Source organism: Trichocoleus sp. FACHB-6, assembly GCF_014695815.1.
GTDB classification, from domain to species: Bacteria; Cyanobacteriota; Cyanobacteriia; order Cyanobacteriales; family FACHB-T130; genus Funiculus; species Funiculus sociatus.
In genome coordinates this window covers 1-57,671 of the sequence record NZ_JACJOY010000031.1, presented here as the reverse complement: position 1 = coordinate 57,671, position 57,671 = coordinate 1, and the positions used below count along the sequence as shown (strand labels likewise).

Here is a 57,671-nt window from a genome sequence, read left to right as displayed (position 1 = left end):
TTGCGAGGCAAGTCATAACCCCAGTGCTGGTTGATGTGAAACATACCTGTGTCTAAAAAGTCGCCCGAACGAATAAAGTCTTTGTTTTTGTCTCGATAAACAGAGACGGGTGACACCTGCTCCAAAGCTTCGTGTGGCTCAGCACCACTACCCCAATGAGTACCGACTTTCCAAGCTTTATACTGCCCAAAAGCAATCCGAGCCGCTCCGAATTCTTTGGCTCGTCCTTTCATTGGATTCAGGGTGTAAGCAGTACCAGGTTCTGTGGTGCCTTCCCAGTTCTGCCTGAGAATGGGTACTTGATTCGGAATTTCAATTACCATGCGGCGATCGTTGAAATGGTTAGGAGCATCGCTACTTAGGCTACCGTCCGCATCCATGCCCTCAACATAAACAATGTTGTACCTTTGCGGTCCCACGGAAACGCGGTAGTTCATTTTCAACATATAGCGGATGATGCGGGCTTCCAAATTATTTTTGGTTAGATCCACTTCAGGCTTGGGGACGACTGAGGGAGGAGTTTCAATCAATAGCCTGGCTGTTACTAACCCAAGAAACCCTCTTTCCTCCGCCACTGCTGGCTCAGACGTCTTCATTACATCCTGAAACTCAACCAGAGCGTCAGAGGAAATTGGACCAAACTTGCCATCAACAGGCGGATCGAGAAACTTAAGCCAAATCAGAACTTCTTGAATATGTGTGGCTAATTCTTCGTCAGAAGCGATCGCTTCAATGCCATAGTCCACACTCTGGTTATTTAGTCTGGCATTGTAGAAAGTTTGCAAACGCATGGCTCTAAACCTCCAAAAGAATAGGTGATATGAGTGCTAAAAAAAGACAGTCAGCAAAGGTTGAATTTCTAATCAAAGCTCTACGGTGAACGCCTTAGTCGATCGCAAAGCTTGTACTTAAGGCGGAAGGAATATCCAAAAACCACTGCGCTATTTCTGTTGAGTTTTATTCCTGAAAATGGCTAAGCGATTTTTGGACTAGGTTCTTAGGACTGTTCAAAGGATGGGTGCTGCAACAGGAGTTGTCGATGCTGGCTGTGAAGACCCGCTCAATGGAGTCCAACCTGGTAGCTTCTTGTGTGCATCCAGTGCCGCCCAAGTCAGCGGTCCCACATCACCATCGTCATTCAGCCCCACGCTTCTTTGAAACTTCATGATGATGCGCTCTGTTGTCGAGTCAAAATTGTTATTAACACTGAGGGGTCCAAATCCACAGCCATTAACTGTGTGTTGAGCAACACCCACCCAAAATCCTTTGTCACCGACACGGAGGATCGGTCTTTGCCCATTTGTCAGTGCAGGTACAGTAGGTTGTAATGTATCGAAGCTGATATGTCCGAGTTGTTCGATTCGCTTGAGGATGGCAGCGACTCCTACCTGTGCAGAACCTGCATTCGGGTCGAAGCGACCATCTGCGGTGAACTTGCCTTTAGTCCAGTGATTAGTCTTAGACCAGAGATAAGGCGAACGTCGCGGCGGTGTCGAGTTGCGCCCGGCACCTGTCTGATAACCCCAGCCGTTGTATCTCTCGCAGTACCAGAGGATTTCTTCTGGAGTATCTAAAAAATTCACCTGATCTGTGCGTTTCATTGCCAAAGCATCAGCAGCCGACTCTTCCCAGGTAAAGGGAGCAGTCCCTGAAATCGGTCTTCCGGCTGGAACGTTCTTGGTTCTAGCGCTGAGAGAATCGCCGTTGTGGAGATGCCCGTTAAAGGAAAGCGAAGCTTCAAGATTATGAATAGCAGCAATAACGGGCCACCACACGCCACTCTCGCGCTGCGCCTGTTCGTACCGACCTCGGTTGGACATAATCTTGGAAACAACTGCATCAGTAGCGTTTAAATCGGTTATCTTGACCGTGCGCCAAAGTTGCTGATAAATGTCTTTTATTTCTGCAAATAGCATTGTCTTTCTTTTTAGGTGGCTAAGGTTTTCGTTTGTGCATAAGCCCAAGTTAAGCTTTCTGTACTAAGCTTGACAGTCGGAAAATGTCATGAGATTTGTCAGCTTAATGTCAGATCAATGTCATAAAGAGGACAGGATAAATACTGACAATTCGCTGACAAAAAGCCACAATAGATTTTTTAGAGAAACTTTCAAGCTTTTGCACGTAATCATTGAGCGGGTGTTTGAAGCTAGAAATTTAGCTATCTCAATCGGGCAATGCAACTACTACCCGCTGTTCGTCGAATTTAAAATCGCTCACATTTACTTCTGAGGCAAGTTTTAATAAATGACTGTTGAAGAAGCGCTAGAGATTGTAGAGAGCGTTCTAGCTCAAGGACGCTTAAATAAAGTTCAAAAAATTGTGTTTGAGGAATCTTGGAAAGGAGAGTCTTACGAGGAGATTGCAAAAAACTTTGATTACGACGCAGGTTACGTCAGAGATACAGGTTCTAAATTGTGGAAGTTACTCTCAGAGCCATTTGGAGAGAGGGTGACAAAAAATAATTTTCAGTTAGTCTTGAAGCGGTATTCGCCCTGCGCTTCTCAAAAGTTGCAGCAGATACCAGAAGTGGTGCCTAATCAAATGGCTACTGAAAGAGTGATCGCTCACAAACGTCAAGATTGGGGAGAGGCGGTTGACGTATCGCTTTTCTATGGGCGCACAGAAGAACTTGCCACGCTACAACAGTGGATCGTGAGCGATCGCTGTCGTCTGGTAGCCTTACTGGGCATGGGTGGAATTGGAAAAACTGCTTTGTCTGTAAAGCTGGCAGAACAGATTCAGGATAATTTTGAGTATGTTATATGGCGATCGTTACGTAATGCGCCACCTATTCAAGATACTCTGGCAGACATTATCAAATTCCTATCCAACCAACAAGAAACTGATTTACCAGAAACCGTAGACGGTAGAATATCGCGACTGATTGAGTATTTACGCTCATCGCGCTGTCTGCTGGTACTGGATAATGTTGAGTCGATTTTACGTGAGGGCGATCGCACTGGGCATTATCGAGAGGAATATGAGGGGTATGGACAGCTGCTGAGGTGTGTAGCAGAAACACATCATCATAGCTGCTTGGTGCTAACCAGCCGGGAAAAACCTAGAGGCTTTGCATCTAAGGAAGGTAAGACATTACCAGTGCGTTCAATACAATTGGCTGGTTTACAAGAAATAGAGGCACAAAAAATCTTTCAGGCAAAAGGTTTATTTGGGCCAGAGTTACAAGGTCAATTACTAATTGATCACTATCGAGGCAATCCCTTAGCCTTAAAGATAGTTGCTACCAGTATTCTAGAATTATTTGAGGGTAATATTACTCAATTTTTAGAACAAGGTACGGGTGTTTTTGGAGATATTTGGGATTTACTAGAACAACAATTTGAACGCTTATCTAGTTTAGAAAAGCAGATTATGTACTGGCTAGCAATCAATCGAGAGTGGGTTTCGCTGCCAGAAGTGCGAGAAGACATTGTACCACCTGTATCGCAGCGACAACTATTAGCAGTGCTGGAGTCGTTAAATGAGCGATCGCTGATTGAAAAAAAATCAGCAAGTTTTACGCAACAGCCTGTGGTTATGGAATATATAACTAACCGTTTGCTAGAGCAGGTTTACGAAGAAATTACGACTAAAAAAATAAAATTATTCAATAGCTATGCTCTAATTAAAGCTCAGGCAAAAGACTACATTAGAGAAGCTCAGTTACACTTCATAGTTCAACCACTGCTAGATAGGTTAACGGCTATCTTTCGGTACAAAAACAAGATTGTAGATTGTTTATCTAAAACTTTATTCACATTGCGAGATATGCCTATAGAACCAGGATATGTAGGGGGCAATCTTCTCAATCTGCTTTGTCAACTACAGACAGATTTAAGTGGTTATGATTTTTCCTATCTAACTGTTTGGCAAGCTTATCTGAGAAATGTAAATTTACATCATGTTAATTTCCAGAATGCCGATCTAGCTAAGTCGGTTTTTACTGAAACCTTCGGCAGTATTTTGTCAGTTGCTTTTAGTCCAAATGGAAAAATTTTAGCTACAGCAGGCGAAGTTGGTGAAATTCAGTTGTGGCAAGTGGCGGATATGAAGCCACTTTTGACCTTGAAAAGCCACCTGCGTTGGATACTGTCTATCGCCTTCAGTCCAGATGGTAAAACCTTAGCAAGTTCCAGTGACGATCGCACGATAAAACTCTGGGATGTATCTGATGGTAAGTGCCTAAAAACTTTGCACGGACATACCAGTTGGGTATGGTCAGTTGCTTTTAGCCCCGATGGTAAAACTTTAGCTAGTGCCAGCGATGACTGCACGATAAAACTATGGGATGTCCGCACGGGTGAAGCCATAAAAATATTGCAGGGACACGCTAATTTAGTGCGTTCAATTAGCTTCAGTTGTGATGGTGACACGCTTGTTACTGGCAGTAACGACTGTACTGTAAAGTTATGGGATGTCAGTACGGGTCAAGTTTTGAGAACTTTGGAGGGACACAGTTATTGGGTACAGTCAGTTGCGTTTAGTCCTGATAGTTGCATTGTAGCTAGCGGTAGCGATGACTGCACTGTAAAGTTGTGGGATGTCACTACAGGTCAACTTTTGAGAACTTTGCAAGGACACGATCATTTGATACAGTCAATTGCTTTCAGCCCTCAAGGTACGATATTAGCCAGTAGCAGTAATGACCAGACGGTGAAGTTGTGGGATGTTACTACTGGGCAATGTCTGAAAACTTTGCAAGGACACGCTAGTCAAGTATGGTCAGTTGCTTTCAGTTCCAATGGTAATACATTAGTTAGTGGCAGTGACGACCGCAGAGTGAAGTTATGGGATGTCCACACAGGTAAAGCTTTGAGAACTTTGTGGGGGTACACTAACCGAGTCCGATCGGTTGCTTTCAGTCCCGATGGTCGCGCCTTAGCTAGTGGCAGCGGTGACTACACTGTGAGGTTGTGGGAGGGTTCTGAGGGTAGGTGTCTGAAAATGCAAGGACATACTAATTGGGTGTTGTCAGTCGCTTTCAGTCTCAATGGTAAGCTGTTGGCGAGTGGTAGTTGCGATCGCACTCTCAAATTGTGGGACACCTCAAATGGTAAGTGCCTGAAAACTTTGCAGGGGTTTAGTAATTGGGTACTGTCACTCGCCTTTAGTCCAGATAATCGCATCCTGGCTAGTAGTAGCGATCGCACTGTATGGTTATGGGATGTCTCGAACGGTAGATGCATCAAGACTTTGCAGGGGTTTGTCAACTGGGTTTGGTCAGTCGCGTTCGATCCTGAAGGTAAAATCTTGGCCACTGGCAGTGGTGACAAAATTGTTAGGTTGTGGGATGTTAGTAGCGGTGAGTGTCTTAAAACTTTGCCGGGACATAACAGCGGAGTTTGGTCAGTTGCCTTCAGTCCTGATGGTCAAATTTTAGCCAGTGGTAGCGATGATCATACTGTTAGATTGTGGGATGTTAGTAGCGGTGAGTGTCTTAAAACTTTGCCGGGACATAACAGCGGAGTTTGGTCAGTTGCCTTCAGTCCCGATGGTCAAATTCTAGCTAGTGGTAGCGATGACCATACTGTTAGATTGTGGGATGTTAATAGCGGTGAGTGTCTCAAAACTTTGCCGGGGCATAATAATGGAGTTTGGTCAGTTGTTTTCAATCCTCAAGGTAAGACCTTGGCTAGTGGTAGTCAAGACGAAACGATTAAGCTTTGGGATATAAAATTGGGCGAGTGTCTGGAGACGCTGGAAGCGCCCAAACCCTACGAAGGTATGAATATTACGGGCGCTACAGGTTTAACGGAAGCTCAAAAAGACACGTTGAAAGCTTTAGGGGCAGTCGAGTTGGAATAATAGTATTCGACTTCAAATCGAATAATAGACGCGATCGCCTCCTCCCGTAATTATGCGATCGCATCTTCCTTTCTTTATTCTTTAAGTTTTACGCCGTTACTGCCTCGTCTTCTGCTGCATCTCTGACTTTGAAATACCAGTAAAGGTTAGCAACAGCTAAATTTGAAGCTTTCTGTAAATTTGAGGTCACTAAAGTTTTGTAACCTGCGATCGCAGCTTGCTGACTAATATAAGATTCTGGCTCTCGACGTAATTCAGGCTTCATCATAAATTGAAGCTGATTGCAAAGGGATACGAAATGAGACTTTTGCTTTAAATTTTCATACATTAATTCTTCTGGAGGGACTGCCAAAGCGGTTGTATCTGTATTAACTATGTCTGAATTGCTAAAATCAGCGTTTTGGAGTAGTTTTAGCTCTGATGGAGGGAGACTTCGCATCCAATCAACATGATTTTGCCAGGATTCGAGTACAGCCAGATCGTGATCGTGAATGCGGGTGATTTCAGGAAAGAGAAAATCAAGCTCATCCTCAGTTTCACAGTTATCAATAACATTCAGGGAATCTTGACTGATTTTGTCTTGAAGGTGCAACAGGCGATCGCTTACAGCGGAAGGCTCATTTTGCACCTGATAGGTGCTAACAATTGCTTGCTCAATTGCCCAGGTACATTCCAACCTGCGGAGCTGTCCAGCGGAACAAGTTGCTTCCAACAGCTCACCGTTGTCATAATCAGCTAAAGCCTGAAATAACATTCCTCTAGCACCATCAATTTCAGCATTTCTGCGATTTGCATCTTGTATTTGCATTGCAGAGCGAAGACGCTGAAGTGCCTGAGTAAATAGCCCGTAAGCTCGAATTAAAATCGTGCGATGGTTCCTGAATTCAACATCCTGAGCAACCTGCTCAATCAATTCTTGAATTTCTGCACCTTGGTCTTTTAAAGCTTGTTTTAAGTCAATAAAACCTTCTTTGACTTCCAGCCTTAGTTGTCCTACTTCTTTTCTCAGTTTCATTGTCTGGTGCAGGTTCACTGCTGCCAATGCCCCCACAGCTACAGTTCCAACCCCAATAAAGGCTGTAGTTGCTTGCAGCACTCCTAAGCTTGTCTGGATACTTTGCAGTCCAGCTTGGACAGCTTGAAATCCCCTGTGCGTTTGATACATTTGCGCCCCACTTGTAATCAACTGCAAAGGGCTTACAAGCGGCAATAGAGGGCTATTTTGGGCTACAGTACCGATGGCATGGGCGACAAACTGCCCGGTAGTTGCATCTCTAACCATGCCTATTGGGACTCCTGCTGATGTAAAGACTTGCACATATTTACCAGCCTCAATAGCAGCCTGAATTGCAGGAGCAAATTGAAAATACATATTTCTACGTTGTTATTAGCTAATGTTTTTGAGCCTAGCCTGTCTTACTCAGCGAAGATAACCGTATTTCCACGGAGTTAGTTTCTGCTGAATCTGGGAATACTAGAGTACAAGTACGCTATAGGCTCACAGACTTTATGGATACTTCACTGGTTAGCTCTGAGGCGGTTGATCTGTTGTCACGCATTACTGGACAAAAGCTCAGCCAACGTGATTTGACGCCTCCTGTGATATTTCTAGCAAATTTGGTAACACTGCTACTGGGTGTGATTTATGCTGATGGCACAATCACGGATGATGAAAAGCAACGGCTACTGACAACCCTTAATCGATTTATTCCCACAGAGGGCGGTGTGCGCCGATTAGCACATCTGATGATCAAGGGAGTAAAGGAGAATTTGGATAATACAAAACCAAGTCAACTGTCTAGGTTGGCGGCTCCGTTATCAAAATCACAAAGACTTTTGTTGATTAGTTTTGGCTATGAAATATCAGCCGCTGATGGAGTAATGGATACTCGTGAGAAGCGGTATTTAGAAATAATTGGCGACCGCTTATCCATTAATCCGCAACATCTAGCAGTCTTAGAAGCTGTTTTCAGTCGTCAAGGAGCCGTAGATCAAGCAGCATTGGATGAAGTGCAGTCTTTACTCGACCCCTCTCGGTTCCATGAGTTAGACACAGTGTTTGTTAATGCAGCTAATGAAATATCGGCGGCTTTACCTGCTAAACCTGAACAACCAGCAACTCAACAGCAGCCAGTCCCCTCTAACGCAGCTAGCAATGCCTCACCGCCTCCACCTCCTAAAGTCGAACACCAAAGAAATAAACACCATGATACCGCTTACGAACAGTTGCAACAGTTTCAGAAGAATCGGCAGCAATTAGACAATTTTTGTTATCAGCTTTATCAGACAATTCAGGACTGTACTAAGCATGAACTGCTGCCTAATACTCTTGAAAAAGAATTAGGAAAAGTATCTCAAAAGTTACAATCTCAACGGTTTCGTATCTCTGTCGTAGGTGAGTTTAGCCAAGGCAAATCCACTTTCCTCAACGCTTTGCTGGGTGAAGAAATCCAACCTGCAAGGGCAATTCCCTGTAGCGGTGCGGTGACTATTCTGAAATATGGCAAAAAAATGCAGGTAGTCTGTCGCTACAAGGATGGACGTTCTGAAGAAATTCCACTTGACCAATATAAAGTAAAAGCAGCAATTCCTAAAGAAGCAGCACGAGATCATCGTAGCGAACAACTGGGACAATCCGATATTGAGGAAATCATTTTTGAGCATCCCGATCTGGATTTATGCAGGAGTGGCGTAGAAATCATTGATTCCCCTGGATTAAATGAACACCCAGATCGGACGGCTATTACCCAAAAACTTCTCAAAGATACGGATGCAGCTATTTTCCTGACCAATGCTATGCGTCTCCTTCCTGAAAAAGAAAAAGAATTGATACAAGATGTGAGAACTCAACTAAATGGCGGTAAAGAAAACGAGCCTGCTGACAATCTTTTTGTGTTAGTTAACTTTATGGATTTACTGGATGAGGAAGAAGATCGTCAAGATGTAAGCCAGCGCATTGAAAGTTTTGTAAAGCAACAAAATCTGCTCATTAAGACTGAAGACCGTATCCACTATATCTCTGCTAAGTCAGCGCTAAAAGCAATCCTGAAAGGAGCAGACGACGAATACCTGAAAACATTCCAAAGCTTCACCCAATCTATTGAGCAATTTCTAACGCACGAACGCGGCTTTCTAGAAATCAAGAAATCAGTGATAAGAATTCAGGAATTGAATCAAGCAGGTTTAGACGGGCTGCACCAAGCAGAGAAAGTGTTACTTGGCAACTTAACACTTTCTGAAGCTAAAAAACAGGAGATTTTGGAACAAATTGGGGAAGCAAGCGGTCGCGATCTTAGAATTAGACTTATAGCTGATGAAATAAAAGATGCATCCTTTGAAGAAGCTAATGAATCTTTGCAGGAATGGCTTGAAGAATTAGGTGAACGGTTGGCTAATAAAGTTGAACACTGGTCTTCCAAATATAATCCTATATTCGACCAAGAGAGAGTTATACAAGACTATGTCAATCAGTTTCTTCGTGACATACAACAAGAGATAGATACCTGGGGTAACAAAGAGCTTAAGGAAAAAATACTAAAGCCGCATTTTGAAATTTTAGAAAATTCTATCAAAGAAGAGTTGGATACCCTTCAAAAAAGCTTACTTCTTCTTGATAAAGATATAAATACTGATTTTAGTAAGCAGATAAACCTTGCTATTAATGGTATAGAGGGCAGCTTTGGTGATTTTTATACTTACATAAGTGGAGGTCTTTTTGGAGGTGGCTTAGGCGCTGGATTGCTAATCTTATTGGGGCTAGGTGGCCCAATTATGTGGGCAGTAGCTGGAGTAGGAGCTGCAATAGCAGGAGCGCTTGGGTTTGGCATGGGTGGAATTCACGATCAAATTAAGCTCAAAGTATTTGAAACAGGTTGTGAAAAATTTGTCGAAGCTACGGAAAAACTTACAGATAAGATTGGTGAAACTATTGATTTAGTTTTTAATACCAGAGTTGAAGAAGCAATTAAAGTCATTGAACAAGCTATCTTCCTTTGCGAAAACTTGCTAGAACAGCAGGAGAAAATTCACAATGAAACCCTAGAGCAACGTCAAATCAAAAAAGCTTTCATAGTCCAAAAACGCGGGGAATTTGAACAGTTACGAAAGAATATTGAAGCATTTTTCCCATATTGATTAAGTTAAAAAAGCGTAAAGAAAAATAACACCTCATTTATGTATATGTTTAAACAATTAAATATTTAATAAATGAGGTTTTGGAAATAACAATAAGATTAACTGGAGCGATCGCATTCTCCTCAATCTCAGAGTGCGATCGCACCCGTGAAAATATCTAGCAACATAGCTTAACGCACAACTTGCCGCATATAATTTGCCCAAACTTGGGCAGCTTGTCCGCTACTTCCCCGCGTTGGCGAGTTGTCGTCATTTCCCAGCCAGACACCCGTGACTAAATCGCGACTGGGAACATAGCCGATAAACAACAAATCAACGCCGCTGTTAGTTGTCCCCGTCTTCCCCGCTTCATCTCCCAGTCCGATAGAGGCAGCTCGTCCCGTACCGCTTCTTACCACGCTCCGCAGCATAACATTCATAGTATCTGCAATTCCTTGTGGTAGCACTCGCTTAGTTGCCCCGGTTTCCTCCTCGAAGGAGTAAATTACTCGGCAGGTTTGGGGATTTTTGAAATCGGTACAATCACTGCTGTCGAGAATGCGCTTAATCGCGTGGGCGCGGTTCCAGACACCGTTATTTTCTATAGCGGCGAAAGCCCCCGTCATTTCTAAGAGGGTGGTTTCGCTTTGTCCGAGAACCAAGCCAGGGACGGGATTCAGGGGTGTGGTGATGCCCAGACGTTGCGCCATCTCCACCACTCTATTTAAACCCACATCCTGGGCAACTCGCAGAGCGACCACATTCTCCGATTGGGCAATTCCCGTATACATATCCGTCCCACTACCCCCGACTCTTTCGCACGCCCGAAAGCGTTGATTCTGCCACACTAGCGGGGCACAGGAATAAAATTTTCCCGGCGAGTTACCTTGTTCCAGCGCTGAGGCGTAGGCAAAAACTTTGAAAGTCGAACCAGGTTGACGCTTTGCCTGAGTAGCGCGATTGAATTGACTTTTTTCGTAATCTGTGCCACCGACCAAAGCGCGAATTGCTCCGGTGCTGGAGTCGAGGGTGACAATTGCCCCCTGAGAGAAGCCGTAGCTGGAACCGCTGGTGTTAACTGAATTGCGGAGGGAGGTTTCTGCCTTCTGCTGAGTTTCCAGATCCAGATTAGTTTCGACAATAAAGTTGCCTTCCTTCGCCAACTGTTCGCCCAACAAAGTGCGGAGTTCAGTAAAAACGTAGCTGTAGAAATAAGGTGCTTTGATGTTTGCCAAAGCTTCTCTAGCTTTCGGGCTAACTTCAATACGCGATCGCCTTGCCCGTTGTCCTTCCTCTGCACTAATTCGACCTTGGGAAACCATGCGGGTAATAATGCGATCGCGCAGTCCCACCGCCGTCTTATAATCCCGAATCGGATTGTAACTATTTGGTGCTGGCAAAATCGCCACCAGCGTCGCCGCTTCCGAAATATCTAAGTCTCTAGCAGATTTTTCAAAATAGAACTGCGCCGCATCTTCAAAACCTGAAGCACCTACCCCTAGATAGATGCGGTTCATGTAATTCCGTAAAATTTCGTCCTTACTGTAGAAAGTTTCTAACTTTAAGGCGACTATCGCTTCCCGGATTTTCCGCCCCGCGCTGTCTTCAGTTCCCACATAGTCGCGATACAAACTCCGCGCCAACTGCTGCGTCAGCGTACTTCCCCCTTGCTTAATTCCGCCTCCCTTAACATTCGTCACCACAGCCCGCAACGTCCCAATCGGATCGACCCCAAAGTGCCAATGATAGCGGCTGTCTTCCGATGCCAGCACCGCTGCGGGCAAATATTTGGAAAAGTCAGATAATCGTCGCAGTTCCCTGTGAGCCTCAGTTCGAGGACGCTGTAACGGTGTCCCCTCATCAGAATTAACTATTACTGGCCCCTGAACGGCTACTGGTAACGGTCGAACTGGGATATTTCGCCACTCATAAAGTATCAAAAAGGCGATTAAACTGACCAGCGCCCCTGCACCGTAAAGGCTGTAGCGAAATGCCAGAACGTACAAAGGCGGGGGATTGTGATACTGAAGCCTAACTGCATCAGCCAATTCTGGGGGGCCAAGGGTGAGGATATCGCCGTGACGGAGTTCTAGAGATTGGAGTCGCCGCCTACCCCGATAGATGCCATTGGTGGAGTTTTCATCTTTGATGATGAAGGATTTCTGGTGCTTGGGATCTCTGGAGACAGACAAATGAACTTGACTGACGACTGGGTTGCGGATGACAATATCGCAAGATTTAGAACTGCGTCCTAGAAGATAGCGATCGCCCAACATTGGATAAATTTCTGCCTTCGCAGCACCTGCATCCTGTACCCAAAGTTCCGGCACTTTGGCATTCGGCTTCAGCGCCAGCGCATTAAAATTAACTTTGGCTTGAATTGTCTGTATAGCCTGGGTTACTTGTCCCAGAATGGTTTTAGGCGGCTGTTGGGGTGAGGTCATGTCAGTCAAGCAATTGTCAGCGAGAGGCTTTTATTGAACATTCTACTCGCAAGCTCAAGGTAGCGTTTTAAAAAGACCAAAGGCTCTCATGCAAAAGAAAGAAATACCTCGTCCTCCACAAACTAGAAGCTTTGATGCTCCACAAACTCAGCTTAAAAACTCTTGATTTTGGGTTAGCCAAGGTAGGCGGACTTTGTTTTTGTAGCCGCCACTTCTAGTTGTCGGGACAAGGTGCAAAATATGAGTTTAACGACTTCTGCCAGAATCTGATTCCGGGCGGAAACTGGCAATTAACAAACATGCAATGCCTATATTAATAAACACATCTGCCAGATTAAATACTGGGAAGTGAATCAACCGGAAATCCAGAAAATCTACCACACTACCAGATACAAATCGGTCAATCCCATTACCCAACGCTCCTCCCAAGATAAAACCATAGCCGAATTGCTCTAAAGTGTCGCGATTTGGGCCAAATAAAGCGAACGCCATCAACCCTAAACTCACCGCCAAAGACAGCCAGCGCAACCAAACTCCCCCCTGAAACAAGCTAAAAGCTGCCCCAGTGTTCGTAACATAGGTGAAGTGGAACACATTAGGCAACAAAGCCCAGGTTTCCCTATGCTCAAAATTTTGCACTACCCAATACTTAGTCAACCGATCCAGAATCAGACTGACGAGTCCAGCAAGCCAAAACAGGTAATTTTTAAAAGGCATGGCAATTCTAGTGTTAATGGCTAACGTCAGACTGGCTAATTGTTTAACCATTAGCAACTGACAACTGACAACAAATTAACAGCTTTTTTAATAAAGCATCAGCTGACGTAAGAAAAAAGCCAAGACTGTAACTGCACAGACAATCACCATTTGTGCTGGTACGGGATAGACAGAGTACATCAAAGCTTCTTTCCATAAGGGGAGCGATCCTGCACCCAAGCTCAACGAGTGCGTGAGAATAAGGTAGGTCAAACCTGTGATATGGATAACCAGTAAGCCGCAGATACAGCTAAATGCCAAAGATTCCAGTCGTTGCGGTGCTTTAAAAGCTAACAAGCCACAAACCCAAGCACCAGGAATAAAGCCTAGTAAGTAGCCAAAGGTAGGCTGTGTCAGGTAGTCGATACCGCCGCCTTGGGAAAAGATGGGAAACCAGGGGGTTAAGCCCAAGGCTAGGTAGGCAATTTGGGAAATAGCACCAGCATTCTTACCCCCCATACAGCCTACCAACAGAACTGCACCAATCTGATAGGTTATGCCCAGCGAGTGAGCTTGAACTCCTTGCTGAGTCCAATTCCAGGGAACGTTGGTGATATACGCTTCCAGAAAGGTGCCACCAATTGTTAGAAGTAAGCCAATTAAGGCCCAAAGTAGTTCAGTGGGTGCAAACACGCAACGATTTTGGATTTTGAAGCGATTTTTGGGGAGATTGATTCTTCCCAAAATATCGCGTGATTTTGAAGCAAGAAATTGAGGACTTAGTTAGAAGATACTTTCTCTTCTTCTGCACTCAGATATTCAGCACTGAGTGCTATATTCGCCGGGGATGGGTGCTTCGCCGCCAGCTAGTCCCAAAGATTCGAGCATAGCATGGTCTTGCTCTGGCGGTTGTCCGAGGGTGGTGAGGTAGTGTCCAATCAGCATGGCGTTCATTCCAGCTTGGAAGCCCAAGGCTTGGAGTTCTCCCATTACGGCTTCGCGCCCTCCAGCGTAGCGCAGAATTTGCTGGGGCAGGATGAGGCGGAAGATAGCGATCGCTTTCAATGCTTCATACACATCTAGTTTCGGGCGATCATCTAAGGGTGTTCCTGGTCTTGGAGTGAGCAAGTTCAATGGCACGGATTCAACTTCTAATTCCCTCAACGCCAAAGCCAAATCTACTCTGTCTTCCCAAGATTCGCCTAATCCCATTATCCCGCCTGTGCAGGCTTGAATCCCGGCGGCTTTGATATTTTTAATAGTTTCAACGCGATCGCGCCATGTGTGCGTCGTCACTATCTCTGGGAAAAATTTCTCCGATGCTTCTAAGTTATGGTTGTATCGGGTTACACCTGCCTCTTTTAACTCTTGGGCTTGTTCTGGTGTCACTTCGCCCAAAGCACAGCACGGTTTTATATTGGTTTCGGCGATAATTCGGCGTACCGTTTCCAGAATTTCTTCAAATTCCGCCGATTTCGGGCTGTTGTATTTTATACCTCGCCCTTGGGAAACTAAGCAAAATCGTTTTGCTCCTGCGGCTTCGGCTGACTTAGCTTGAGCCAGAATCTCCTCTGTAGATTTCAGACCATAAATAGGTGAATCTTTACCTGGGTGATGAGCAGACTGGGCGCAAAAGCCGCAATTTTCCGAGCAACTGCCAGATTTTATATTGACAATACTGCACAAATCTACTACGTTGCCGCAACAAGCTTGACGTACTTTATCTGCGGCTTCGCAGAGTAGCAAAATATTTTCTTGACCTTCAATTTGGGTGAGTGCGATCGCTTCCTCTTTCCCAATTCTCTTTCCCGCAATAATCGCAACACTCAGGTTGTGCAGCCATTGCCGCAGTGACTCCTGTTCCTTGCTCTGAATATCCGCGTTCGACACTGGTGCTTGAACCACGTTCTGCCCCTTTTGATCGCATCTACTGAAACTTTGGCATTTTATCACTCTAGTTGCAGAAAACAAGCAAGCTATCTTAACCTAATCTTTACATTTAAGCGATAGGCTACAAGGAAAATGCCCGTGCCAAAGCAGAAGTTGAGCTAAATGATTCAGCCATCTTGCTGAATAAAATCCAGCCGTTAAATATTACATTTACTACAGTTACCAGAGGAAAACAATATCGTGGCTTCTGTGACAGACAATCCGCAGGGAATCGCTAAACCGCGCTCTAACGCAGAGCGAAAACTGGATCTGGGGTTTATTTGGCTGACTCGAATTTTTGCGATCGCAGTTGCTGGCACCTTGATTTGGATAACAATCCAAGTTGCAATTCAGGCACTCCCTGCAATAAGACAATACGGGCTAGGCTTTATATTCTCTACCACTTGGGACCCCGTTCGCAATGAGTACGGAGCGCTTCCGCAACTTGTCGGGACAGTATTTAGCTCTCTAATTGCGCTGCTCATCGCTGTACCAGTGGGTCTTGGCGTGGCGATCTTTTTGAGCGAAGATTATTTACCGCCACGGATTCAGATGATATTAGTTTTCTTGGTAGAACTGCTAGCGGCGATTCCCAGTGTAGTGTATGGTTTATGGGGAATTTTCGTTTTGATTCCGCTGTTGAAACCACTGGGAGAGGCGCTCAATGCTAACTTGGGTTGGCTGCCAATTTTTAGTACGCCGCTGCGCGGGCCAGGACTGCTACCAGCATCAATCGTCTTGGCAATCATGGTTTTACCAACGATAGCAGCTCTTTCCCGCGATGCCTTGATATCTTTACACAGCGATTTGCGTCAGGCGGCCGTTGGACTAGGAGCGACGCGCTGGGAAACAATTCTCAAGGTGCTACTACCATCAGCCATTTCTGGAATTGTGGGTGCAGTCATGCTGGCGCTGGGTAGAGCTTTGGGAGAAACGATGGCTGTCACCATGTTGATTGGAAATTCTAATAATATCAGTCCTTCAGTTTTGGCTCCCTCTAATACGATTGCTTCCCTATTAGCTAACCAATTTGCTGAGGCAAGCGGTCTACAAGTTTCAGCTCTAATGTATGCAGCTTTACTGCTGTTTATACTGACCCTTTTAGTGAATGTTTTGGCTCAGTTACTGGTGAGTCGGGTGCAGCGAATTTAATGATTTCATGATTGTGTCAATACCCTGATAGGTCTGAAACCTCCGAATTTATTCCAGGAATCTTAAAAGTCCCCAATCCCCAATCCCCAGCCCCCATTATGTCTAAATTAGAGGATAAACCTGTTTCCGGATTTCCTAGCAGAACCTTAAAGCGATCGCCCACCTCACCCCGGACGCTGTTCGGAATCGTGATGACGGGGTTAACGTTCTTTTGTGCAGTGCTGGCCATTGTGCCTTTAGTGGCTGTGCTTGGCTACGTAATCGTTCAAGGTATTAGCCAACTTAATACCAATGCGTTTACACAACTACCGCCACCTCCATTAGTAGAGGGCGGCGGCTTTGGTAATGCCATCCTGGGAACCTTAATTATGGTGGGAATTGGTGCATTAATTAGCATTCCATTTGGCGTGATGGCGGCAATTTATTTGTCAGAATTTAGCGGTGGCAAAATAGCCTATTGGATTCGTTTTGCTACCAACGTCCTCAGCGGTGTTCCCTCGATTATTGTGGGCGTTTTTGCTTATGTTACTGTCGTCTTGACTACTGGGACATACTCTGCATGGGCGGGGGGATTTGCTTTATCAATTTTGATGTTGCCGATTGTGGTGCGGGCAACAGAAGAAGCGCTGAGACTGGTGCCGCAAGAAGTTAGACAAGCGGCGGTAGGATTAGGAGCAAGTAATTTTCAAGCGGTTTCGCGGGTGGTGTTGCCAGCTGCTTTACCTGCAATTGTCACCGGAACGACTCTAGCGATCGCGCGTGCTGCTGGGGAAACTGCTCCGCTGTTATTTACCGCTTTATTTACCCAGTTTTGGCCTAACTGGAATAATCGCTTACTTGAGCCTACAGCCTCTCTAGCAGTTTTAGTTTACAACTTCGCTACGACGCCCTTTAAAAATCAGCAAGAATTCGCATGGGCGGCTTCTTTCATCCTGGTGATGATGGTTCTGCTTACCAGTGTTATTTCCCGTTTGGCAACGGCTCGCCGCGTCTATTGATCGACGAGTCTTGGGAAATGTGTCGCTATGATACTGTTAAATTTAACAAAAAAGATAACAATGAATACAATGCGAGGTTTAACAGTATGCTGGGCGATATTGAGTGAAATTTTTTTATTGCCATAAACCATAAGTTTTCGCGCTTCTGTTAAACCCAAAACCTAAGAGTTTTTATGTTGTCTAATCCCCAAACAAAAAATCAAACAGATACCGTTTTAAAGACGGAAAAACTGAATGTCTACTACGGAAATTTTCTAGCGCTGAAGGAAATCAGTCTAGATATTCCCAAAAACCGAGTTACAGCATTTATTGGGCCTTCAGGTTGTGGCAAAAGTACGTTGCTCCGGTGCTACAATCGCCTCAACGATTTAATTAAAATTTTTCGAGCCGAAGGCAAAGTTTATTACAACAATCAAGACCTCTACGCTCCTGATATTGACCCAGTAGAGGTACGGCGGCGGATTGGCATGGTGTTCCAAAGACCAAACCCCTTCCCCAAGTCGATTTATGACAATATCGCTTTTGGGGCGCGGCTGAACGGCTATCGGGGTGATATGGATGAGTTGGTAGAAAGAAGTCTCAGACAAGCCGCACTCTGGGATGAAGTCAAAGACAAACTTAAGCAAAGTGGTCTTTCTATATCAGGCGGACAACAGCAAAGGTTGTGTATTGCTAGAGCGATCGCAGTTCAGCCAGATGTCATTCTTATGGATGAACCCGCCTCTGCACTTGACCCGATTTCAACGCTGCGAGTTGAAGAACTGATCCAGCAACTCAAAGAGGATTACACCATCGTCATCGTCACCCACAATATGCAGCAAGCCTCGCGCATAGCCGATATGACGGCATTTTTCAATGTGGAAGCGACGGAAAAGGGCGGCAGAATGGGTTACTTGGTGGAGTACGACCGCACCGAAGTTATCTTCCAAAGTCCGCAGGAGAAATCCACCCAAGAATACGTCAGCGGACGCTTCGGTTGATTTTCTCATTCACAAGCTACACTTGGGAACGGCGTTAAAGAGGCTTTCCCAGGTGTAGCCTGGAGAACAAAACTTAAGGATTGTAATAGTTCCAAGTCATCTTGCTAAGACGGTAGTGGTCTTGCGTCCATAGTCGCGGACGGTTGGGGTTGGGGTTCGGCTCCTGGTTTTGATAGATGCGAAGCTGATTACCGTTCAGGACAATTAATTCTTCACGCCAATCTCCAGACACGTCGGCTACATATAGCCGATCCGACTTCTCATCGAAGCGATGGAGAAATTGCCCGTTGAGCGGGTCAAAAATCGCGACATCCCCAGCCTCGTGACGCTCCTTGGCGGCAGCTAGCTGGCGAGAATCACCTGTCCAGTCAACGGTGAAAATAACCTCCACGCCTTTATCTGACCAACCTTTGGGAGCGACATCTTCGATTTGATAATCAGCAATCAGTTTACCTTGGGCGTCAAACACAAAAGGTTTCTGGTTAGTATTGTAACGGCTGCGACACCAAATTTCTAAACCTGGTCGCTGAAGGTCAAAGTCACCAACAGCAGCATTTTGAGGTTCCTGGTGTTTAAAATGGGTTTCCCAAATTAAGCGCTCTTTGTTATAGAGGAAAATGCGATTACCGCCGCCTGCGATGTTGTTGTACATCTCGGCAAAGCGCTTGCGAATACCTCTACCTCCCTCTTTCAGGCGATCGCTTCCTCCCTCTTCCAACGCTACCACCTCCAACCCTGGAATGTCTGGACGCACATCAGCGACAAAAATCGCATCAATGTGAGGATGTTGTTTGGTGGTATTTTCCATAGGAACTTGAAAGAGAATTTTTCCATCACTTCCTACGATCGTTCCGCCTAAAACTTCGTGCTTACCGTCTCCATCTAAATCTGCAACCCTTGCACCAGCGTGTACACCACCTAAAAACTTATCTTGCGTCCATAGAGGTTTAGGATTTTCTTGTTTGAGCAAGTTATCTATGGCATAAGCTGCTAGATAACGTCCCTTGCGATAACCTTTAGCATTGGTAGCTTGAAGAAGTAAATCGCGATTGCCTTTACCACGAAAATTCGCAACGACTACATGCTCCCAACTGCTTGCACCCTTTGGCGGTTCTAGTTTGATACTCCGCTTGGTCTTCCCGTCTGCACCTTGAACAATATGAAGATTTTTGTCCTTGGTTAAGAATAAAACTTCCGTCAAGCGATCGCCATCTACATCAGCTGCTTGTACCCCCGATCCATGCCAGCCTGGTAGTCCTTGCTTTTCTGCTTGTCCACTGACTTGGATATCGATTTGTTTAGTCCAGAGCTTGTCTCCAGAATTACTATAAACCGCGATGTGACCCGGCTTAGTAATAATGAAATCTTTCTTTGTGTCATTATTAACATCCGCCGCTATCAAACCACCAATGCGCTTATCTTCTGGGGGCAAATCTAATTGAATAGTCTGGGGTTTGATTTGAGAATTCGGTAAAATAACTTCCTTCCGGAAGAACTTCTTCGCATATTCCTGAACGGGAAAAGCTAAAAGAACAGATAACGATATTAAGCCTGATATGTAAAAAACCCGATTTCTACTGAGATTGTACAAGCGCTTTTGCATTTTACTCTCTCGATGTATTTTTGAGAGGGAATTTTCTCGTTCCTTACGCTAAGGCACAAGGAAAAGACGAATAATCTATATCTTCCTTAACATCGTATTGCAGTAGCTGGCGATACAACTCAATATGGCGTTGAATTTGTAACTCTGAGGAATACTCTTTTTCAGCGATCGCGCGACACTGTTGGCTCATCTCTTGGCGTAGAGAATCATCGTCAAGTAGCTGCACAATGCCGTTGCGGAAATCTTCTACATTTTCAGCTTCAGCTAGATAACCTGTAATCCCAGGACGAACTAAATCGGGTATACCACCAATTTTGAAAGAAACCATTGGTGTGCCACAAGCCATACTTTCTTGCAGAACTAATGGTAAATTATCTTCACGGCTAGGAAAAATAAACAAGTCAGCAGCAGAATAGCAAATTGTTTTCAGGCGTTTGTCTGTGACAAATCCAAAATTTAGGGTTGGAATGTCAACAGCCTCAGCGAGCGCTTCACCTCCGTTACCAATCAGCAGTAAGACAATTTGGGTTTTCACAGATTCTGGTAAGCTCTTAAGAGCTTGAGTCAGCAAATCTCCACCTTTGCGGCGCTCTTGCAAACTTGCTGCCACAAACATCAGAGCTTTCTTTCCTGAAGGCACTCCCAATACTGAACGACACATTTGTGAATCCAAGGGCTGATAAATTTCCGTGTCTATCCCGTTAGGAATATGATGAATTGGAAAGCGCTGAAGCAAACTTTCTTTAGCCAATTTAGTCATCCAGCTACTAGGAGTAATAATCGTCATATTTGAGCGACTATATACCCAGTCTTTCAGCTTCCATTCTAGGTGCGTATTGTCTCTTTCAACGGCTGGATGGGTTTTAGGATAAGGACATTTGCCGCAACCAATTTTCCAGCGATCGCAGTCGTAGCTGTAAGAGCAGTGGCCTGTAAAAGACCACATATCATGGAGAGTGAAAACGGTTGGTTTGTGTTCAGTTAGTGAAGGAAGTGCCAGATAGCTGTAACCTCTATGCATCCCATGAATGTGAAAAATATCAGCTTCTTGGTAAGCGTTTGTTTTCTTGATATTAAAGGTATTTACAGCATTGATATCGTTCAATCCCGATCTTGATGTAACTTGTTTAATTAAAAACTCAACAATTTTTATTCTTTTATTGCGCGGGATTTGCTGAATATGAGAAGACTCGATTTTTTTAAGCTTACACAAAATTTTTGAATCGATCTCTGCTTTTCTAAGACCGAGGTGAAGACTATACATCGCCACGGCACCGCCTGAACTATAAAAGGGATCGGAAGGGTTCAAATTAAGCACTTTCATCTATAACACCTCTTGGTAATTAGAAAAAAAATTATGTTTGAAATGCTAGGATAACACTACAAAACCTAGCGCAAGTATTTTTTAAAATTTCTTTATTCTCTTAGCTTTTTAGTAGTTAGTTGTAGGTTGGGTTGAGAGAATGCGAAACCCAACAAATGCAAAAGAATAGTTGGGTTTTGTTGCCTCAAACGCCACGCACCAAGGGCGCTCTTAACACAGTGGAGGGGGTAACTCCCATTTCCTACTTTCACTTTGGGGTTTTTAGCTCTAACTGGTGCTGATTGAAAATAACAAACTACCTCAGGGCTATTTCATTCTCCTGAATCCTGCCAGGGACTTAAGTCCACGGACTTTTAGCCCAAGTCGTCTAAAGACGACTCAAATACTAATTTATAGTCGTCTAAAGACGACTTTAGCTATGAGATAGGGGTTTCAACCCTTGGCGGATTATAGCTTTGAGAGGATGAAACAGCCCGGCAAACTACCCAACTGTAGCCGGAACTTTTGCTGGGGCAAAGTAAGCATTTTGCTCAGCCCGCAACTTGTCGCAAAGTCTCCCTTCCGGCAATTCCACATCATCGTAGGTGAGGACTTGATCCTTAGTAATATCTCGCTTCAGGCGACACCCTTCAGCTAAACCAATTGGTAACAAGTTTTCCGTCTGGGTGACATCAGAATTTTCGCACTGTCCGTAGGTCATAAAGTAGCCAATGCCATCAATAGTTTCCCCAGCTTTGAGGTCGATTTTTGCAGTAGCTACCACATCGACTAAAGGGCCAGCCAAGGGAACCAATACCGCATCATTGAACAGGACAACCCGCGCCACCGATAAAGGTACTTCAAAGTGACACAGATGATAGGGAGTGTAGAAGCTGTAAAGGGGGCCTTCACCTAATTTATACAAATTCAGGTAGTGGCGTTGCTTGGGGTCGTCGTGAGTTCCAAACACAAATACACCCGGCCCAGGTTTGGCACCGACGACGTAATCAACAATACCGCCTAATTCTTTAAGCTGGTCAATATCATACTTAGTGGTCAGTTCATCAATATGACCCCTGTAGTCGTATCCCAACATACCGCGCTTAATGACTTTCATGCCTGTACCATTGGCAACGATCGCTTGCTCGAAGGATATCTTGGTACCATCGGCAAAGCTTGTCACCATGTGGGGTTTTTGTCCCCACTGCTTGGCGAAAGATTCTTGGGTAATTGGGTTACGGTAAGGATCTTGTAAGCCTTTGATATTGCCGCACAGCAGCGGGGTCAAGCCAATACTTTTAACGAACCGATACAGGTTCATTTGCACGCCTGGTTGGTCGCCATCGCTAGCGGTGATAATTACACCAGCTTTGTCTGCATACACTTTTAAAATGGGGCCAATTGTGCCGTCGAGTTCGGCATCCATGAGGATAATATGCTTGCGGTTAGCGATCGCTTCCATTGCCACATGAGCGCCAAATTCGATCGCACCTGTAACTTCCACTAGCGCGTCAATGCCTTCGGCTTTGCACAGCAACATGGCATCATCGCTGATTGCATATTTGCCGCGAGCGATCGCATCCTCCAATTCAGATACACTCTTGACAACTTGCAAATCTCCAATTCCCGCCTCATTATATGCCCGTTTAGCGTTATCCAAGCTACGGTTAGAGATTGCTACTAACTCCATCCCCGGCACAGAATTAATAATTTGATTAGCAATTCCTCGACCCATAAAGCCGGCACCAATCATGCCCACTTTTATCGGGTTTCCAGCTTCGGCGCGTGCTTGCAATGCCTTATCGACAATAATCATTCCTAACTCCTATTTTTGTTGCTTCTCATTTGTTTCAAGCTGCATTTTTGTCTAAAATTTTGTTTACAATTAGCAGCTATTCAATATTCAGCCTTTGGTAATTTTAACTCATAAACTCCGATTAAATAATATTTGGCAAGTTAGTTATAAGTTAACTATCTTTATTACTTAGTTCTGAAAAAATATTTCATATAAGCCTAATTTCTACACAAATTTTATTGAGAAATAGTGTCAGCCTCTCCAAATGTCATCGTCTTTTTTCGGAACAAAGACATCATTGAAAAAGCTGATTACATCCACGCAATAGACGAGTTACAAAAAAGTTCTCGCTATCTGCATACAACCCCAATAATTAACGTGTATTGGGACAGGCTGACCAGGTTTTAAGTTGGGAAAGGGTTCAAGAAGGTAAGAAAGAAGTACGTTCCCCCCAGACGGTTTATCTGGTTTGAGGGAAACGACAGTTAACCTTTTGATACGATTTATTTCTGACTTTGGTTACAGCAAAAGAGGCATAAGGCCCTATGCAACCTATTAGAAACTTAGCCTGCGATCGCTCCTCGCCACTCATCGCTAAACTCCTAGAGGAAGGGATTGTAGTAAGGTCCAAGCTGCATCTTTGACAGAAATTTCGCTAACAGGTAAAGGCCATTCAATTCCCAAAACAGGATCGTCATAGTGCAGACCCCGCTCATAACCTGGAGTATAAAACTCACCCACTTGATACGTCACTTCAGCTGCATCCGTGAGCGTTTGGTAGCCGTGAGCAAACATTTCTGGTACGTACAATGCCCGACGATTTTCGGCAGTCAATTCTACACCAATATGTAAAAGATATGTAGGGGAATTAGGACGCATATCTACTATCACATCATAAATTGCTCCCTGAGTACAGCGAATCAATTTGGTTTCAGTCGCCGGAGCGATTTGATAGTGCATACCCCGCAGCGTTCCTTTCTTATGATTAAAAGACAGGTTGCATTGAGCAACAGTTGGCTTCAACCCGTGTTCTTGAAATTCTTCCATGCAGAAAGTACGAGCAAAAAAGCCTCGATGATCTGGGCGTTGCTCTAAATCAATAATGAATGCACCTTTGAGCTTGGTTTCTGTAAATTTCATCGTATACAATCCAACTAAATCAAGTGTCTATGAAAGGCAGAGCATTGCTAGAGCAACATTTATGATATGTTTTGAGCAAAAGAAAAAAGATAAATTTCCTTTGCTTAAAAAATTTAAGTTCTCATGCTGCTTCAGAAATCGAAGTATTTAGATCAATCACGTTAAAGTTGTCATAAACTCTCGCTTCAGGAATCGGTATCAAAAACTTTCCACCCCAAGCTGCAATAAATGCCATTTGCTCAACAATTTCTTGTTGAAGATTCCAAGGTAAAATCAGCACATAGTCGGGCTTAGTTTCGCGGATTTTAGCGGGATGGAAGATAGGAATGTGAGTTCCTGGTAGAAACATTCCTTGTTTGTGAGGATTCCGATCCACCGTGTAATCGATAAAATCTGTGCAAATCCCGCAGTAATTTAGCAAGGTATTCCCCTTGGCGGGCGCACCATAGCCCACAACAGATTTTCCTTGGGATTTTGCTTCAATCAAAAGAGTTAAAAGCTTGCGTTTTGTTTCTTTAACTTTTTCCCCAAAGGTGATGTATGTCTCCAACTTATCTAATCCTAGTTGGATTTCCTTTGCTTTTAACTGGGTAACTCTCTCGCTAATCGGGGGAGTGACAGCATTATCATGCTTCCCGTAAATTCTCAGCGAACCCCCGTGCGTCGGTATTTCCTCTACATCAAATAGTGTTAGTCCATGAGCAGCAAAAATCTTCTCAACTGTGAGGAACGAAAAATAGGAAAAATGCTCGTGGTATATTGTGTCAAACTGATTCCCCTGCATGAGTTGCAATAGATGGGGAAACTCCATTGTTAAAATTCCATTAGAGTTTAGGGCTATTTTCATCCCAGCCACAAAATCATTCAGGTCAGGGACATGAGCTAACACATTATTGCCTAACAACAGGTTTGCTTGTTGCCCTGCTGCAATCATTTCTTGTGCAGTTTGAACGCCAAAAAACTTGACAATACTAGGAATACCTTTTTCTTCAGCAATCTTTGCTACATTAGCAGCTGGCTCTACCCCTAGAACTGGAATTCCCCTTTCTTTAAAATACTGTAGTAGATACCCATCATTGCTAGCAACTTCAATGACTTGATGAGTTTGGTTCAACCCAAACTTTTCTACCATTAAATCTGTATATGCCTTTGCGTGCTGTAGCCAACTATCTGAGTAGGAAGAAAAGTAAGCGTAATCACCATCACCAAAAATGTGTTCTGGAGATTCAAACTGTTCTAATTGAACCAAAAAACAGTTTTCACAGACATAGGCATGAAGTGGATATAATTTCTCAGCATTATTAAGTTGTTCTGGTTTTAGGTAGTCATTAGCTATTGGTGACATACCTAAGTTAACAAAACTATGCTGAAGCAGAGAGTTGCAAAAGAGGCATTTAGAATTCCTCATTGTAGTATACCTGCTAGGTGGTAGATGCCAATATATGGCAGTGGTTTAGTTGAGAAGCTGAGTCAGTAACTGAGGGTTTTACTTGGCTGCTTACTTTTTCCAGAAGAAATCTCGATCTATTTGCTGAGTGCGAATCAGATATTCGAGCTGTTTTAACCGAGTGAAGCCTCTAAATAAGAAAATGTCTTCTGTCATATCAATTTGCTTGAACAAATCGTATAACTGCTTGGCTCCCAGTTCGGCATTCCATTCACATTTGAATCCGGGTAGGGTAGTATTAATTTTCTCGAAAGAAACACGATAACTGCGATTATCTGAACCGCTTTCTCCAAAACTTAATTTACATCCTTCAAAGACATCAGCGATAATTTCTGCAATTTGTTTCACGCGATAATTTTGAGCAGTGTCGCCTACGTTGAAGATTTGGTTGTGAACAATGTCTCGCGGAGATTCCAGGGTGCAAACAATTGCCTTGCAGATGTCAAGAGCATGAACCAAGGGCCGCCAAGGTGTCCCGTCGCTGGTCATCTTGATTTCTTTAGTTGTCCAAGCTAGTCCTGCAAGGTTATTTAAAACAATATCAAAACGCATTCTGGGAGAGGCACCAAAAGCGGTGGCATTCCGCATAAAGGTGGGGGAAAAATCGTCATCAGCTAGGGGTTGGACATCCCGTTCTACGAATGTTTTACATTCTGCATAGGCTGTTTGAGGATTGACGGGAGATTCTTCGGTGACATCGCCTTCAGTAGCAACGCCATAAACACTGCAAGATGACATATAAACGAAGCGACGCACGCCTGCTGATTTAGCTAAATTAGCAAGGCGAACTGAACCTTTGTGGTTAATGTCGTAGGTGATGTTAGGTGAGAGTTGTCCAGCGGGGTCGTTAGAGAGTTCAGCCATGTGAACAATTGCCTCTACACCCTGTAAATCTTCTTCGGTAATCTGCCGCAAATCTTTGTTCAGAGTTTTGGCAGTTAGGTCGGTGGCGTTATAGAGCCAGCCTACTTTGTAGAAGCCTGTATCTAAGCCGATAACTTCATGTCCGCGTTGCATCAAGAGGGGGGCTAATAATGAGCCAAGATAGCCTTCGGTTCCAGTGACAAATATTTTCATTGCTGCTAATCCTATACGCTGATTGCTGATTGTAGATGCTGCGGTTGGGGAAGTTGTTCGACAATTGCTTTGCCGATTTCAATTGAAGAAGTCGCAGCTGGGGAAGGAGCGTTGCAAACGTGGACGGAGTTGTTACCTTTGACTATCAAAAAGTCGTCTACTAGCTTGCCATCGTTCATTAAGGCTTGGGCGCGAACTCCGGCGTGGGTGGGAACAAGATCGGCCGCTTGGACTTCAGGAATTAGCTTTTGCAAACTGCGGACAAAGGCGGCTTTGCTGAAGGAGCGAATTATTTCTTGGATGCCTTCGTCGGCGTGTTTGGCTGCTAGTTTCCAGAAGCCAGGGTAGGTCATGACTTCAGCAAAGTCTCGTAGGTCAAAGTCGGTTTTTTTGTAGCCTTCGCGTTTGAGGCTCAAGACCGCATTTGGCCCTGCGTGGACGCTGCCATCAATCATTTTTGTGAAGTGGACGCCCAGGAACGGAAAGTCTGGGTTGGGAACTGGATAAATTAAGGTTTTGACGAGATAGCGTTTTTCTGGAACCAGTTCGTAGTATTCCCCTCTGAAGGGGACGATTTTGGCTTGGGGATCGACTTGAGAAAGTTTGGCAATGCGATCGCTATGCAGTCCAGCACAGTTTATCGTGCAGCGCGTCTCATAGATACCATTGTTGGTTTCAATTACCTGAGTATCGCCTTTTCCAATAATTTTTTCAACTTTGGTATTTAGACGAAGCTCTCCACCCTGCAACTCGATCAACTCAGCATATTTCCGAGCCACCTCCTTATAGTCGGCAATTCCAGTTGTATAAACTCGAATTCCCGCCACGCAGTTGACATGAGGTTCAATTTCTTTGACTTCTGAAGCGCTAATCTTAGTAACTTTCAGTCCGTTTTCTAAGCCGCGTTTGTAAAGATTTTCTAGTCGCGGCAGTTCTTTTTCTTCTGTCGCAACAATTACCTTGCCGCAAATTTCATGAGCAATGTCATACTCTTGGCAGAATTCCACAATTGAGCGACAACCGTCTCGGCAAAACTTAGCTTTGAAACTCCCTGGCTTGTAGTAAATGCCAGAGTGAATAACACCGCTGTTATTGCCAGTTTGGTGATATGCCCATTTGCTTTCTTTTTCTAGCACTACAATGCCAGCGTTTGGATAGCGTTTGCCCAATGCCATGCCAGTCGAAAGACCAACAATTCCCCCCCCGATGATTGCAAAGTCATACATGGTATTTTTGCACCTGAAACTAAGATGATTGAGAACTATTTAAGAAGTTATAAAGTTTCAGGTATGAGTCATAAGTACCTTGACCGCTCTTAACTTCCAACTCCTAACTCCTAACTATTTTACTACCACACCTTCCAAGGTGCTTTATCACTTTTCCAAAGTTCTTCAAGATAGGTTTTATCACGTAAAGTATCCATCGGCTGCCAAAAACCAGGATGTTTGTAAGCAGCTAGCTGTCCAGAGTCAGCTAGTTTTTCTAATGGCTCTTTTTCCCAAACTGTGGAGTCGCCTCCAATGTAGTCAATTACTTCTGGCTCCAGAACAAAATAACCACCATTTATCCAGGCTCCCTCTCCGTCTTGCTTTTCTCTGAAGCTGACGATTTTATCTTGTTCTTCTCCCAGAGAAAGCGCTCCAAAGCGTCCAGCCGGACGGGTTGCAGTCAATGTTCCTAAAGTCTTTTGTTCTTTGTGAAACTCAATTAATTCTTTAATATTTACACTGCTGACACCATCTCCATAGGTGAAGCAGAAAGTTTCATTGCCAATATGCTCTCTTACTCGCTTCAGCCGCCCACCAGTCATGGAGTTTTCACCTGTATCTACCAATGTGACTCGCCAAGGCTCAGCATATCCGCTATGAACATTCATTTGGTTAAACCGCATATCAAAAGTGACATCGGACATATGCAAGAAGTAGTTGGCAAAATACTCCTTGATTATGTAACCTTTATAACCGCAGCAGATGATGAAGTCATTAATCCCATAGGCAGAGTATGTCTTCATAATGTGCCACAGTATGGGTCTACCACCGATTTCAACCATAGGTTTTGGTTTAATAGTGGTTTCTTCACTTAAACGAGTACCAAGTCCTCCAGCTAGTATCACTGCTTTCATGTATCACCTCATATTTCTCAGGGTTATCGCTAACTTTCGATAGATACACTAGCCCCGCAATTATCTGAGTAAGGTGTGAGGTTAGTTTTCCATGTCACAATTCTAGTGGAAACTCTACAAATGACTGTAAAAATAACGTAAACTACTTACGGATAAATGTGAAGACTTGAAAAAGTTTTTGTAAATAGCCTGATATTTCACTGAATAATATAGTTGTACTTGTAAGTATAATCTCTCGTTCTAAAGAAACCCTTGAGAATGAACTAAGCATTATTGGTGTTGGAGTATCGATATTTACTTAAGTATACTGAAGCCGCTTTTAAGCACATTTTTGCTGCGTACAAGTTATAGGCTTTATTTTTGAGACGCTAGATACAAATCCCCCTTCGCCACCCTTAATAAGGGAGACAAAAAGGGGAGAGTATAGCAATCCTATTTGACTTGTGACCCAGCCCTCCAGATACCCGACTTCTCTAAGAAATCGGGTATCTCGCCTTCACGAATGATTTAGGACTGCTATAGCATCACCAAAAGTAATTAGCAGTACCTTCATTGGTACGCCGCGCTTACTAATGAGTAGTACAATGCTTTAAATAGCTACTGTTGAACTATTTTCGGGCAAAAATTTTCTTTTTTATCAGGCTTCTAGCTCGTCTTGCTTCTCTGCTCACACGCTGCAATAAATTGGGAGTTGTACTGCCATAATAATATCTTTCTAAAACAAGGCTATCAGATTGGGAATCCCGCAAAATAAAATTGGGATGTTTGAGCGGAAATGACATGGCTTCAACAGGCATATTAGCCCGCCAATCATAAATATCTCTGGTATGCGTTGATGTTAAACCAAAGCCAATATTTGAAACTAGATTAACATTAGGCACAACGTACAATCCCTGTTGCAACCAGCAGGAAAGTACCCATTGATAATCCCAAGTATCTGTACGGTTTTCGTGGACAGCTCGAAATACGTTACTCCACCAATCTACAGCACGAGAATCTGATAATATATCCATCAACCATCCCTGATCTCGGACTTCTGGCCAGAGCTTCATTTCAAGATCCATATGTTGCCATGCTCGTCGCCAAGAGGCCCATCCCCATAAATTAGGGAAGAGAGAATAATAGTAGCTGTAATCTGTCCGAGTGCTTCCCTTAAGGAAGTTACTGCCGCTAATTCCCATAATTTTCGGCTCATCTCGGTAATATTCGAGAATTTCTTCACAGAACCGAAAGAAACTGGGATGAGGTACGCAGTCATCTTCTAAGATAATTGCCTCTTCCACATTCTCGAATATCCAGTTTAAGCCAGTGTAAATGCGATCTTTAGCGCTAAGAAAAGTATCAGAGTAATTTTTTAGAATTTCGCAGTCCCAATCAACACGTTCAATAATTGCACGAGCAGCTGCATTTAGTTCAGCTTGGTCTGGTTTGTTAGCTGGGGGAATATTAGAGACTACTAAGAGCTTGAGTGGTTTTGCTTGCCGGATTGCTTCAAATACCTTTTGGGTGGTATCGGGGCGCTTGAAGATAAAAATAGCAACTGGTGTTTTTAGGTGCCAATCAGTCATTGAGTTTCCCCTTTGTGATCGCGTATTTGTTAGCGTTGATTTAAGCAACCTTAATTTTTTTAAAATTACTTAATCCTTGATATGCCTCTTACCTTCTGCATTTCCTCTCAAATCTAGCTTTTAAAAAGTAAAAAGGGCTGAGTAAGCTAGTTAAGAAAAAAGCCATTTCACAGGACGCAACTAGATCATTTTTTACCTGCCATCGATACTTGATTAAATGCAGAGTAGCTCGACGTAGGTTGCCCAGCATAATTCTTACTATAACAATTGGTTTTTGCCAATTTTTAGTATTAATCATCCGCAGTTGACAGATAGAAAAACCAGTTGTACGAATTAAGGAAAGGAGATAATCTTTTTCTAACCGCGATTTTGGTATCAGATGATAAATGTGCATCGTGGGGTTATACCAAATTTCCCAACCTCCTCTATGCAAGTGCAACGATATCTCAAAATCATTACCTCCTCTACCCTGACGAACTAGGCGAGTAGGAACATTTTCAAGCCATGCCTGTTTACGAATAACTAATCCTGCTCCTGGTGGCAAGCTTAAATTTTCTGGATCATATAGATTAGGTTTAGCTCCCCGTTCCTTAATTGCTAAAAAAGATTGGATTCTCTCAAAGTTTTTAGGTGGACTGACTTCAAAATTACCGTGAATTTGTCCGCCATAAGCACCCGCTTTTGGATGTTCTTGCCCAAATAAATAAGCTGCTGCTACCCAGTCAGAGGCGGGTAACGTATCATCATCTAAAAAACCAACGAAGGTGCCTTTAGCTTCCTCGACTGCCCGTTGTCTAGCGAAGGATAGCCCTTGTTGCGCCTCAAAGCAATACTTCAGCGGATAGGGTTGATGATGCCAGTTAGCTTGATAATCTTGAACAACTTTTTTCGTATTGTCATTACTGTTATTATCAACAACGATGATTTCCCAGGAGAAGTGTGCGGTGTTGATTTGTTCGCGCAGTTGCTCTATTACCTTGGCTAAACGGCTTTCCCCGTTGTATGTAGGGATGGCTACTGTGAAGTCAACCATAATTTTTTGCTTATGTGGCGTGTACCCTGTTAAATACCTTGCACGACCTTCTAATGTTATAACCGAATAAATAGCCGTTGAGAAGAATAAAGCTTATGCTTACCAAAAGTTTAGATATATTTAATCGAGCCGCTGCCGAACTGGTTTACCGAGTAGAACTTGTAAAACATAGTGGCAATCTACCGCCACTGTCAGCCAAGGATATGGCAATTGTCGATACTCTCAGGCAGCAAGGAACTTGTGTTACCTCTTTAGATGCTCTCTTAAGTTCTAATACACCAAGACTTCTGAAGGCAGCAGAGAGTCTAGTGCCAGAACTACCAACATCTTCCTATAAAAAAGATAGAAAATACGCGCTTGCCAGTCTAAATCAAATTATGAACCACCCAGATATTTTTCTCTGGGGACTTTTAAAAAAATTCCTTAACATTGTCGAAAATTATATTGGTGTTCCGGTTGCTTATCATGGTGTATCTGTTCGCAAAGATATGCTAGATGGAGAGCAGGTAGGTACTAGGCAATGGCATATAGATATAGAAGATCGCCGTATAGTAAAAATGATTGTTTATTTTAATGATGTGAATGATGAGGGAGGACCATATCAATATATTCCCAAGCAGTTAACTCCCCGAATTCGAGCGTTTAAAAAGGGTTACGGCTTTATTGAGGATAAACTTATAAAAAATTTGGTACCCGAATCAGATTGGATACCATGCACTGGCTCTGCTGGTACAGTAATTTTTACTGACACTTGCAGCATCTACCACCGTGGCAAAGTGCCTGTAAAATCTGAGCGGGTGACGATGTTTTTTTCTTACACTTCTAGACGGCCAAAAAACCCTACCTATTGTAAATCTGGCTTTTCTCATGAGCAGTTGCTCGAAGTTAGTAAAGCACTCTCTCAACATTGGATGGCTCGGAACGCTTTTCTAAAACCTGCACTCCGTTAACTTTCTCAGCTAGAGGAGCCAAAGGCGTTCTAAATACTCCTACCTGGTAGTCATCTCCTAAAGCATAAAAAGGTGGATACTTGGCAAAATCGTAAGTTTCGTTTTCTTCTAATTCATAGGTGTTTTCGTCAAACTTAATCCGTCCCCAATACCCAGTATTTCTAGGTAGGCAACCTGCCAAAAATGTCGTCCATCTTTGCGTTTCATTAGAAGATTTTGTGTAGTCTAGACGACCGTCAGCTCCTTGTTCCCGCAGGCAACTAAGGTTCTTCAGATATCCCTGAGACATCCACTTTTCCAGCAGCACCGGACTTGCTGCGTGCAGTCCAATAGCAACAACCGGATTTCGATTCTTCATATTTGAGTAGCCTTTATTCTCGGAGGGTGGATACTTTTCTATCTGACAGTGAGGGCAAGAAATTCAGAGTTTCTTTAAACTCCAATATTTTAGCTCGCCCAATTTCTAAATATCTATTTTTCAAAAGGAAAAAAGGACTAATCAAGCTAGATAACAGGAACTCGCGTTCGCAAGCCACAATTATATCGCTGTTAATTGTGTCTTTGCCTCTGTGTTTAATCAGGTGAAGTATCAACCTGCGGAGGTCATTTAGCAGGTAAATGGGAACCGCCAAAGGTTGCTGCCAATTCTTCAAACCGAGCAGCCGAATGTGATACCGGCTTAAACCTATGCAGCGAATTAAAGAAAGTAGATAATCTTTTTCTAAACGCCACCTAGGAATTTTATGCTGTACGCGCATTTCGGGGTTGTACCAGATTTCCCAGCCTGCTAGCTGGATATGCAGTACGGCTTCTAAATCTTCGCTAGCTAACTTAGCTTCTCGACCTTTGTGATTGAGAACTAGGTGCTTGGGAACGTTAGCAAGCCAAGCTTTTCTGCGCACAACTAACCCAGCACCAGGCGGTAAAAGCTTTTTGTCAGGTTCGTAGCGATTTGATAAAGAGCCTCGCTCCACTAATGCGAAAAAACAAGCGATTTTCTGAAAATTCTCTGGCGGCTCTACTTCAAAGAAGCCTTGGACTTGGCTACCGTAGGCTCCCGCCTCTTGGTGCGCTTGACCAAACGCATAAGCTGCGGCAACCCAGTTTAAATCCGGCAAGTTATCATCATCAAGAAAGCCAATGAATTCTCCTTGAGCTTCTTCCACAGCCCGTTGTCGCGCAAAGGCTGCCCCTTGCTCGGTTTCTAAATAATACTTTAAGGGAATGCTTGCTTGCCAGTTGGATTGATACTCTTGAACAACCTTCGCTGTATGGTCGGTGCTGTTGTTATCAATAACGATGATTTCCCAGGAAAATTGTTCTGTATTGAGCTGTTCTTGCAGTAGATGCAGAACTTCAGGTAAACGATCTCCACCGTTGTACGTTGGGATGGCTACTGTAAAGTTAACCATAATTTGTTCTTGGGGTTAGGGATGGTTTGTGTACGGTTTGATGTTCTGGTAAACCCAATTTCTAAACCGAAGCTGTGTAAGATTTTTCTCTACAGTGGTGTTTCTAAAGAATATTTTTTAGCTTGCCTTTACTGTAGCATCGCACTAAGTATTTTCCCTGATATTACTTACGTTGTGAACACCGGGCAACTGCGAATGTGCGGGACATCCTTTTTGTAGCCGCCAGTTAAATCAGGGAATTACGTAATTATAGTATCATCTCAGAGTTTGTACACAAACTACCGAAAGCAAAACTTAATTAAAATAACTAACTGGCAATTTTGCCTCACTTTTTACTGAATCTTTGTAATGTCTTGTTTTTGCTACTAAGATTATAAAATTTAGATTAAGCTAAGAGCTGATTTATGAAGTAAATATAAAGACAGTGGTATAGATAGTAATGCAGCCAATACCATATGTTGATGTTACAATTCGGCTCAGACCATGACGAGCAAAGCCTATAAAAGCGACATCACAGATGCACAGTGGCAGCTAATTGAATCCTTAATTCCACCAGCCAAAACCGGAGGGTATCCGCGAACTGTCAATCTACGTGAAGTCGTCAATGGGATTTTCTACGTACTACGCACGGGATGTTCTTGGGAAATGCTTCCACATGACCTACCCCCCTGCTCAACAGTTTACTTTTACTTTCGTCGTTGGCAGAAAACTGGAGTCTGGCAACAGATGAATCATCACCTGCGGCAAAAGGTTCGTCAACAAGTGGATAGAGACCCTCAACCAAGTGCAGCAATTGCTGATAGCCAGTCAGTCAAAACGACAGAAAAAAGGGGGAGGTGTACGGCTTCGATGGGGGTAAGTTAGTTAAAGGACGCAAACGCCACATCATTGTAGACACTCAAGGATTGCTGCTGAGTGTAGTCGTAACTCAAGCAAAGGGTCAAGACCGAGTGGGAGCGGCAGGGGCACTGATGGAGGAGACTTGTGAGTCTTCCCGTTTGGAATTAATTTGGGTTGACCAGGGCTATAGTGGTAAACACTTCGCTGGTGCTGTCGCCAGCATCTGTTGTGCCGAGGTGGAGGTGGTCAAACGTACAGAATCTGAGTTTAGGATTTTACCAAGACGGTGGGTAGTAGAACGTACATGATTGTTGGTTAGGACGCTATCGCCGTCTCAGCAAGGATTATGAACTACTGCCAGAGGTCAGTGAGGCAATGATTTATGGCGCTATGGTACAACTGATGCTCAACCGTCTCACCTCTTAATCAAAACTTTATAAATCAGCTCTAACTTGGTCTTCTAGAAACAAAGCCAAGACTTTATGGAGTATAAAAACATATAAAATGAAAATCATCTCCAAAGGCGATCGCATTTAGCGGTAGTGATATTCAATGATCAAAGCATTGTACGGTAGGGGGTGAAAGTGGATATATCACTACTTCTATACCACTACCCATTTAGTTTTGTAGGGAAGGGAGCTAAAAAAGGAAAAATGCAAAAAATTAATTCTTCACTTTTTCCTTTTTAGTCCTCAATCCCAAATCCTTAGTTCAGTACCCAGTTCACCAAAGTACGAACGCCGTAACCCGTAGCACCAGCATTGTTAACGCCGTTTTCCTTATCCGCCCAAACCGGGCCGGCAATGTCCAGGTGCGCCCAAGGAGTTTCCTTGACGAACTCCTTCAAGAATAAAGCCGCAGTAATCGAACCACCTGGACGAGGGCCAGTATTCTTCATATCGGCAATCTGTGACTTGAGTCCTTCAAAGTATTTCTCTTCCATAGGCATCCGCCACAGCTTTTCCCCAGCCATTTCCGAAGCCTTCAGCAACTCGTTGGCAACTGCATCGTCTGGACTCCACAACCCAGCAATATCGTCGCCCAGTGCAATTACGCAGGCACCTGTAAGTGTAGCTAAGTCAACAATAGCGTCAACGCCCAACTTTTCCGTAAATACCAGTGCATCCGCCAAAGTCAATCGACCTTCGGCATCGGTATTGTTAACTTCAATCGTTTTGCCGTTGGAAGCTTTGAGGACATCGCCTGGGTGCATAGCGTGACCGCTAATCATATTCTCAGTCACAGCAGAGATAAAGTGGACTTCCACATCTGGCTTCAACTGACCGATAGCCTTAGCAGCGCCAAGCGTGGCGGCACCACCACCCATATCCATCTTCATAGTCTCGATGCCGCTTCCAGCACCTTTAATGTTAAGACCACCAGAATCGAAGGTAAGACCTTTGCCGACAATTGCCAATTTCCGGCGGGGCGTTCCTTCTGGTTTGTAGGTGAGGTGGATGAACTTGGGGGGCATATCAGAAGCTTTAGCAACAGCTAAAAATGCCCCCATGCCAAGTTGTTCACACTCTTGTTGTTCCAGAATTTCTAATTGTAGACCGTGTTCTGCTGCGATCGCTTGTGCAGTTTCGGCCATAGTTATCGGCGTACACTCATTCGCTGGTGCTGCTACCAGTTCCCGCGCCAAAATCACGCCATCAGCGATCGCTTTAGCGCGATTAATTGCCGACTCTTGACCGGGCAACGAGAGTAAATCAACACGTTCTAGCTGCACATCTTTGTCTTCCGGTTCAGACTTAAACCGATTATCCTTATGTAAAGCTAAGAAGATGCCTTGCGCGATCGCACTCGCACTCGCCTCTGCATCCTGATTCCACACTGGCAGACTAACCCCCAGAGTTTTGCACTTTTCCTTTCTCGCTAACCGGGCAACAACAGCACCAGCCCGCCGCCAAGTTTCCAGCTTCAAAGCCTCTGGTTTACCCAATCCCACCAACATAATTTTGCGGATAGGGCTACTTCCACCAACGCGAGTTACAGCGCTACTGCCTTCTTTTCCCTTAAATTCCGTCTCTTCAATCAATTCCTTGATAGTCCCGGCGAGTTTTTCATCCAGCGCCGCCAAATCGCCAGTTATCTCCAATCCGTCCTCAAATAGCCCAACAGCGAGGGCATCCCCAGACCAGTCCAAACGTGGCGTATCAGTCGATCGAAATTCCATTCCTGTGTTCTGCTGATTGTTTACCTGTATTAGTTACCAGTATCGATCAAAATCAAAAGCCAGGTTTTTGTAACGTTCCCTTACAGGGTTGCCCCAAGTCAGGTAATTTTCGCCAGAGTATCAGCTAACTGGGAAACTTTGATTAAAATGCTAGAGTCTCAGGGAATTTGATTCAGACGTGGCGGAAAAGAAGCGATGTTGAAGCAGCGGAAAACCCAAATTTCTCTGGCTGTAGGGGCAGGATTACTTGCCCTAGTAGCTGGGGCAACTCTGTCAGTACCACAATTGACCAGTTTGTTAGGGAAATTGATGGTTAATATTCAGCCTCAGGAGCAGTCAAGCCAGAATCAGGGGAGCCAATCTGCTCCTTCGGTTTTGCCATTAGCGTCGCTCCCGGCGGCGCAGCGGGAAGCACAACTCGAAGCGATCGCCTCCAGCAATCAATCCATCGAGCGTAACCGCGCCCGTTATCTTTTGGCTAGCGATTTGATTGACTCTAAGCAAGGCAAAAAGGCGCTCAAACTGCTGGAAGGATTAGAGTCAGACTATCCAGTTATGGCACCCTATATTGCCTTAAAACGCGCTCAAGCTTACGAACTGGCTGGTGACACTCAAGCGCAGACGACTAGGCAGAATTTAGTCAAACAGTATCCCGACTCACCAGCAGCAGCCGAAGCACTGTATGTGTTGGGTAAAAAGAATCCGAAATATTGGGACAGTGCGATCGCATCCTTCCCCAGCCATCCCCGCACCGTGGAAATTGTGCGTACTAGGTTGAGCAAAAATCCTAATCAGCCGCAGTTGCTCTTAATGTTAGTAAAATACGCTGGGAAGGAGCCGGGAATTTTTGCCGTACAAGATCGGCTAGTTACCCTGGATGCTGCTGCCAAGAAACAAGGCACAACCCTGCTAAAACCCGAAGATTGGGAAGCGATCGCATTTAACTACTGGGAAAACCGCAGTTATGAAAAAGCCAGCATCGCCTATGCTCGCGCACCCCAAACTGCCCGTAACGCTTATCGCGCCGCCAGAGGGCTACAACTTTCCGGCAAAACACCACAAGCCAGAATTGCCTACTCATCCTTAATCTCTAAATTCCCCGATGCCGAAGAAACTGGACTCGGCTTACGGCGTTTGGCAGAATTAGTCAAACCCCTAGAAGCATTACCCTACCTAGATCGCGTTATCAGCAACTTTCCCGACGAAGCAGGTGAAGCACTCCTAGCCAAGTCCAAAATCCTCGAACAACTGGGAAGCTCTCAATCAGCCTCCGACGCGAGGCAATTGATGCTAACTAAATATGCCAGTTCCGACATAGCCGCAGAATATCGGTGGAAAGTAGCTCAACAACAGGCACAGCTAGGAGATTTCCGGGAAGCCTGGAAATGGGCGCAACCCATCACAATCAACAATCCCGATAACATTTTGGCTCCCAGGGCCGGCTTTTGGGTCGGCAAATGGGCAACTAAGTTGGGGAAACAGCAGGAAGCGAAAGCAGCTTTTGAACACGTACTAGCTAAGTATCCCCAATCCTACTATGCGTGGCGTTCTGCCGTCTTATTAGGCTGGGATGTGGGAGACTTTACCACCGTGCGTCAGTTGTCCCCGCAAGTAGTGCGACCCATCGAACACCCAGTCTTACCTGCTGGCTCCGAAAAGTTAAAAGAGTTGTACCAGCTAGGTCAACACCGGGATGCTTGGATGCTTTGGCAAGCCGAATTCCAAAACCGGATGCAGCCCACCGTTGCCGAACAATTTACTGAAGGCATCATGCAGCTAGGATTAGGCAACTACCTGAAGGGAATCTCTTATATTTCTACTCTCGAAGACCGTGAAACACCCGCCGAACTAGAGGAATACAAAGCTTTCAGGCAACAACCCGTTTACTGGCACAGTCTCTATCCTTTCCCATATCTGGAAATTATCGAAAGCTGGGCGCAACAGCGTCAGCTCAATCCTCTACTCGTAACAGCTTTAATTCGTCAGGAGTCGCGGTTTGAAAGTAAAATCCGTTCTGTTGCTGGTGCCGTTGGTTTAATGCAAGTGATGCCAGGAACAGGTAAGTGGGTTGCCGAAAAAATTGGAATTAAGCAATTTAATACGGAAAATCCCAACGATAACGTAAAATTGGGAACTTGGTTTCTTGACTTCACCCACAAGGAATATAACAACAACTCCCTGTTAGCCGTTGCTAGTTACAATGCCGGCCCTGGTAATGTCTCGAAATGGCTTAAGCAAAAAGGGTCTATCGATCCAGATGAATTTGTCGAAGAAATACCTTTTGATGAAACAAAGGGTTATGTCAGACAAGTTTTTGGTAACTATTGGAATTATCTGAGGTTGTATAATCCAGAAGTTTCTAAGTTAGTAGAAAAACACTCAGGCGTTCAGATACTGCGCTAAACAATTAAAGATAAAAAATTCAAGGGTGAATGTAGGGACATGGTATTACTAGGTATTACCATGTCCCTATTTTTCGGTTAGTGTTGTGAACCTCCAAGCTCCCCCAAGAAGGTTTTAAAAGGGGCTTTTAGAAGTATCACCCTCATTTTCATAGAGTACAGGTGCGTCCATCGCGAAGCTAGAGGGATCAGCCCTTAACCGTACAGTATTGTTTGCCTACAGCATGACACTTTCTTAAAAGTCACACATCACGTAACCATAGATTTTAATCTGTGGTAATTTATCGATTCTGGTAAAAACTGTTAGTCTTAATTTTTTTTAACAAGAAATTTAGGAGGACACCACTTTTGACAGAGGCTTGTTACCAATATTTTGCCTAGAGCAGCTTAATGCAATGTTTTGTAATCGGTTTCTCACTTAAATCGATTATCCTGGTTTAAAGAGTGTTCCATGCCTTCGGCTATGTGCCAGCAGCCGTAGCACAGAGATCATTAATTCACATTTGCCAGCTAATTTACAGCGTTCTGCACTTGTGTTTTTTTGCTGATTGTGCATAAAAAGCTGCTGAAGCAAGCACAAGCTATTCTTATTCAGAGTCTGAGGTTTTTCCAATCCACAGGATGATTTTGCGAATAGGGCTATCGACACCCAGCCGCATTATGGCATTGCGGACTTGTTGGGCTTTCAATTTAGTTTCTGGAATCAGTTCCTGCAAGGTACTACTGAGGTCTTCAGGCAGCTGTGTCACATTTCCGGTCAATTCCACCGCCTTTTTTTACAATCCAATTGCTAGGGCATCTCCCAAGAAAAATCAAACGCGGCGGAGCAGTAGCGTTAAATTTCAGCGTTTTGTTAATCAAGGATATTTGTGAGTGTTAGTCAGCGATCGCATAATCGCAAAAAGGCTCACCTTGGAGGTAAGAGGACTGGTTCAAAGCTTGACAAAGGGATAGCACTAACAACCACCGAATCCCAAAAAAGAGAGATGGATGTCCGTCGCACGGAGGTTATATGAGAAGGTCACGTCCTATTTTTGCCCGGAAAAACTCGCGTCTGGTTTTTTCGCGAGCCAACCAATCAAGAAGGAAAAATCAAGTCGTCCTGGCTGCCGTTGCGGGATTAAGTGCCTTGGTGATTGGCACAACCATGTTACCCAAGAAGTATAGCGGCTGGCTGGAGGGATTGGTCACTTGGGTTCCTTTCCAGGTTCAAAACAGCTTGTTAATGCGGGAAAATGACGACTCAGCTGTTGCCCGTTTAGTATCGCTACCAGCAGAAGAGCGGACATCGCAACTAGAAGCGATCGCTAACGGAAAATTATCTCTTGACCGCAGTCGCGCCCGCTATATGTTGGCTAGCGATGCAATTGCTGCAAAGCAAGGTGAAAAGGCACTCTCCCACTTAAAAGCCCTAGAGCATCAATATCCGGTTTTATCCGGACATATTCTCCTCAAACGAGCGCAAGCTTACGAACTTACTGGCGACAAAGGTAAAGCCAAACAAACTTGGGAAGAGTTGGCACGCCATTCTAAAGAACCCGTGGCAGCTGAAGCTTTATATGCACTAGGGAAGACAGATAAAGAATATTGGCAGCAAGCAATTGAGGAATTCGAGAGCCATCCTCGCACCCTGGAAATAGCACGGTCTTTGCTCAAAGAAAATCCCAATCAGCCGGAATTGATGCTGTTGCTGGCGAGATACGCCTTTGACACACCCTCCATTACCTCCGTGCTAGACAAATTAGTTGGTTATCCGGACGCGATCAAGCCGGAAGACTGGGAAGCGATCGCTCTAGCCTACTGGGGAAACCAGAAATACGGTCAAGCCAGCGCCGCTTATGCTAATGCCCCTCGCACACCCAAGAACGCCTACCTCGCCGCTAGGGGACTCCAGCTAGCCGAAAAGAAACCACAAGCAGTCCGCGCCTATAAACAAATGGTGCAGGACTTCCCCAAAGCCGAAGAAACCGCAACAGCTCTGATCCAAATTGCCAAAATGGGCCCCGCGATAGAAGCGGTACCTTATCTCGACCAAGTTATTAATCAATTCCCCGATCGAGCTGGCGAAGCACTGGTATTAGAAGCTTCCGTTCTCGATAGTCTCAAAAGTTCCGAGGGAGCCGCCGCAGCTCGTCAAACATTATTAACCAAATATGGCGATTCCGATGCAGCCGCACAATATCGCTGGAAAATGGCTCAAAGTAGGGCAAGAGCTAAAGATTACCAAAGCGCCTGGAAATGGGCAAAACAAATTGCCACCGAAAATTCTGATAGCGAGTTAGGTCGTCAAGCCACCTTTTGGACGGGTAAATGGGCTAAAAAGCTAGGAAAACAGCAGGAGGCGAAACAGGCTTTTGAGCAGGTGGTGACTAAGTACCCACAGTCTTACTATGCGTGGCGGTCTGCTGTGCATCTGGGCTGGGATGCGGGAGATTTTTCTACAGTACGCAAGCTAGATCCTAAAGTAAATTGGCCTGCCAAGCGACCAGTTCTACCTGTAGGTTCTGCGACTTTACAAGAACTTTACCAGCTGGGTCAAGACAAAGATGCTTGGACACTCTGGCAAGCGGAATACAAAAACCGGGTCAAGCCAAGTGTGGCAGAACAATTTACCGATGGTTTAATCAGACTCGCCAAAGGGGATCGCCTTCAAGGAATCTCTAAAATATCTAGCCTGGAAGACCGCGAAACACCAGAAGAACAAGCTCAGTACGAAACTTTACGGCAACAGAAGGCTTACTGGCAAGCTCTCTATCCCTTGCCTTATATCGAAACTATTGAAACTTGGTCTTCCAAGCATCAACTCAATCCCCTGCTCGTCCTCTCTGTGATCCGCCAAGAGTCAAGGTTTGAGCCAAAAATTCGTTCTTCTGCTGGCGCTATGGGTTTGATGCAGATAATACCAGCAACAGGTAAATCGGTTGCCCAAAAAATGGGAGTTAAGCAATATAAACTTGACAACCCCAAAGACAATATCAAGTTAGGCACCTGGGCTTTGGATGAAATGCACGATCGCTACAAGAATAATTCCCTCTACGCGATCGCTAGTTACAATGCTGGTTCCACGATTATATCGAAGTGGTTGGGCGAAAGAAGTTTCAGCGATCCAGACGAATTTGTGGAAAATATTCCCTTTGAAGAAACCCAAGGTTACGTCAAAAACGTGTTTGGCAACTACTGGAACTACCTGCGCCTGTACAATCCAGAAGTTTCCAACCAAGTAGCAAAATACGCCGATGGTCAGCCAACCGCGCTAAAAAAATAAAAAATCGGGACTGGGTTAGCATCTTCTCAATCACGTTTTTCCCCATTTTTTAATCACCCAGATAGCAAGACATAGATAAAATAGTCAACAAATACTGAAACCAACCCCTTGACCGATGACGCTTCCTTCCGAAGTCGATACCGCACTCCCGCCAGACTTAGAATTGGCAACTTCACCCGAAGATGAATATCTTGATGAACTCCCTGCTGAAGTCGAAATGTCCCTGTTCGACCATCTGGAAGAGTTGCGGCGGCGAATTTTCTATGCGCTGATTGCTGTTGTTGTTGGTGTGGCAGGTTGTTTCCTGTTTGTCAAGCAAATCGTCCGCTTATTGGAAATCCCGGCGCAGGGAGTTAAGTTTCTCCAACTTGCACCAGGAGAATACTTTTTTGTCTCTATCAAAGTCGCTGGTTACAGTGGCTTGCTAGTCGCCAGTCCTTTTATCCTCTACCAGATTATCCAGTTTGTTCTACCAGGGCTAACTCGCCGCGAAAGTCGCTTAATAGGGCCAGTTGTCTTGGGGTCAAGCTTTCTGTTTGTGACCGGTCTGTTTTTCGCTTATGTAGCACTTATTCCAGCGGCGTTGAATTTTTTCATCAGCTACGGTGCAGATGTCGTAGAACAACTATGGTCAATTGACAAGTATTTTGAGTTTGTGCTGCTGTTGATGTTTAGCACTGGCTTGGCGTTTCAAATTCCCATAATCCAGCTATTGTTGGGCTTTTTGGGAATTGTCTCTTCAGCGCAAATGTTTTCTGGCTGGCGGCTGGTGATTCTGGGAGCAACTGTATTGGGTGCGGTGCTGACACCTTCCACCGACCCGCTTACCCAAAGTCTTCTCGCTGGTGCGGTGCTGGGTCTTTACTTCGGCGGTATCGGTTTGGTAAAGCTGTTAGGGCGCTAAGATATTTTCTCGTTCCCAATTTCTCAGAGTATCCATTCGGAGGCGCGATCGCCCAAATCTAGGGGAATGCTTACCGCTTTACCCAGACGAGGGCGATCGCGTGTCTGTTCAATATACTCCTGCACCGTTGATGCTCCACCCCAAGCATGGAGATAACCAGCGACAGTCTCCAGGTGCGCTATGTACTCCGCCTCTGAAAGCGGAAAAGACACCTGCTCTAAATATTTCCACATCACCTGCACAAAAATCTTGTTCTGAACCCGCCTAATCTGGATATCGTATGAGCGTCCCCACTTGGAAAGCAGCAGTTGCTGAAGGTCTTGTCCTGTCATAATTTTTTATTGTTATAAATTTTATTCACATATCGTCATAAAGGAAGCGGTTCTTAAAATTATGATACGGTGCAAAAGAATGTAATAATACCCTAAGCAAGGCTGTAAACCTTTCCCCAAAAGGGTTTGTGGCGGCCCTGAGTAGTGGCTGTTTGATATACATTTATTAGTCAGGGTTTAACAAATTCGGGGATATTTCTCCAAATTGTTTACATAGCTATACACTGAAGACGAAATCATGGCTCAACTTTCTGGATCAGCAGACGTTCCCGATATGGGACGTCGCCAATTTATGAACTTGCTAACTTTTGGTGCCATTACAGGAACAGCACTGGGCGCACTATATCCGGTTGTCAAGTATTTTATCCCGCCGTCGAGCGGTACAGGAGGCGGTGGTCTAACTGCTAAGGATGCCATCGGCAACGACATCATTGTGAGCGACTTTTTGGCGAATCACAATCCAGGCGATCGCAGCTTAGTTCAGGGCTTCAAAGGCGACCCCACCTACATTGTGGTGACAGAAGACAAACAAATCGAGAATTACGGTTTAAACGCTGTTTGCACCCACTTAGGCTGTGTGGTTCCCTGGAACTCCGGCGAAAACAGGTTTATTTGTCCCTGTCATGGTTCCCAGTATGACAACACTGGCAAAGTAGTCCGGGGCCCAGCACCTCTGTCCTTGGGACTGGTTCACGCCGCAGTCGTTGAAGACAAAGTTACTTTAACACCCTGGACGGAAACCGACTTCCGTACTGGCGAAAACCCCTGGTGGACATAGGGATTTTAGATTTTAGATTGAGTCTGAAATCTAAAATACACCCATCCACGCATCCAAAATTGTTTGAAATTGACACTTCCTACCCCTCCTTAATAGATGAGAAAAGCTTCTTTTGCGGCGATGTGTAAATTAGGCAAGCGGGTAATTGCTAAAAGCATCCTGGTGGCGATCGCCACCCTATCATTATTCTTCGCAAGCGATCGCGTCCTTCCCCAGTCAGCTAGCGCCTACCCCTTCTGGGCCCAGCAAACTTATCCGGAAACCCCCCGCGAACCCACCGGGCGGATCGTCTGCGCTAACTGTCACCTGGGTGCCAAATCCACCAAAGTTGAAGTTCCTCAATCAGTTCTGCCAGACACCGTATTTGAAGCCGTAGTCAAAATCCCCTACGACACCAACATACAGCAAGTGCAAGGTGATGGCAGCAAAGGCCCCCTGAACGTGGGTGCCGTATTGATGTTGCCCGAAGGCTTTAAGATTGCCCCAGAAGACAGAATTCCCGAAGAAATGAAGGAAAAAGTCGGGGAACTTTACTTCCAATCCTACAACGAAGACAAAGAAAACATCGTTATCGTTGGCCCCATCTCCGGCGATCAATACCAGGAAATTGTCTTCCCAGTTCTTTCTCCCAATCCAGAAACCGAAAAAGGAGTTTACTTCGGTAAATATTCCATTCATGTCGGCGGAAACCGGGGACGCGGACAAGTTTACCCAACTGGCGAAAAGAGCAACAACGCCGTCTATAACGCTTCTGTAGCTGGTAGAATCACCTCTATTGCCCAAGCAGAAGAAGGCGGCTCCCAAGTCACCATTCAGCCAGCAGAAGGCAGTGCCGTTGTTGAGACAATTCCCGCAGGCCCCGATCTAGTCGTTTCCGAAGGGCAAGAAGTCAAAGCAGGCGAAGCTTTAACTAACAATCCTAATGTCGGTGGATTTGGTCAAGTAGACACCGAAATCGTCTTGCAAAGCCCCACCCGCGTCAAGTGGTTGATGGCATTCATCTTCGCCATCATGCTGTCTCAAGTCATGCTAGTGCTGAAGAAGAAGCAAGTAGAAAAAGTGCAAGCCGCTGAAATGAATTTCTAGTTTCTGTACTGAATAATTGCGTGTAGGACAGGCATAATGCCTGTCTTTTTTTATTGTGCTTCTATTAATCTTGCCCGTTGGCTATTTTTTGGTCGGGTGAGAGTAGAAGAGCGATCGCAACGAGTAGCCGCTAAAGTTAGACAATTAAATATTGGCCCAGATACTCTCTAGAAACACACCAACGGCTTATGAACGCGCTGACAACCGAAACTATATAATTCGCTTTCGCTAGTAACATTTGCCAATGCAAAGCCGAGGCGAGCAGAAACATTATCATGTAATTGTGCACGTTTAATCAAATTTGTCAATACTTGGGTTGAACCAATTTCCACCACCCGTTTTACACCTTCTGCTGCTAATTGCAGGGTGATTTCTCGCCAGCGAACCGCACCAGTCATTTGCCGACCCAGGCGTTCTTTCAAAACTGCGGCATCAACTGCTGGCAAGGGTTCTACATTCGATAAAACAGGAATTTCGGCTGTCTGAAACTCAATAGAATCTAACGCTTGCTGGAACGCGAAGGCAGCTGTCGCCATGAACGCAGAATGAAAAGCACCAGAAAGCTTCAGGGGAACCACACGCTTCGCCTCTACCTGGGATAGCACCAAGGCTACAGCAGCTGGAGATCCAGAGATTACCAATTGGTCTAAATTATCACTCGCTAGTTCTACATTAGGAGTTTGCTGGATTTGTTGTTCGAGAAGAATGCGATCGCATCCGATCAACACAGCCATCATCCCACTTGGAGCCTTATCCATCAACTCGGCGCGGCGCTTAATCAGGCGTAACCCCGATTCAAAATCATACACTCCAGCAGCATAAAGAGCGATGTACTCGCCCATACTGTAGCCTGCCACAAAATCGGGTTGGTGTCCCTGCTGCTTCATCAAGTCAGCAAGAATACTCGACACAACATAAATGCAAGGTTGGGTGTAGAAAGTCCGCGATAGCATTGTTTCATTGCTTTGGCAGACTTCCAAAACCGACCAGCCTAAAATTTCCTCTGCCAGCTTAAACCTGGCTTTAGCAGCAGGTATCTTTACTAAATCCAGCCCCATCCCTATCCTTTGGGAACCCTGACCTGGAAACACCCATGCAGTCTTTATAGCCATTCTTTCCAAAAAGATAAGGGGTTACTTTTTTGTAAAACAATAATGCAGCCTTTCATTCCAGAAGAGAAAACCAAAGGCTAGTTCTTGAATATAAAACTTTTGACAGTTTACAGATTTTTTAAGTTCCGCACTACCTGATCAACTCAAAACAAGAAACTCTGCGTAGCTTTGCGTACTTTGCTTTAAAACCCTTCTCCCCTTTCTAGACAGAAGATACCTCTCAAGAGGGTTGGCAATATTCCCAAAACAAGCTGATAGTCAATCTAACACCATCAATGAACGGCATCGCCTAGTAGAGCAACTTCTATGTAACTCAACATCAGAGAGGTGCTTATGAAATCAGTAGTAAGTAGCATTGGCGTTAGCTTGGCAGGATTATACATCATAGGAAGCGTCAGCAGAGAACCCATACTGGAAGTTGCGATCGCTTCCACTCCTAACCCCATCTCCATAGCCCAAGCTGCTAAACCCTCAAAAGTAGAAATCGCCCTTGACGAAGGGAACTTAACTGAGGCGGTGCCGCAAATTGAGGCAACTTGGGAAAAGCAATATGAGGATTATTTTCGGATAACTTTTCCCGACAAGTCAATAACCGTTAAGGATGTTGCCAATACTTTAGACCGAATCGCTAAGCAAACCGGGAAAAATACTGCCCTGATTTATGTATTTCCCCTAGATCAACAACTAGAGCTCGTGTTGATTACTCCAAAAGGTAAACCAATTCACAAGCGAATTCTAGCAGCTAAACGCGAAGTTTTACTGGAAACAGTTAAAGAATTCCGAAAGAATATTGTCAACCACTCAATCAAAGGTAGTAAAGAGTATTTTCCAGCAGCCCGACAGCTTCATCAGTGGATTATTGCGCCGCTGGAAGCAGACTTAGAAACTAATAATATAGACAGCTTAATTTTTTGCATGGGTGTTGGCTTACGCACTATGCCATTGGCAGCATTTCATGATGGGCAAAAGTTTCTTATAGAAAAATATAGTATTGGACGCATCCCTGCCTTCAAACTGACAGATACCAGATACGCTGACATCAAAAAATCACCAGTTTTGGCAATGGGTGCGTCAAAATTTAAGGAACAAGAACCATTACCTGCCGTGCCAGTAGAGTTATCTGCTATTACACAAAAGCTGCGACGGGGTAAATCCTTTCTCAACCAAGAATTTACTTTGCATAATTTGCAGTCGCAACGCGCTTCACAGCCTTTTAAAATTATTCACCTAGCGACTCATGCTGACTTCCTACCGGGAGTTCCCAGCAACTCCTACGTTCAGTTTTGGGACGAAAAACTGCGGTTGAATCAAATGAAGCACTTAAGCTGGAATAACCCACCAGTAGAACTGTTGGTGTTGAGTGCCTGTAGAACAGCTTTAGGTGATAAAGATGCAGAGTTAGGCTTTGCAGGGTTAGCGGTTAACAGCGGCGTAAAATCAGCTTTAGCTAGTCTGTGGTATGTATCAGATGAAGGAACTTTGGGACTGATGACAGAGTTTTATCGGCATCTAGCTACTGCGCCTATTAAAGCAGAAGCGTTGCGGCAAGCCCAGATAGCAATGTTGAAAGGGCAGGTACGCATAGAAAATGGTCAATTGCATTCTCCGAGAGGAAATATATCTCTACCGCCAGAACTGGCAGGGCTTGGGAATCAAAATTTATCGCATCCCTATTATTGGGCAGCTTTTACAATAGTTGGTAGCCCGTGGTAAGCAAGGTAATCCTGTAAAAGGTAAAAAAGATAAGTAGGTTTGCTTGAGGAACCTCACCCAACTCTCCTCTCCATAATTAGGTTTGGTTTTATTTTATTGCCCCACTTAAACCCACTTGATATTCTTCTTTATTCAGAGCATATATAACCGCTTTTTACTCCGATGCTTTCAGATTAGGGAGTTGACTTTATTTGAAAACAAACTCTTTTTCAAACTTTAGGCTAACTTTTTATAATTACCGTTTGTGTAGTGAATTTCCTCCGAACACTACTCTAGATAAAGCATCAACATTTTTCCTAGCAAAGCGATCTGTTCAGTAAATGAAATTTTCTCATTGCCCCACAAACGCTCTAAAATTAAGCCATTAATTAAACTCAATATAAACCAAGCGATCGCAGGATCGGAAATTTCTAAGAAATTAGCGATCGCTTGTTGATAACGCTCATCAATTTGCTGAAAAAATTGAGCTTTTCGTAGTTCTTCCCGGTCTTGATGCTGACAATAATCAACAATGATAAATGCTTGTTTGATAAAGTATTCCTCGTTTTTAACTAGAAATCTACCCAAAGCTTCTACACGCTCTTGCAGGGTTTGCATTCCTTCTAACTGTGCTGCTGCTGTAGTCACATCCTGCTGACTTATCTCTTCCACCAATTGCTCAAACAGAACTTGTTTACTCGGAAAGTAATGATACAGCGTCCCGGTGGAAACCCCTAATCCTTCAGCAATTTGGCGCATGGTGATGGCAGCATAGCCTTTATGAGCAAATAAATCAAAGCACTTACTCAGCAATTCTTTGCGGTATTGGTCACGATTAATAATCTTGGGCATACAAACAAAAGCGTTACTCAAAGGCGATTTGCACAATCAGACTGTAACGCCCACAGCTAAAATTGACTACTTGACATATTATATCGAACGTATGTTATAAATAAAAGCATCAAAGCTAAAGGAGCTTAAGTATCCGAATATTGCGGTTAGAAGTTAGCCAAATCGCTGCATCTAAGGGCAATCTGGGGCAAAAATCAACCGTGAGGAGACATGAAAAATCCACTTGCAACCGTTTACTGCTATATCGCCGCCTGGAATGAGCGCGAACCTTCCCGCAGAAGAGAGTTAATTCGCCAAGCGTTCGCAGAGGATGCAGTGTACGTAGATCCGTTGAGTAAAGCTCAGGGTTATGACGAGATCGATAAAGCGATCGCTAGCTTCTTTGAGATGCTTCCGGGTACCGCATTTCTGGTTAGCGACGAAATCCACCGACAGAACTCAATTTTGAGCTATAGCTGGAAGCTCACAGCTTTAGATGGAAGCACGTTGGTAGAGGGAAGCGATCGCGTACAGCTTGCGGAGGACGGTCGCTACCGCTACGCTATTGGCTTTTACGTAGCTGATCCTGTAGAGACATCTAATAAGGCTAAAACAGCTTTTGAAGCTTATCAAAACTAGATTTTCGACAATGAGGTGAACAAAATGCTTTTCTTTTCAATATGGGGGTTTTTCCTCTGGTTAGTAGTAACGATTCTTGTGAGATTCGCTGGAGAATTTTTATTGAATCCAGACAATTTTATGGTGGTACTGTTGACTTTTGTATTTACAGCACCTTTAATTGCTGCCGTCACTTATCCTATTTATATCTGGCGAAAGCTTCCAACATCGGAACGTCCTTTAGCTGCCATTTACACCTTATTAACTGGAATGTTTTTGGACGTATTTATTGTCTTGTTTTATCCGGTAATCCTTCCTAATCTCTCGCCCATTGAAATTAGAATTTATTCAGCATTGTTACTATGGGCATATAGCTGGGGATTATTGTCAGGCTTTTTTCCCAAACAGTTAACGGTAACAAGAAAATCACCTTCAGCGTTAAATATCTCTTAGCTAAAGTATGGTAGTAGGTTGAGGAAAAAAACCTACTACCAATAAATACTACATTATAAGGAAACTTGATATAAATTGGAGATAGCCTTAGTTGAGGGATAGATATGACAACAACAGTCTCGCTGGAAGAATATCTCCCAATCCAGATTGAGTATCCAGATGAAGACGGTAAGCCGATTGCCGAAGGTGATGTGCAGTGTAATTACTTGATTTATGCTCAGAGTGCGCTGCGGATTTATTTTCAAAATCGTCCTGATGTATACGTGGCTGGCAATTTATTTATTTACTATGAAAAAGGTAATCCGGAGTCAGTTGTTGCACCGGATATATTTGTTGTCTTGGGAGTAGAAAACAAGGAACGCCGTACTTTCAAAACTTGGGAAGAAAATAATAAAACGCCTGATTTCGTGTTGGAGATAACTTCAAAAACTACCCGCGCCAAAGATCAAGGTGCAAAAAAAGGAATTTACGCTTATTTGGGGGTAAATGAGTATTATCAATACGACCCTACAGGGGATTATCTCAATCCCCAAATCCAGGGTTTACGCTTAGTTGAAGGTAATTATTTGCCAGTAGCAACAACAACTTTGCCGGATGGTACAGTGTCGTTAACCAGTGAAGTTTTGAAGCTGGAGTTGCGGCTAGAATCTGGAAAACTACACTTTTACGAGCCAGCAACAGATAAAAAACTCCTTACCCATAATGAGGAAGCAGCAGCACGACAGCAAGCAGAGGAAAAAGCCCAGCGATTAGCCGCTAAACTCAGAGAGTTAAATATTGATCCAGACACCCTCTAAAAATAAGGTGGGCTTGCCAAACCTAATAAAACCCCCCGTAATTCGGGGGGTTGGGAGTATCTGTATTACAAGGGACGATAAACTCGATAGTTGATTTCGGGGAAGATGTTGTCAATTTCTTCGACTTTTTCTAACCAACCGCTGTCGATTTTACCGATGTTGATGTCATCGTAGAGCTTGTTGAAGCGCATAAGATGCGATCGCGTTCTTCGCACCGCATACGGTACCATCGTCCCAGTACGCATAATAAACGCCCAGTCAGAAGATTGCGCCAGCAGCAATTCTCGCGCCGCTTGGTTCAGCGCTTTCCACTCCAGTTCATCAGCAGGTTCGCGTCGCCCTAACTCAATCATCCGTTCTGCTGCTTTGTGCAAATGCGGATAAATCCAAGCATTAGTCTCATTCAACCAATACTCATGGAAACCTTTGTAACCCCAACTCGACTGAGAAGGACGACAGACTTGCTGCGTTGGGTTGGCGCGTAAATAATCTGCCAAATGCGTCATCTGATACGTACTTTGGTCATACCAAGACTTGCGGAACAGATAATCTATAAACCACGGGCCTTCATACCACCAGTGGCCAAATAACTCTGCATCGTAGGGCGAGACGATGATTGGCGGACGCTGCATAATGTGGTGCAAGTGTTCGACTTGCCGCTCCCGATTATACGTAAAGTTCGCGGCGTGTTCAGCAGCCTTTTCCCGCGCCCAGTAAGGGTCATAAAGTTGCTTATCGCCCAACCCTAAACCACGCCCGGTAATTTTGTGATATTTGATGCCCGTATTCTTCCGCTGGCCATTGGGCATGATGTAGGGCTTGATGTATTCATATTCTGCTTCCCAGCCCAAATCCTTGTAAAATTCCCGATATTCCGCCGCACCGGGATAGCCTACTTCCGAAGACCAAACCTGTTGGGAAGACTCGTGATCTCGACCGAAGGCAGCAACTCCGGTTTCTGTAAAGATGGGGGCATAGGAGCCAAAGCGGGGGCGAGGACGGGCGTAGAGAATGCCATGCCCATCAGTGAGGAAGTAGCGCAAGCCTGCATCCGCTAACATCCGCTCTAATCCTTCATAGTAGGCGCATTCTGGCAACCAAATCCCTTTGGGAGGACGACCAAAGGTTTGCTCGTAGTGTTCTACTGCTACCTGAATTTGCGCCCAGACTGCTTGGGGATACATCTTCATCAGCGGCATATACCCGTGAGTTGCGCCGCAGGTGATGATTTCCAGGTTGTTACTATCTAAGAATTGTTTAAACGCCGTCACTAAGTCCCGGTCGTGGCGTTCCCATGTCTGACGAATGCTGTGAAATTCATTCGTGTAGTGTTCCGCGAGGTAGCGGATATGACCGTTATTCTTGTTATGCTCAACTTCTAGTTGAGCGAGTTCTTCCAGTTGGGCTAAGTGTTCGTCGTAGCGCTCTTGTAGCAAAGGATCGCGTAGCATTGACACCAAAGGCGGTGTCATACTCATTGTGATTTTGAAGTCAATGCCGTCCCGTTTTAAGCCCTCAAATACGTGCAGCAGAGGAATATAGGTTTCGGTGATGGCCTCAAACAGCCACTCTTCTTCCAGAACATAGTCACTTTCAGGATGGCGGACGAAGGGTAGGTGAGCGTGGAGGACTAGGGCGAGGTAGCCGATGGGCATAATAACTTTGGGGTTTGGGATAGATGTGGAATCGAGGCAAAGACGAATTTTAAATTATTTTAAGATTTTACGGCTAAAGGTAATAAGTATAAGAGCGGTTTAGTTTATTAAGGGCTAGAAGCTAAAAGGCATAAAGATAAAAGGCAAAATATAAAAGGCAAGAAATGGGTAATGTGAAGACTGAGGGCTTGGGGCAAGATATCTTATAGCAACCGTTTGCCAGCAATCCGATGAAACGGGATCTGGAGTATCGTCTAGATTGCTTTTGGCTGTCTATGCTGAGAAATAAGGATCAACCAAGTGAGAGCAAATGCCGAAAAATCCTTTGAGTTTATGTTTGTTGACCAGCACCCTTTGGTTTGGTGCTTCGATTGCTACTATTGCCCAAGCGCCTATCCCAGAACCAGCCCAAGAAAGACCTGCTCAAGCGCCTACCCCAGCGCCAGCGTCGTCTAATATAAAGTTGACGCTGGAAGATTTGCCTGCTGGCTTCCAAGAATTACCGCCAGAAGTAGCAGCTGCTATTGCTTCAAATTTAGAAGTTCTTAGACAACAGCTGACTCAGGCAAACATCAAGCCGGAGAATTTCTTTGCTTTTGTCAATCAAGAGAACTTCCAAATTGTCTTGGGATTCACGGGCAATATGCCGTCAGAACCGGATCGGGCAAACTTTGATGCTAGTCTGCAAGAAATGCAGAACCCGGAAGCACAGCAAAAAATGTTGAGCCTACTCCGCCAAAGACTAAAAGGATACCAGGGACTAGAGGTTGTGGAATACAAACCACTTCCGGAACTGAATAGCCTGGGGAATGCCTCCTCCGGCATGAGCTTGGCTCTCAAGCTGCAACAGCAGCCTGTGCGGATGGATGTAGCGGCTTTTCGCCGCAACCGGGTAGGGGCGTTAACAGCGGTGATTTATACAAATGGTAAACAACCATTGGTGCCAGTGGGGGATGTGGTTCGCAAGTTAGACGGGCGAATTTTGCAAGTGTCTCCTGCTGCTAATCTTCCGGGTTCAGTGAGGTAGAAAAAGCGATCGCGCTCAAATTAATTGAGGCTGATGTGCGATGTTAAACTCAATTAATTAATTCTCAATGGTTGTGGTGGGCTTCTGCTCACCCTAGCCAATCAATCGGATGATTGCTTAAACTTGACGGCGTGACTTAACTTCGCTATGACCTGATGGAGATTGTCAGGAGTGAAGACAGGGCGATCGCATTTTGGTCTTTTTGAGTTATGCGATCGCTCACCTACATCTACAATCCGTTAGCGAACGTTACCTAAGGTATCGCGCCTTCAAGTAACAAGATTTAAGCCCTATAAAGACTCAATAAACCAAGGTAATTTTAGAATAGGGGACTGTAAGCTCTCTCCATAGGTTGCCTATGCCTGCCCTAGACATCTATCACGATGCTGTGAAGAATGCACTCGTCAAAGATGGTTGGACCATTTCTCATGATCCGTTTCATCTGCGATGGGGCAAAAAGGATATGTATGTCGATCTTGGCGCACGGCAACTTTTGGCAGCAGAACGGGAGGAACGCAAAATTGCAGTAGAGATCAAGGGCTTTGTCGGTGCTTCCGAATTGGAAGACCTTAAAAATGCAGTCGGTCAGTTTGTTCTTTACCGGGCTGTAATGCGTTAAACCAATCCAAATTGGATTTTATATCTGGCAGTTCGCGACATAACGTTTAACTCTCTTTTTGAGGAACCAATTGGTCAACTCTCCATTGCTGATGAAAATCTGAACCTAATCGTATTTGAAGCTCACAAGGAGGTAATTGTGCAATGGATACCTTAGAGAACTATCGAAAGATTATTAAGAGTGTTCTTGAACCCTACACTAAAATTCCATACGCGCATGGAGAACTTACTTGTAAAGCAGTTTTTGATGAAGTAGCTGATAGCTATTTATTGATTACTCTCGGTTGGGATGCGGCAAGGCGTGTTCATGGATGTCTTGTTCATCTTGATACTATTGAGGGCAAGGTTTGGGTGCAACGAGATGATACAGAAGATGGTGTAACTCAGGAACTGGTTGCTGCGGGAATTCCTAAAGATAAAATCGTTTTGGGGTTTCATCCACCAGACGTGAGGCAGTATACAGGATATGCCGTTGCTTAGCGATTCGCTGGCGCGACAGCTTCGCTTCACGCCTTTTGGTCTGTTTGAGTTAGGCGATCGTGCTAAATCGGTACAACATGGCGGAGCAAACCGATAAGAAAATTGTCTGCTGACAAATCAGATGCAGGTTCAGTGTAGTTAGGAGTCTCGTCTACTCTGTCTTTGTCTGCCATTAAGAAACAAGCTGCATTATAGTGTCTTTCCCTAACCATCTTGCGACAAAATAGTTCATATCGCTTTGCATAAGAACTATTCTTGAAATCCTCAAACACAGGGAAGTGTGGTTCAGAGACGTTGACGGGTCTGTGTGAAGCTGGGCAGTCCTCTAGGACAATCAGATACCCGATCCACGGTGGCGGGGCATTTCCGAATGCTCCCTCCCTAAAAGCTGTCCATATATCTAAAGCTGATCCCATTGCTTCTTCTGCACGATTGTTAAAGTTATTGCCGAAGCTGGGACCGACGTGGCTCTTAAGCTCTATAGCAGCTTTGAATTGACCCTCAGAAACAACTAAGAAATCATAGGTTTTGGTAGGACGAAAAAATCCAGGCAGTACAGTTAAACTCTTCTTGATGTGAATGCTCTCTTGAGAAATACCTGCATCAAGTAACAAGTTTGTGATTGCCAGAGCAAAACCATCCATTTGCTTACCACCTGTAACGTCTCTTCGATTACCCTGGTCAATCTTCCCAAGCAGTTCTTGTGCTTGTCGCTGGGCTATTCGCTGATTCCAGAAGCCGCGCACTGCATCGTTGAAAACATTAGATGGAATAGGCATTAAGCTCCCTCAAAATCTATTAGTGAAAGTTGAGTGGCTCGTAATTCCTGAAGTCGCTTTAGTGCCATTTTGTGGTAAACAGGTTCTACTTCAAATCCGATACTGTTGCGCCCCCATAATGAAGCAGCCAAGCTTGTCGTACCAGTACCGAGAAATGGATCGATGACCGTGTCGCCGACAAAAGAGAACATCCGGATAATTCGTTCTGCTAATTCAAGTGGGAAAGGAGCTGGATGGTTACGGGTCGAGGCTCCTTTTATATCCCAAATTTGTTGGAAACATTTTCGGTGCAACTCTTCCGGAATGATCGAAAGTGTCCGCATAGTTATAGTTGGTTTTCGATAACCACCACTTTTTCTTTGCATCAGGATGAATTCGATATCATTTTTGATTACTCCACCTGGCTCATAGGGTTTACCAAGAAAACTAGTTCCATTCCCGTGAGCTTCTAACGAAGCATTCGATATTTTGTACCAAATAATTGGAGCTAAATTATCAAAGCCAATGGCTCTGCAATGTTCTTGAATGCTTGCATGGAGCGGAAAAACCATATGTTTGCCGTACTGCCTACGCGATACACAAACATCGCCAACTACAATAACGAGCCTCCCACCTGGCACCAGAACGCGATAAACATGCTGCCAAACTTGGTCTAACTCAGTGAGAAAAGTTTCGTAATCTGCAATATCTCCTAGTTGTCCTTCACTACCGATGTATTTTTTCAGAGTCCAATAGGGTGGAGATGTAAGCACAAGATGAACACTCTCATCAGGCACGGCTTCCATCAATCGGCTATCACCGAGGATAACACTATGCGATGATGGCATTGCCTGGACGCACCTTAAAAGTTGCTCCATCATCTTGGTATCTTTAGCAATAGCAGGAATAGCACGTTGTTCGTCTTCAGCCAGTAGCCTCATGACTTGCTGAGGAATGATGTCAGCACTTTGCAAAGCCTTCTTCAGGAGATTATTACTGTTGAGGTTAAAATGAGTGTCAATATACAATCCTGTTTGTGCTAAATTCATCACTTCCAACTTCTGGGCTATTCCGGACTTTAGACTAATGTTACAGGTAGTACGATCGCGTTTGCTGAGTGCGCTCGCTCATACTTTAGGATGCGTTAGCTTAAGCATAACGCAGCAAATAGAGCCCATCCCTTACTCCTCCATAAGATGAAATGCTTTAAACGGCATTGTTAAAATCCCCAAAATCTGACTCACTTCATTGATAAAATAGTCTCGCTTATCAATCCAGACAGTCTTATCAACCAACTTTATAAACTTCCAATCCGTCCCAGTCGTCACTGCTCCATAGATACTTTCGTTCGCCTCTCCATTCCGTTGATTAAATAATTGGGCTGCAACCATTTCAGCAATACACTGCCCTAAGCCGGATTTAATACTTTCATTCTTCGCCTCTGCCAAAATTACAACCGGAGTCCGAATCTCAGAGGATTCTTTTGAGGCAGTAAGAGTATGATCGCAATATCCGCTCAAACCTGCTTGCAAATCGACATTTGACTCGGAGCCAGAGAAAAAAGCAATTTGAAAATTAAGTATTCGCCTAACATCTAATAAAACCGGGGCAATAATTAACTCCCCACGCGCCTTTTCTGTATTGATTGCAGTTGCTAAAAAGACATTCTCATTTAATGTGGTCTGAAGATAATAAATTGGCAAAATTTCTGGAGTAGCAGTAAATAAATCAATAGATTCTTCTACGGTTAACCCAAAGGCTTCTCTGACTTTAGTTAAGGTTGTAAAATCCTGGGGGCGCGTGTTGCCCCCTGAGATGAAGGGATTTAAGCAATAACTCATAATAATCAGATAAGTAGAATGGGCAATGCCCACCAAATAGGATCATACTGGGTAAGGCTATTTAATTACTTCTGCTGCCTCTCTTCCTTCTTATCTTTCCTTAGCGTAATAAGCGCTAACGCGCATGGGGAATCTAATGCGGTTTATTTTATATTGCTACCGCAAGCGATCGCGTATTTTTTACAGTTTATTACTTAGGGCTTACTGACCAATTAGCTATTACTAAATCTTAAAAATTACTATATATGAGCGCACAGATTACCATTATATAAATATACCAATTAAACCAATAGTTGTCTAGTACCAATGGCGAATATTTTAGACAGGAGTTACGCAGTTGAACTGAAGATGCGGTAGAAGGAAGGAATGAATTGTTAGCTTCCATCGTTTCCAGTGCCTCTATGTGAACGTTGAACTGAAGATGCGGTAGAAGGAA

At 44.4% G+C, this 57,671-nt stretch carries 48 protein-coding genes and 2 pseudogenes (1 of these 50 running past the window's edge); 21 read left to right on the top strand and 29 right to left on the bottom strand.

Annotated features, from left to right (window positions below; all coding sequences use genetic code 11):
* Positions 1–791, bottom strand: partial view of a peptidoglycan-binding domain-containing protein gene (locus tag H6F66_RS06825; RefSeq protein WP_190419559.1) — the 5' portion only. It extends 169 nt beyond the left edge of the window; the window shows 791 of its 960 coding nt (coding positions 1–791); the start codon lies at positions 789–791; its stop codon lies beyond the left edge, outside the window.
* Between the two features lie 216 nt (positions 792–1,007).
* Positions 1,008–1,916 carry a peptidoglycan-binding protein gene (locus H6F66_RS06820; protein WP_190419557.1) on the bottom strand — a complete coding sequence of 303 codons (909 nt, stop codon included), beginning with the start codon at positions 1,914–1,916 and terminating at the stop codon, positions 1,008–1,010.
* A gap of 328 nt (positions 1,917–2,244) precedes the next feature.
* Between H6F66_RS06820 and H6F66_RS06815 the strand changes: the two genes are divergently transcribed.
* Entirely contained in the window at positions 2,245–5,805 is a 3,561-nt protein-coding gene (locus H6F66_RS06815) for an NB-ARC domain-containing protein (RefSeq protein ID WP_190419555.1), read from the top strand.
* Positions 5,806–5,893: 88 nt separating this feature from the next.
* On the opposite strand, the gene H6F66_RS06810 is transcribed toward H6F66_RS06815, so the two are convergent.
* Entirely contained in the window at positions 5,894–7,177 is a 1,284-nt protein-coding gene (locus H6F66_RS06810; protein WP_190419553.1) for a hypothetical protein, read from the bottom strand.
* A gap of 137 nt (positions 7,178–7,314) precedes the next feature.
* Between H6F66_RS06810 and H6F66_RS06805 the strand changes: the two genes are divergently transcribed.
* On the top strand, positions 7,315–9,939 hold the full coding sequence (locus H6F66_RS06805; protein WP_190419551.1) for a dynamin family protein: 2,625 nt from the start codon (positions 7,315–7,317) through the stop codon (positions 9,937–9,939).
* Between the two features lie 170 nt (positions 9,940–10,109).
* Here H6F66_RS06805 and H6F66_RS06800 read toward each other — a convergent pair whose 3' ends face one another.
* The 4 genes from H6F66_RS06800 to bioB form a co-directional block, all read right to left on the bottom strand.
* A complete protein-coding gene (locus H6F66_RS06800; protein ID WP_190419549.1) occupies positions 10,110–12,362 on the bottom strand; it encodes a transglycosylase domain-containing protein in 2,253 nt (750 codons plus the stop codon).
* Positions 12,363–12,608: 246 nt separating this feature from the next.
* Positions 12,609–13,079, bottom strand: a complete 471-nt coding sequence (gene lspA, locus H6F66_RS06795; RefSeq protein ID WP_190419576.1) for a signal peptidase II — start codon at positions 13,077–13,079, stop codon at positions 12,609–12,611.
* Between the two features lie 87 nt (positions 13,080–13,166).
* Positions 13,167–13,751, bottom strand: coding sequence for a biotin transporter BioY (locus tag H6F66_RS06790; protein ID WP_190419547.1), 585 nt, complete (start codon positions 13,749–13,751; stop codon positions 13,167–13,169).
* A gap of 126 nt (positions 13,752–13,877) precedes the next feature.
* On the bottom strand, positions 13,878–14,963 hold the full coding sequence (gene bioB, locus H6F66_RS06785) for a biotin synthase BioB (protein ID WP_190419545.1): 1,086 nt from the start codon (positions 14,961–14,963) through the stop codon (positions 13,878–13,880).
* A 225-nt stretch (positions 14,964–15,188) separates the two neighbouring features.
* Here bioB and pstC point away from each other — a divergent pair, with 225 nt between their 5' ends.
* The 3 genes from pstC (at position 15,189) to pstB (ending at position 18,117) form a co-directional block, all read left to right on the top strand.
* Positions 15,189–16,139, top strand: a complete 951-nt coding sequence (gene pstC / locus H6F66_RS06780) for a phosphate ABC transporter permease subunit PstC (protein WP_190419543.1) — start codon at positions 15,189–15,191, stop codon at positions 16,137–16,139.
* Positions 16,140–16,237: 98 nt separating this feature from the next.
* Positions 16,238–17,137 carry a phosphate ABC transporter permease PstA gene (pstA, locus tag H6F66_RS06775; protein ID WP_190419541.1) on the top strand — a complete coding sequence of 300 codons (900 nt, stop codon included), beginning with the start codon at positions 16,238–16,240 and terminating at the stop codon, positions 17,135–17,137.
* A gap of 173 nt (positions 17,138–17,310) precedes the next feature.
* Positions 17,311–18,117, top strand: a complete 807-nt coding sequence (gene pstB / locus H6F66_RS06770; protein WP_190419539.1) for a phosphate ABC transporter ATP-binding protein PstB — start codon at positions 17,311–17,313, stop codon at positions 18,115–18,117.
* A gap of 73 nt (positions 18,118–18,190) precedes the next feature.
* Here the strand turns inward: pstB and H6F66_RS06765 are convergent, their stop codons facing one another.
* The 3 genes from H6F66_RS06765 to H6F66_RS06755 form a co-directional block, all read right to left on the bottom strand.
* On the bottom strand, positions 18,191–19,720 hold the full coding sequence (locus tag H6F66_RS06765; RefSeq protein ID WP_190419537.1) for an FG-GAP-like repeat-containing protein: 1,530 nt from the start codon (positions 19,718–19,720) through the stop codon (positions 18,191–18,193).
* A gap of 43 nt (positions 19,721–19,763) precedes the next feature.
* Positions 19,764–21,044, bottom strand: coding sequence for a glycosyltransferase family 4 protein (locus H6F66_RS06760; protein WP_190419535.1), 1,281 nt, complete (start codon positions 21,042–21,044; stop codon positions 19,764–19,766).
* A 481-nt stretch (positions 21,045–21,525) separates the two neighbouring features.
* Positions 21,526–22,839, bottom strand: a complete 1,314-nt coding sequence (locus tag H6F66_RS06755) for an SAF domain-containing protein (protein WP_190419533.1) — start codon at positions 22,837–22,839, stop codon at positions 21,526–21,528.
* Between the two features lie 228 nt (positions 22,840–23,067).
* Here H6F66_RS06755 and H6F66_RS06750 point away from each other — a divergent pair, with 228 nt between their 5' ends.
* Entirely contained in the window at positions 23,068–23,226 is a 159-nt protein-coding gene (locus H6F66_RS06750) for a hypothetical protein (RefSeq protein ID WP_190419531.1), read from the top strand.
* Positions 23,227–23,412: 186 nt separating this feature from the next.
* Here H6F66_RS06750 and rfbC read toward each other — a convergent pair whose 3' ends face one another.
* The 7 genes from rfbC to hpsE (H6F66_RS06715) all read right to left on the bottom strand — a co-directional run bounded on the left by rfbC (position 23,413) and on the right by hpsE (H6F66_RS06715) (position 31,205).
* Positions 23,413–23,958, bottom strand: a complete 546-nt coding sequence (gene rfbC / locus H6F66_RS06745) for a dTDP-4-dehydrorhamnose 3,5-epimerase (RefSeq protein WP_190419529.1) — start codon at positions 23,956–23,958, stop codon at positions 23,413–23,415.
* 121 nt (positions 23,959–24,079) lie between these two features.
* Positions 24,080–25,366 carry a class I SAM-dependent methyltransferase gene (locus H6F66_RS06740; RefSeq protein WP_190419527.1) on the bottom strand — a complete coding sequence of 429 codons (1,287 nt, stop codon included), beginning with the start codon at positions 25,364–25,366 and terminating at the stop codon, positions 24,080–24,082.
* Between the two features lie 90 nt (positions 25,367–25,456).
* Positions 25,457–26,482 (bottom strand): SDR family oxidoreductase, encoded by a 1,026-nt coding sequence (locus H6F66_RS06735; RefSeq protein WP_190419524.1) that lies wholly within the window; start codon positions 26,480–26,482, stop codon positions 25,457–25,459.
* 11 nt (positions 26,483–26,493) lie between these two features.
* On the bottom strand, positions 26,494–27,708 hold the full coding sequence (gene lhgO, locus H6F66_RS06730; RefSeq protein ID WP_190419522.1) for an L-2-hydroxyglutarate oxidase: 1,215 nt from the start codon (positions 27,706–27,708) through the stop codon (positions 26,494–26,496).
* Positions 27,709–27,830: 122 nt separating this feature from the next.
* Positions 27,831–28,604, bottom strand: a complete 774-nt coding sequence (rfbF, locus tag H6F66_RS06725; protein WP_190419520.1) for a glucose-1-phosphate cytidylyltransferase — start codon at positions 28,602–28,604, stop codon at positions 27,831–27,833.
* Positions 28,605–29,212: 608 nt separating this feature from the next.
* On the bottom strand, positions 29,213–30,172 hold the full coding sequence (locus tag H6F66_RS06720; protein ID WP_190419518.1) for a glycosyltransferase family 2 protein: 960 nt from the start codon (positions 30,170–30,172) through the stop codon (positions 29,213–29,215).
* A gap of 88 nt (positions 30,173–30,260) precedes the next feature.
* On the bottom strand, positions 30,261–31,205 hold the full coding sequence (hpsE, locus tag H6F66_RS06715) for a hormogonium polysaccharide biosynthesis glycosyltransferase HpsE (RefSeq protein WP_190419516.1): 945 nt from the start codon (positions 31,203–31,205) through the stop codon (positions 30,261–30,263).
* A gap of 95 nt (positions 31,206–31,300) precedes the next feature.
* Between hpsE (H6F66_RS06715) and H6F66_RS06710 the strand changes: the two genes are divergently transcribed.
* Entirely contained in the window at positions 31,301–32,155 is an 855-nt protein-coding gene (locus H6F66_RS06710; RefSeq protein WP_190419514.1) for a 2OG-Fe(II) oxygenase, read from the top strand.
* On the opposite strand, the gene H6F66_RS06705 is transcribed toward H6F66_RS06710, so the two are convergent.
* Both H6F66_RS06705 and hpsE (H6F66_RS06700) read right to left on the bottom strand, forming a co-directional pair.
* Positions 32,091–32,513: a hypothetical protein gene (locus tag H6F66_RS06705; RefSeq protein WP_190419512.1), complete on the bottom strand. Its 423-nt coding sequence runs from the start codon at positions 32,511–32,513 to the stop codon at positions 32,091–32,093. The genes H6F66_RS06710 and H6F66_RS06705 overlap by 65 nt on opposite strands.
* Positions 32,514–32,526: 13 nt before the next feature.
* The gene (gene hpsE / locus H6F66_RS06700; RefSeq protein WP_190419510.1) at positions 32,527–33,567 is read right to left on the bottom strand and encodes a hormogonium polysaccharide biosynthesis glycosyltransferase HpsE; all 1,041 of its coding nucleotides are present in this window, start codon (positions 33,565–33,567) and stop codon (positions 32,527–32,529) included.
* Positions 33,568–34,050: 483 nt separating this feature from the next.
* On the opposite strand from hpsE (H6F66_RS06700), the pseudogene H6F66_RS06695 reads away from it, so the two are divergent.
* Positions 34,051–34,833 (top strand): annotated as a pseudogene (locus tag H6F66_RS06695) (IS5 family transposase).
* A gap of 280 nt (positions 34,834–35,113) precedes the next feature.
* Here H6F66_RS06695 and H6F66_RS06690 read toward each other — a convergent pair.
* Positions 35,114–36,586 (bottom strand): leucyl aminopeptidase, encoded by a 1,473-nt coding sequence (locus tag H6F66_RS06690; protein WP_190419508.1) that lies wholly within the window; start codon positions 36,584–36,586, stop codon positions 35,114–35,116.
* Positions 36,587–36,781: 195 nt separating this feature from the next.
* On the opposite strand from H6F66_RS06690, the gene H6F66_RS06685 reads away from it, so the two are divergent.
* Positions 36,782–38,989, top strand: coding sequence for a transglycosylase SLT domain-containing protein (locus H6F66_RS06685; RefSeq protein ID WP_190419506.1), 2,208 nt, complete (start codon positions 36,782–36,784; stop codon positions 38,987–38,989).
* Between the two features lie 586 nt (positions 38,990–39,575).
* Here H6F66_RS06685 and H6F66_RS06680 read toward each other — a convergent pair.
* On the bottom strand, positions 39,576–39,737 hold the full coding sequence (locus H6F66_RS06680) for a hypothetical protein (protein ID WP_190419504.1): 162 nt from the start codon (positions 39,735–39,737) through the stop codon (positions 39,576–39,578).
* Between the two features lie 263 nt (positions 39,738–40,000).
* Here H6F66_RS06680 and H6F66_RS06675 point away from each other — a divergent pair, with 263 nt between their 5' ends.
* Positions 40,001–42,253, top strand: coding sequence for a transglycosylase SLT domain-containing protein (locus H6F66_RS06675; protein WP_190419502.1), 2,253 nt, complete (start codon positions 40,001–40,003; stop codon positions 42,251–42,253).
* 115 nt (positions 42,254–42,368) lie between these two features.
* Positions 42,369–43,157 carry a twin-arginine translocase subunit TatC gene (gene tatC / locus H6F66_RS06670; protein WP_190419500.1) on the top strand — a complete coding sequence of 263 codons (789 nt, stop codon included), beginning with the start codon at positions 42,369–42,371 and terminating at the stop codon, positions 43,155–43,157.
* A gap of 23 nt (positions 43,158–43,180) precedes the next feature.
* Here tatC and H6F66_RS06665 read toward each other — a convergent pair whose 3' ends face one another.
* Positions 43,181–43,489 (bottom strand): DUF3067 family protein, encoded by a 309-nt coding sequence (locus H6F66_RS06665; protein WP_190419498.1) that lies wholly within the window; start codon positions 43,487–43,489, stop codon positions 43,181–43,183.
* A gap of 238 nt (positions 43,490–43,727) precedes the next feature.
* Here H6F66_RS06665 and petC point away from each other — a divergent pair, with 238 nt between their 5' ends.
* From petC to H6F66_RS28800, 3 genes are all read left to right on the top strand, one after another.
* Positions 43,728–44,267 carry a cytochrome b6-f complex iron-sulfur subunit gene (gene petC / locus H6F66_RS06660; RefSeq protein WP_190419496.1) on the top strand — a complete coding sequence of 180 codons (540 nt, stop codon included), beginning with the start codon at positions 43,728–43,730 and terminating at the stop codon, positions 44,265–44,267.
* Between the two features lie 96 nt (positions 44,268–44,363).
* On the top strand, positions 44,364–45,353 hold the full coding sequence (petA, locus tag H6F66_RS06655) for a cytochrome f (protein WP_190419494.1): 990 nt from the start codon (positions 44,364–44,366) through the stop codon (positions 45,351–45,353).
* A 36-nt stretch (positions 45,354–45,389) separates the two neighbouring features.
* On the top strand, positions 45,390–45,524 hold the full coding sequence (locus tag H6F66_RS28800) for a hypothetical protein (RefSeq protein ID WP_277873869.1): 135 nt from the start codon (positions 45,390–45,392) through the stop codon (positions 45,522–45,524).
* On the opposite strand, the gene fabD is transcribed toward H6F66_RS28800, so the two are convergent.
* Entirely contained in the window at positions 45,521–46,465 is a 945-nt protein-coding gene (fabD, locus tag H6F66_RS06650; RefSeq protein ID WP_190419492.1) for an ACP S-malonyltransferase, read from the bottom strand. The genes H6F66_RS28800 and fabD overlap by 4 nt on opposite strands.
* Positions 46,466–46,798: 333 nt before the next feature.
* On the opposite strand from fabD, the gene H6F66_RS06645 reads away from it, so the two are divergent.
* Positions 46,799–48,178, top strand: a complete 1,380-nt coding sequence (locus tag H6F66_RS06645) for a CHAT domain-containing protein (RefSeq protein ID WP_190419490.1) — start codon at positions 46,799–46,801, stop codon at positions 48,176–48,178.
* Positions 48,179–48,445: 267 nt separating this feature from the next.
* On the opposite strand, the gene H6F66_RS06640 is transcribed toward H6F66_RS06645, so the two are convergent.
* Positions 48,446–49,009 (bottom strand): TetR/AcrR family transcriptional regulator, encoded by a 564-nt coding sequence (locus H6F66_RS06640; protein WP_190419488.1) that lies wholly within the window; start codon positions 49,007–49,009, stop codon positions 48,446–48,448.
* Between the two features lie 210 nt (positions 49,010–49,219).
* Between H6F66_RS06640 and H6F66_RS06635 the strand changes: the two genes are divergently transcribed.
* The 3 genes from H6F66_RS06635 to H6F66_RS06625 all read left to right on the top strand — a co-directional run bounded on the left by H6F66_RS06635 (position 49,220) and on the right by H6F66_RS06625 (position 50,856).
* Entirely contained in the window at positions 49,220–49,627 is a 408-nt protein-coding gene (locus H6F66_RS06635) for a nuclear transport factor 2 family protein (RefSeq protein WP_190419486.1), read from the top strand.
* Positions 49,628–49,651: 24 nt separating this feature from the next.
* Entirely contained in the window at positions 49,652–50,059 is a 408-nt protein-coding gene (locus H6F66_RS06630) for a DUF5367 family protein (RefSeq protein ID WP_190419484.1), read from the top strand.
* Positions 50,060–50,163: 104 nt separating this feature from the next.
* Positions 50,164–50,856: a Uma2 family endonuclease gene (locus tag H6F66_RS06625; protein WP_190419482.1), complete on the top strand. Its 693-nt coding sequence runs from the start codon at positions 50,164–50,166 to the stop codon at positions 50,854–50,856.
* Between the two features lie 65 nt (positions 50,857–50,921).
* Here H6F66_RS06625 and H6F66_RS06620 read toward each other — a convergent pair whose 3' ends face one another.
* A complete protein-coding gene (locus tag H6F66_RS06620; protein WP_190419480.1) occupies positions 50,922–52,511 on the bottom strand; it encodes a glycoside hydrolase family 57 protein in 1,590 nt (529 codons plus the stop codon).
* Between the two features lie 310 nt (positions 52,512–52,821).
* Between H6F66_RS06620 and H6F66_RS06615 the strand changes: the two genes are divergently transcribed.
* The 3 genes and pseudogenes from H6F66_RS06615 (at position 52,822) to H6F66_RS06605 (ending at position 54,636) form a co-directional block, all read left to right on the top strand.
* The gene (locus H6F66_RS06615) at positions 52,822–53,538 is read left to right on the top strand and encodes a hypothetical protein (RefSeq protein WP_190419478.1); all 717 of its coding nucleotides are present in this window, start codon (positions 52,822–52,824) and stop codon (positions 53,536–53,538) included.
* Positions 53,539–53,896: 358 nt separating this feature from the next.
* Positions 53,897–54,313 (top strand): annotated as a pseudogene (locus tag H6F66_RS06610) (element excision factor XisH family protein).
* Positions 54,301–54,636, top strand: a complete 336-nt coding sequence (locus H6F66_RS06605; RefSeq protein ID WP_190419476.1) for a XisI protein — start codon at positions 54,301–54,303, stop codon at positions 54,634–54,636. The pseudogene H6F66_RS06610 and the gene H6F66_RS06605 overlap by 13 nt, the downstream one beginning before the upstream one ends.
* A gap of 62 nt (positions 54,637–54,698) precedes the next feature.
* Here H6F66_RS06605 and H6F66_RS06600 read toward each other — a convergent pair whose 3' ends face one another.
* The 4 genes from H6F66_RS06600 to H6F66_RS27970 form a co-directional block, all read right to left on the bottom strand.
* A complete protein-coding gene (locus H6F66_RS06600) occupies positions 54,699–55,415 on the bottom strand; it encodes a PaeR7I family type II restriction endonuclease (protein ID WP_190419474.1) in 717 nt (238 codons plus the stop codon).
* On the bottom strand, positions 55,415–56,335 hold the full coding sequence (locus tag H6F66_RS06595; protein ID WP_190419575.1) for a DNA methyltransferase: 921 nt from the start codon (positions 56,333–56,335) through the stop codon (positions 55,415–55,417). Before H6F66_RS06595 ends, H6F66_RS06600 begins: the two co-directional genes overlap by 1 nt.
* A 240-nt stretch (positions 56,336–56,575) precedes the next feature.
* Positions 56,576–57,235, bottom strand: a complete 660-nt coding sequence (locus tag H6F66_RS06590) for a hypothetical protein (RefSeq protein WP_190419473.1) — start codon at positions 57,233–57,235, stop codon at positions 56,576–56,578.
* 229 nt (positions 57,236–57,464) lie between these two features.
* The coding region (locus tag H6F66_RS27970; protein ID WP_206755772.1) for a hypothetical protein at positions 57,465–57,671 on the bottom strand (207 nt) is incomplete at its 5' end.

Excerpts from the sequence above, each read along its gene's own strand:
- H6F66_RS06615 (WP_190419478.1), top strand. The coding sequence starts at position 52,822 with ATGCCGAAAAATCCTTTGAGTTTATGTTTGTTGACCAGCACCCTTTGG.
- pstA (WP_190419541.1), top strand. The coding sequence starts at position 16,238 with ATGTCTAAATTAGAGGATAAACCTGTTTCCGGATTTCCTAGCAGAACC.
- H6F66_RS06810 (WP_190419553.1), bottom strand. The coding sequence starts at position 7,177 with ATGTATTTTCAATTTGCTCCTGCAATTCAGGCTGCTATTGAGGCTGGT.
- H6F66_RS06720 (WP_190419518.1), bottom strand. The coding sequence starts at position 30,172 with ATGACTGATTGGCACCTAAAAACACCAGTTGCTATTTTTATCTTCAAG.
- H6F66_RS06620 (WP_190419480.1), bottom strand. The coding sequence starts at position 52,511 with ATGCCCATCGGCTACCTCGCCCTAGTCCTCCACGCTCACCTACCCTTC.
- H6F66_RS06605 (WP_190419476.1), top strand. The coding sequence starts at position 54,301 with ATGGATACCTTAGAGAACTATCGAAAGATTATTAAGAGTGTTCTTGAA.
- H6F66_RS06710 (WP_190419514.1), top strand. The coding sequence starts at position 31,301 with ATGCTTACCAAAAGTTTAGATATATTTAATCGAGCCGCTGCCGAACTG.
- rfbF (WP_190419520.1), bottom strand. The coding sequence starts at position 28,604 with ATGAAAGCAGTGATACTAGCTGGAGGACTTGGTACTCGTTTAAGTGAA.
- fabD (WP_190419492.1), bottom strand. The coding sequence starts at position 46,465 with ATGGCTATAAAGACTGCATGGGTGTTTCCAGGTCAGGGTTCCCAAAGG.
- H6F66_RS06675 (WP_190419502.1), top strand. The coding sequence starts at position 40,001 with ATGAGAAGGTCACGTCCTATTTTTGCCCGGAAAAACTCGCGTCTGGTT.
- H6F66_RS06755 (WP_190419533.1), bottom strand. The coding sequence starts at position 22,839 with ATGATTATTGTCGATAAGGCATTGCAAGCACGCGCCGAAGCTGGAAAC.
- H6F66_RS06640 (WP_190419488.1), bottom strand. The coding sequence starts at position 49,009 with ATGCCCAAGATTATTAATCGTGACCAATACCGCAAAGAATTGCTGAGT.
- H6F66_RS06735 (WP_190419524.1), bottom strand. The coding sequence starts at position 26,482 with ATGAAAATATTTGTCACTGGAACCGAAGGCTATCTTGGCTCATTATTA.
- H6F66_RS06685 (WP_190419506.1), top strand. The coding sequence starts at position 36,782 with ATGTTGAAGCAGCGGAAAACCCAAATTTCTCTGGCTGTAGGGGCAGGA.
- rfbC (WP_190419529.1), bottom strand. The coding sequence starts at position 23,958 with ATGAAATTTACAGAAACCAAGCTCAAAGGTGCATTCATTATTGATTTA.
- H6F66_RS28800 (WP_277873869.1), top strand. The coding sequence starts at position 45,390 with ATGCCTGTCTTTTTTTATTGTGCTTCTATTAATCTTGCCCGTTGGCTA.
- H6F66_RS06625 (WP_190419482.1), top strand. The coding sequence starts at position 50,164 with ATGACAACAACAGTCTCGCTGGAAGAATATCTCCCAATCCAGATTGAG.
- H6F66_RS06705 (WP_190419512.1), bottom strand. The coding sequence starts at position 32,513 with ATGAAGAATCGAAATCCGGTTGTTGCTATTGGACTGCACGCAGCAAGT.
- H6F66_RS06805 (WP_190419551.1), top strand. The coding sequence starts at position 7,315 with ATGGATACTTCACTGGTTAGCTCTGAGGCGGTTGATCTGTTGTCACGC.
- H6F66_RS06760 (WP_190419535.1), bottom strand. The coding sequence starts at position 21,044 with ATGAAAGTGCTTAATTTGAACCCTTCCGATCCCTTTTATAGTTCAGGC.
- H6F66_RS06590 (WP_190419473.1), bottom strand. The coding sequence starts at position 57,235 with ATGAGTTATTGCTTAAATCCCTTCATCTCAGGGGGCAACACGCGCCCC.
- H6F66_RS06820 (WP_190419557.1), bottom strand. The coding sequence starts at position 1,916 with ATGCTATTTGCAGAAATAAAAGACATTTATCAGCAACTTTGGCGCACG.
- H6F66_RS06740 (WP_190419527.1), bottom strand. The coding sequence starts at position 25,366 with ATGAGGAATTCTAAATGCCTCTTTTGCAACTCTCTGCTTCAGCATAGT.
- hpsE (WP_190419510.1), bottom strand. The coding sequence starts at position 33,567 with ATGGTTAACTTTACAGTAGCCATCCCAACGTACAACGGTGGAGATCGT.
- H6F66_RS06630 (WP_190419484.1), top strand. The coding sequence starts at position 49,652 with ATGCTTTTCTTTTCAATATGGGGGTTTTTCCTCTGGTTAGTAGTAACG.
- H6F66_RS06645 (WP_190419490.1), top strand. The coding sequence starts at position 46,799 with ATGAAATCAGTAGTAAGTAGCATTGGCGTTAGCTTGGCAGGATTATAC.
- petA (WP_190419494.1), top strand. The coding sequence starts at position 44,364 with ATGAGAAAAGCTTCTTTTGCGGCGATGTGTAAATTAGGCAAGCGGGTA.
- lhgO (WP_190419522.1), bottom strand. The coding sequence starts at position 27,708 with ATGTATGACTTTGCAATCATCGGGGGGGGAATTGTTGGTCTTTCGACT.
- H6F66_RS06595 (WP_190419575.1), bottom strand. The coding sequence starts at position 56,335 with ATGAGGCTACTGGCTGAAGACGAACAACGTGCTATTCCTGCTATTGCT.
- H6F66_RS06800 (WP_190419549.1), bottom strand. The coding sequence starts at position 12,362 with ATGACCTCACCCCAACAGCCGCCTAAAACCATTCTGGGACAAGTAACC.
- lspA (WP_190419576.1), bottom strand. The coding sequence starts at position 13,079 with ATGCCTTTTAAAAATTACCTGTTTTGGCTTGCTGGACTCGTCAGTCTG.
- H6F66_RS06690 (WP_190419508.1), bottom strand. The coding sequence starts at position 36,586 with ATGGAATTTCGATCGACTGATACGCCACGTTTGGACTGGTCTGGGGAT.
- H6F66_RS06765 (WP_190419537.1), bottom strand. The coding sequence starts at position 19,720 with ATGCAAAAGCGCTTGTACAATCTCAGTAGAAATCGGGTTTTTTACATA.
- hpsE (WP_190419516.1), bottom strand. The coding sequence starts at position 31,205 with ATGGTTGACTTCACAGTAGCCATCCCTACATACAACGGGGAAAGCCGT.
- H6F66_RS06600 (WP_190419474.1), bottom strand. The coding sequence starts at position 55,415 with ATGCCTATTCCATCTAATGTTTTCAACGATGCAGTGCGCGGCTTCTGG.
- petC (WP_190419496.1), top strand. The coding sequence starts at position 43,728 with ATGGCTCAACTTTCTGGATCAGCAGACGTTCCCGATATGGGACGTCGC.
- H6F66_RS06665 (WP_190419498.1), bottom strand. The coding sequence starts at position 43,489 with ATGACAGGACAAGACCTTCAGCAACTGCTGCTTTCCAAGTGGGGACGC.
- H6F66_RS06815 (WP_190419555.1), top strand. The coding sequence starts at position 2,245 with ATGACTGTTGAAGAAGCGCTAGAGATTGTAGAGAGCGTTCTAGCTCAA.
- H6F66_RS06635 (WP_190419486.1), top strand. The coding sequence starts at position 49,220 with ATGAAAAATCCACTTGCAACCGTTTACTGCTATATCGCCGCCTGGAAT.
- pstB (WP_190419539.1), top strand. The coding sequence starts at position 17,311 with ATGTTGTCTAATCCCCAAACAAAAAATCAAACAGATACCGTTTTAAAG.
- tatC (WP_190419500.1), top strand. The coding sequence starts at position 42,369 with ATGACGCTTCCTTCCGAAGTCGATACCGCACTCCCGCCAGACTTAGAA.